Source organism: Lactobacillus sp. MRS-253-APC-2B, assembly GCF_012843675.1.
Taxonomy (GTDB): Bacteria; Bacillota; Bacilli; order Lactobacillales; family Lactobacillaceae; genus Limosilactobacillus; species Limosilactobacillus pulli.
The window spans coordinates 1-57,671 of the sequence record NZ_JABAFO010000009.1 but is presented as its reverse complement, the minus strand read 5'-3'; the positions used below and the strand labels follow the sequence as shown (position 1 = coordinate 57,671).

Below are 57,671 nucleotides of genomic sequence, written 5' to 3'. Positions count from 1 at the left end.
AAGCAGGCCAATCTGTTCATAATAGCGGAGCGTGGCTGGTTTAAGATGATACTTTTGGCTGGTTTGCGTAATCGTCAGTTCTGTCATGGCTGGACCTCGTTTCAAATTTTATGCTACTACTTCAAGTTAACTTTAAGTCAATTATATTCCTATAGCTGCCAAAAAAAAAAGACGCCACTGCTGACACCTCTTGATAATCAATTTTACAGTCTTGCTTCTTGGCGATACGACAGCTCTAACAATGCAAAGCTTAATCCAGCAAATACTAGTAGATACAGCGGCATGATCCAGATACCGAGTTTTTGTTGCAAAATTCCAAAAACAGTCGGCATAAACGTTGATCCAGTATAGGCAAAAGCCATCTGCAAGCCAATTACGGCCGCACTGTAGCGCTTGCCGAAATTAATTGGTGCCATGTGCTGAATTGACGGATAGATTGGTCCCATCCCAATACCAATGATCAAAAAGCCGATTGCCGCCACTAGATAGCCTTTGATCGGCAGCGCCGTCAGCAAAATCCCAATCAGCTCCACCATCGTTCCACTTCGAATCATACGCCGATCACCCAATCGATTTGCAATAAAACCGGCAATCAGTCGTCCAAGCATCAAGCCGCCAAAGATCAGCGAACCAAACGAGGCCACGAGCTCGCTGCTTATTCCAGTTCTGGTACCTGCAAAATAGCTTGGCACCCATAAAAAACACGTTGCCTCACCGGCACTGTACGCAAAAAATGCCAGCAACGTTGCCATTACGCCTGGCTGTTTGATTGTTTCTTTGATCCCGGCACTGTCAATTTTAGATTCATCTGCTTTAGAATCACTTTGCTGCCAAAGCGACCAAGAACTGATTACAACCAGCAAAATCCCGATCTGTAAAAAGGCCGTCCAACGATAGCCCTCATTCCAGTGCGCAACCTTAATCGCCAATGCCATCAGATATGGACTGATCATTGCCCCAACACCATAAAAGCAGTGCAAAAAATTCATCACCGCGCCTGAATAGTTGTTGGCAACGTAATGATTCATAGCCGCATCAATGGCTCCCGCGCCCAGTCCATATGGAATTGCGCAGACCAAAAGTATCCAGTACTGCGTGCAAAACGAAAAGCCAAGCAGGCCAAAAACCGTCAGCATAATTGAAACCGTCACGATCCATTTAACATGCAGCCTTTGGATCAGTTTGGGACTCAACAGAGCTGAGATGATCGTCATGGCACTGATCATCATAAATACATAACCAGCGTAAGAAGATGGCACGCCAAACTCAACTTGCATCTTTGGCCAACCCGACCCCAGCAATGAGTCCGGCAGTCCCAGACTGACAAAAATCAAGTAGATGACCGCTAATAGTAAAGACATAGACTTACCTCATCGATATTTTTTACTATTTTATCATCTCAACTTGCTGATCACTTGTCATCATTGTCTTTTTTCATGTACAAAATTGGGTAAGGATTACCTTGATCATCAACTGCGGCCCGCTCAACAACTTTAAAATCATAATTTTCTCCTTATGGTAAATCACTAATCAATTCTTCAATAGAACTAGCCAGATTCCCACCAATAATAGGGATGAGTGTAATCTAGATTGATACAGCGATCGCACCTACCATCCAAAATTGTATATCGCCATCTTTTATCTCTAATGCCATCAATTTTAGGGTCTCTCAGGACTTGGTATCTTGGCTGCAGGTTATAGCTCAATGGAACAGCGCGCAGATGCTTGGGACGAGGATCATCGGTTCTCCATGAGAAATCAACAACTGCTACGCCCCAGTCTTCAAAATCTTTTTCCGGTGCCGGCGAGGTAGGGGCCCAGTAAAATTTATACTTGGTGCCAATCTTTTTGATTAGATAATACTGTCCATTCATTTTCTTGAATTGATCCAAAGAGACATTTCTTCTTGGTGATGAAAATCCCAAACTCAGCATTAAATTTATCCATGGCACCACGAAATTTGTCGATCTCTGGTACTGAAACCTTTCCCTGCCAACATTTTGCTTGCAACGCTACTCTTGTAGTCCGATAGTCATCAGAACGAACATACCCAAAGCCATCTAATCCACCATCAGCGACATATTGAACCCCAATCTCATCATCGACGTCAATCCCCATTTTAGTCAGCAGGCCACGACAAAAGAGCTCAAATTTTTTAGGACTCATCTTGATTAACGTATCTAGCAGTTGTTGACGCCAAGGTTCTTCTAGGCCTTCCGAATTATCTTGATTAGAGTTGGTGCTGTCGGGAACGGAATTAAACTTAACTCGAGTTGTCTTCCGGTGGGGCATTTTGCTTTCAGAAATTGACCTAACATCCCTATCAGCGTCAAAATCATCAATATCAATAGTGCGCCCCTTCTTGGAAAGCTCTAAGTCGTGTCCATTGTCAGTCTCAATAAACCCAGCAAGAATTAGATGTTTCACTGCAAAGTTAAACTTCCAATTGAAAAGGTGATATTCTTCACCACTCTTTTTGGAGATTCGAACTTCATCAATTTCTTTCTCGCTGAATGCCTTTGAATTATCATGAAGTTCCTGCAGCACTTATTTTCTAGTAACCTGTCCACCAAGGTTATGCATAGCAATTAAGAATTCTTTCATTGCTTTATTTTCAATCTCAATTTGACGATTTGCCATTTTATGATTTTCCATCCTTACAACTATCTTTTCCTAAATTATAGTTGAGTGTACAATTCTGCTCAATAATGGTAACAAAATACGACAACGTGGCAGTGTCCTAATCTACTCAACTCCCTAAAACGAACACTGGTCTACACAACCCGAAAATCCAGCATGTTATCCACCCAAACTTCGAATCCAAAAAGCAAAAAGTGTACTAATTCCAATCGGCACTATTGCCTGTCAAGTATACAATTTAAATAGAAAAATTATTTATGCGGCTTGAGCGCGGAACTTTTCTGCGCTCAAGCCGTTTTTTTGATGCATAAGCTCGTTCGGTATTGAAATATTTAATGGCCTGCTGGATAGATTGTTCCAATTCTACCATGCTTTTTGGACGAACCCGTTTAGCTAACCAAACCAGTTTGAAATCATTCCACCAACGCTCCATTGGTGAATTCTCCCATGGATGACCGGGGTGAGACATACTATGGATGCAGTTTTGCTCAGCTAAGTAATCATTGAAAGCCATTGAGCAGTAAGCTGCGCCACGATCCGTATGGATCATTGGCTGAGCGTCTGATTCTACTTTGAAGGCACGCTTAAAGGCTTCGATCGCTGATGCGGCCGTTTCAGTAGCCGAAATGTTGTAGCTCAAAACATAGCGACCATATAGATCCATCACTACATGCACGCGCGCCTTCCTTACCTGCTCATTACCATACACAACTTCGGTAGTATCAGTCACCCAAACCTCATTCTTACTCTGACGATCAAATTGCTCATTAAGTAAGTTGTCATTGATGTATTCCTCGTGACGTTTAATCCGATTATGCTTCTTCTTACGGATATTTGCCTTGATCCCGTGATTTCGCATGCAGTTAGTAACCCGCTTTAAGCCGGCCTTGAAATCCAATTTATTTTCAAAAGCTAGTTGCGTCGTCATGCCTAAATAACCCAAGGTCCACTTATGCTTTTTTCCAATTCCAAAATGGCTTTAAGTAATTCTGCTTGTTCATCATCATGGATATTGGCCTTTCGATGAATCCACTTGTAGTAAGCATCTCGAGTAATACCTGCGATCTCGCTTAAAGTGCTGATTGGCCACCCGTACTCTTCATTTAGTTCTTTGATGGCTTGTTGTTTGAAGAACTTTTCGCCTCCCGATTGCGAATTTCTATTAATTTTTTTGCGAAAGCAACCTCCATCTCATTCCGTTTCACTTCGGCCTTCAATAGCCGATTCTCCGCTCTTAATTTATCTAGTTCTGCCCACTCGTCTTTGGGCTTAGCCTTACCCCGCCGATCACGAAGTGATTGCGGGTCATTACCACTCTTACGATATTTCTGATACCAGCCATAGACTTGTTGGTAACTCACGTGATACTTATCTACAGCCCAACTGTAATTAACATCGTGCTTGATTAAGTCTTCAATAATCGATAATCGTTCTTCAAAAGTAGTTTTGCGTCCTGGCATAATTGAATCTCGCTTTCTCGGCGTATAAGCCTTCAGTTTTGATTCATTATACTGGATAATCCATTGTGATAATTGCCAATCGGATTTTAAACCATGCTTTAAAGCAAATTTTTCTAAGGTATCCGTTGAATGCTCAAATTCCACAACTAATTTGCGCTTAAACTCAACGGAATAAACTTTATTATGGTGAGCACTTTCAAGTCCTCTCATTCCCTGGTATTTGTACATTCTCTTCCATCTTCTGATGGTGTGTGCGTTGACGCAATATTCCTGAGCTAATCTTTCAATAGATTCTGTTTGAGCTTTCTTGATAATAATTAATTTTTGCTGAACTGAAAATTTGGCTCGTCTTCCCATAATTAAAAACACCCTCCAAGTATCAGACGAATTTTCTATTTCATCTGTATACTTAGAGGGCATTATAGCCATCGTTAAAATCAGAAATAGTACACTTTCAATCACTAACAAATGCCGTCGTGACGCAGTTTATCAGCTATTTTTCTGTACGTTCCAGGACAGTAACAGATTCAACATGCGGGGTCTGAGGGAACTGGTCTACTGGCTGGATTGGCTTAGCTACGTGATAGCCTGCCTGATCAAAACGTTGGAGGTCACGAACCAGCGTTGCTTGGTTGCAGCTGATATAGATAATCTTAGCTGGCGCCATCTTGCCGGCAGCATCGATCAAGGTTTCATCAAGACCTTTACGCGGCGGGTCAACGATCAAGACATCGGGCTTCAACCCTTCTTTTTGCCACTTGGCCATCTGTTCTTCGGCCTTACCCACAACAAATTCGGCATTTTCGATCTGGTTGGCCTTGGCGTTTTGTTTTGCATCTTCAATCGCGGCTGGGACGATCTCAACCCCATAGACCTTTTTGGCATGCTTGGCCACCGCCAAAGAAATCGTGCCAATGCCACAATAGGCGTCAATTACAGTCTGCGTGCCATCCAGTCCGGCTGCTTCAATTGCTGTTTGATAAAGCTTTTCGGTCTGTTGCGGATTAACCTGGTAAAACGATAATGGCGAAATAGTAAAGTCAATACCTAAAAGCTGATCATGAATCGTATCACTGCCCCAAAGCGTATGATTTTCCAAGCCTAAAAGTTTGTTCGTCCGCTTGGTGTTGATGTTTTGCACGATGCTCTTAACCTCTGGCACCCCGCTGACGATCCCGGCTGCGATTTCTTCGGCATGTGGCAGTTGTTTGGTATTGGTAACCAGCACCACCATGATCTCATGACTATAGTAGCCGCGGCGGACCATGACCGTTCGAATGCAGCCGCGGCCAGTTCTTTCATCATAGGCACGAATGTTGTATTTACGCAGCAGATCACGTACCACCAAAATAGCAGCGTCGATTTTAGGATCTTGAATGTAGAAATCTTCAATTGGTACCAAATCATGACTGCCTCGTTTATAAAAGCCAGTCTGCAGCTGACCTTTCATGTACTTAACCGGTACCTGAGCCTTATTGCGGTACTGGTATGGGTGATCCATCCCCATCGTTGGCATGACTTTGATTCCATCCAGATGAGCTTTTTTCAAGAGTTCTTCAACTTGGTGCTGCTTGAATTTCAGCTGTGCCGGATAACTTAAAATCCCCAATGGTGCGATCCCCGTCTTTAAGTAGCGAGCGTCCTTAATTTCCACACGGTCGGGACTCTTGGTCTTTAATTCTTGCAGCTCGCCCCAGGCAAACTTGGTCGTCACCTTAACTACCTTGATTTCGGCCTGCTCACCTGGCAAGACGTATGGAACAAAGATCGGGTAGCCTTCAACCTTGATGACGCCGTTGCCTTCATAAGTCAGGTCCGCCACCGTTGCCGTCAGTACCTCGCCTTTATGAACCGGTACATTGATTTTTGCCATGTTTCTCTCCTTTAGCAAACACAGGGACTGCTGACAAGATTGCCCGCAGCCCCTGTTTGGTTTCTATTATTTTTGTGATGAATCGTCGTCGTGGATATTGTCGACCTCGCGTACAAAGTCGTCTTCTACCCGCTTCATATCTGGTGACATAGTGATTGCATCATCTGGAATCTCATCTAGGTTGGCGACGACTTCCAAGTGCTGCTTGAGATTGCGGAAATGCATCGGCGCATCGCCACCATACTCGCCATCCAGATTGATCATCACGCGATCTTCTGAATTGACGGGCGTAACGTCAATCTCGCTGGCCTTGGCGTAGATGATACCAGGATCGCCAATGTGCTTACCTTGCAAAGCCTTGGCCATCAATCGCATCATGCCGATTAAATTGCTTTCCTTAACGATGATCATGGTAAACTTGCCATCATCAAGCGCAGCGTCTGGTACGATCTGTTCAAAACCGCCCACTGAATTGGTCAAGGCAATCAGAATCGTCGAAGCCTGCCCACGATATTCATGACCATCGTATTTGATGTCCATTTCAACCGGCTTGATTCTAGGAAGCAGTTCAGCCCCTTTTGCCAGATAGGCCAGATAGCCAAACAGCGACTTCATCTGAGAAGGCACCTCATAAGTCAGCTCCGTCAAGGTCCCACCAGCCGCGATGTTCATAAAGTAATTGTCACCAGCTTGACCAATATCGATCTTGAACTTCTTGTTTTTGCGCAAGATCAGCTTGGCCGCTGCGATCGGATCATCACGCGGAATCCGCAGGGCACGCGCATAGTCGTTGGTTGTCCCCGCTGGAATGATTGCCAAAGCTGGCCGTTTCTCCAGTCCGGCAATTCCGTTGATAACCTCGCTGAGCGTACCATCACCACCCGCGGCAACGATCAGATCAAAGCCTTCCTTGGCTGCCCGCGTTGCCTCGTTCTTAGCCGAATTAGGTGCCGGCGTCGTTGCAAACGCACTGGTCTCGTAGCCGGCCTTTTCATAGACTGCCAAAATGTCGACCAGGTCATTGCGCATGGCTTCACGCCCCGACGTCGGGTTATAAATAATCCGTGCTCGTTTTCGCATAGTTTCCTCCGCCATCAAATCAGTTTACTTTTCGTTCAAGGCCTTCATCAAAAGCTTGTTGACCACACCAGGGTTGGCCTTACCACGCGTCTGCTTCATGATTTGACCAACTAAGAAGCCGACAGCCCGATCCTTACCATTCTTGTAGTCTTCAATCGACTGTTGGTTGTTGGCCAAAACATCATCAACGATTGGCTGCAGCTTGGCTGGATCAGACAACTGAACCAGACCGTTCTTTTCAGCATAGGCAGCTGGCTCTTCACCATCCAGAATTCCCTTGAAGACCTTCTTGGCCATCTTAGATGAGATCGTGCCGTCATCGATCAGCTTGATCATCCCGGCTAAGTTGGCTGGCGTCAGCTTGGTATCCTGTAAATCAACCTGCTTGTCGTTTAAGTAGCTGTTAACATCGTTCATCAAGTAGTTGGCAGCCTTCTTTGGATCAGCACCCAGAGCAATCGTAGCCTCAAAGAAATCAGACATTTCCTTGGTCTGCGTCAAAACCATAGCGTCGTATGCACTCAGACCCAGATCGTTAGTGTAGCGAGCACGCCGCTCACCAGGCATTTCTGGCATAGCGTCTTGAATTTCTTGAATCCATTCATCGCTGACTTCCAAAGGTGGAATATCTGGTTCTGGGAAGTAACGGTAGTCATCGCTGCCTTCCTTGGTCCGCATGGAGATGGTTTCGCCGGTTGCCTCGTCAAAGCGCCTCGTTTCTTGGGCAATCGTGCCACCAGACATAATCACCTTTTCATGCCGCTGCTGCTCAAAGTTCAATGCCTTGCGCACGAAATTGAAACTGTTGATGTTCTTCATTTCGGTCTTAGTACCAAACTTATCAGAACCGATTGGACGAATCGAGATGTTGGTGTCAACCCGCATTGAACCTTCTTCCATCTTAACATCGGAGATCCCGGTAAACTGGATCCGTTGACGCAAGGCTTCCAGGTAGGCCACGGCTTCTTCTGGCGAGGCAATGTCTGGCTTGGAGACAATTTCGATCAAAGGCGTGCCTTGCCGGTTCAAGTCCACGTAGGAGTAGTTGCTCGTGTGCGTGTTTTTACCGGCATCTTCTTCAATGTGCATCTCCTTGATCCCGATCTTCTTCTTTTTGCCATCAACTTCAATTTCAATCCAGCCGTCATGTGCGATTGGCGTTTCAGATTGAGTTACCTGATAGGCCTTAGGGTTGTCAGGATAGAAATAGTTCTTTCGGTCAAAGTGCATGTGCTTTGAGATCTGCGCGTGCAATGCCAAACCGGCCATAATCCCATCACGAACCACGCCCTTGTTAAGCGTTGGCAAGGTACCTGGGTAGGCCCAGTCAATTACGTTGGTGTTGGCGTTTGGTTCATCACCGAATTCTACTGGCGTTGGACTGTAGATCTTGGAGTGGGTCTTCAATTCTACGTGGACCTCAAGCCCAATGGTCGTTTCAAAGTTCATCTTAGTCTTGACCCCCTAACTTTGGCGTTTGCTTGTGGAAGTCGGTCGTCTGTTCAAAGACGTAGCCGGCATTGTAGATCGTTTGTTCATCAAAGGCCTTACCAATAATGTGCAGACCAACTGGCAGGCCATTGTCAAAGCCAGCTGGCAGCGACATTGCTGGCAGGCCGGCCATGTTAACGGGAACGGTCAGAATGTCGTTCATGTACATCGTCTTTGGATCTGCAATCTCAGAACCGATTTCAAAAGCTGGGTTGGCGCCAGTAGGTCCCATGATCAAGTCGTGGTCTTTTAAGACGTTGGCAAAGTCTTGGGCAATCAGCGTCCGAATCTTGGCAGCTTTGTTGAAGTAAGCATCGTAAAAACCAGCCGAAAGCGAGAACGTTCCCAGCATGATCCGGCGCTTAACTTCATCACCAAAGCCCTGCGTCCGTGACTTGACGTAGACTTCTTCCAGCGTCTTGGCATCAGGTGCCCGGAAGCCATAGCGAATTCCATCGTAGCGCTGCAGATTGGATGACGCTTCTGATGAGGCCAGAATGTAGTAGGCTGGTACGCCATACTTGGTATGAGGCATCGAAACGTCCGTATCAATGATGGCACCCAGTTCTTCAAAGTGCTTCAAGGCCTTGTTGATGACAGTCCGCACGCCAGGTTGAATTCCTTCATCCAGGTATTCCTTTGGTACGGCAATCTTCAAGCCCTTAACATTCGTGTTTTCGTTCAGGCTGGCAGCCCAGTTTGGTACCTGACGATCTGAAGAAGTCATGTCGTGATCGTCTTGACCGCTGATGATTTGGGTCAGCAGCGCGTTGTTCTTAACGCTGTTGGTGATCCAACCAATTTGATCAAAGCTGGAGCCAAATGCAATTGCCCCCCAACGCGATACCCGGCCGTAAGTTGGCTTTAAGCCGACCACGTTGTTGTATGATGATGGCATTCGAATTGAGCCACCCGTATCAGTTCCCAAAGCACCAATCACGTCACCGGCTGCCACGGCTGCTGCCGAGCCACCAGAAGAACCACCGGGAACCCGCGTCAGATCCCAAGGGTTATGGGTCGTAAAGAAGGCCGAGTTTTCCGTTGAGCCACCCATGGCAAACTCATCCAGGTTGGTCTTACCAACGTTGATGAAGTCTTGGTCATTCAGCTTTTCGATAACCGTAGCATTATAAATTGGCGTAAAGTTTTCCAGCATCTTGGAGGCCGCAGTCGTCTTAAGCCCCTTGGTTACGATGTTGTCCTTAACTGCCAATGGCACACCAGCTAGCAGCTTGTCTGTCGCGATTCCTTCATTATCGATTGCTTCGGCACGCTTTAAAGCTTCATCCTCATTCAGCGTAATAAAGGCCTTGACGTCATCATCAGTTTCCTTGATGCGGTCAAAAGCTGCCTTGGTCAGTTCCTTAGCGCTGACCTTTTTGGCCTGCAAGTCTGCATGCAGCTGAGTCAAGTCGGTATCATTGAACTTCATTATTCGCCGTCCTCACTTTCATCATCCATGATTGCTGGCACCTTAATCAAGCCGCCTTCCGTGTCCGGAGCATTCTTAAGCAGGGCTTCTCGCTCGTTGCTTTTGACTGCAACGTCTTCGCGCATCACGTTGACACGATCCGTTGGCGAGTACATTGGGTCTACGCCATCGGTATTCTGCTCTTGCAGTTCCTCAAACATGTCGATGATGCTGCCCAGTTGTGGGGTAAACTTGGCGAGTTCGGCATCATTGAATTCCAGTTTGGCCAATTCGGCAACGTGCTTAACCTGCTGCTGATCGATCTGACTAGCCATTCTTTCTCCTCTTTTCCTTTAATTAGGTATTACATACGTTCATCTATTTTATCACACAAAACCCGTCGTTTTTAGCAAAAACGCCACCGCAAGCGCGATGACGTTCAATTTTTTATTAATACGACTCAAATACGTGCGTTCGGAAAGTATCGGATCCCGAATCACGGTAGACAACCGCCTGCATCTCTGAAGACGATTGAATCTTAATGTCGATTGGAATTCCATTTGGCAGATACTTCTTGGCCGCGCGTGCAATATATTGCGTAAAGCTTTGCACCTCAGACTGGCTGTAGAACTGCGTCGTCACGGTGATGTGCATCCCTGACAGCGTACCGTTCTTATATTGAGCCTGAGCCGTAACTCCACTAAGGTTCGGGAAGAAGCTTTGAATCTGACTCTTGAAGTTGGTAAAGCTGGTATTGTCGGTTTCGTTATCGCTGTTGGTTGAAGTAGCGTCACTGGCCTTTGGCAATACCTTGGTTGAGTAGTTCAGCTTCTTCCAGCTGCCGATCGTGCTGCCGCTGCTCTTGGAGTAAGCAAAGAAGCTGCCCCCAACCAGGCTGTCGTTTGGTGCCTGTTTGTACAGAGCAATCACGATTGGAATATCTTTCAGCGCGGACTTTTTGCGCAGCCGCTTTAAGATCTTTTGAGCAGCAATCTTTCCCTGCCTTTGAATCTCGGCATCCGAAAGTTTCTTTTGGTAGGTAGGGCCATTTGTCGTCTTTTGGTAGTAGTAGACTGAATTAATCCCGATCCCAATCGTCATTCCCTTTAAGGTCAGAGAATTGCCGTTTTGTACCATGAAGTCCTGTTCTTCAATCTGCTGAATGTATTCAGGATTTGGATTGCTCTTCTTGCCTTGTGCGGCATTCAAGCCGGTTGGATTGCTTTTGGTTTTGCGGCCCAGCCAGTTTTCAATCGTATCGGTACTCAGATACTGACCTTCTTGGAAGATATAGTTCTTGGTCGAGAAAACCTTTTTGGAGACTTCCGTCAGGCCGGTTTCAAAACTCTTCAGATTATAACTGTTGTCATTTTGATTGATATTGACCCCGCGCGCCTTGCTGACCTTGTAGTGACCATTTTGAATGACCCCTTGGTACTGACCACTGGAGGTTCCTGTCGTCGTAATCTTGCTGGATGACGAAGAAGATTTCTTACCAATGCTGCATGATGCCAACAGCACCGTACTCAGCAGCACGACTGTCGTCAACGTCAGCTTTTTTAGCTTCTGTAGTTTCACTTTAGTCCTCCTTCATCGCCTGAGCAAACCGACTCTCATTCCAAACCTCAATTCCCAGATCCTGGGCTTTGGTGAGTTTAGAGCCAGCCTTTTCTCCAGCGATGACCAAATCTGTTTTTTTCGACACGCTGCCAGTTACGCTGGCACCGCGTTCTTCCAGCCATTGTTTGGCCTGATCGCGCGTCATCTCATTGAGCTTGCCCGTCAAGACCACGCGCTTACCCTGCCATTCTTTAGCAGCCGCGCTGTCTTGAGCAATTGGCGCCGGTCCATGGTATTCCATATTGACTCCAGCCGCTTGCAGCTCTTGAATCAATTCTTGCACCTGTTCATTGGCAAAGTAGTTTTTCAAGCTGTCGGCAATCGTTGGACCAATCGTGTTGATCTCGGCAATCGCTTCCTCATCAGCCGTCATTAATGCCGCTAAAGAGCCAAAATGCTGGGCCAGAATGCGAGCTGCCTTGGCACCGACATGGCGAATGCCCAAGCCAAACAATAGACGCTCAACAGAATTATTGCGACTGTTGGCAATCGATGTCAATAGGTTGTTAGCGGATTTAGGTCCAAATTTATCTAATGTTAATAATTGATCGTAAGTCAGACGATACAAATCGGCAACATCATGAACCAAATGACGATCCCAGAGCTGCTCAATCACTCTTGGTCCTAAATGATCAATATTCATGGCATTGCGCGAGGCAAAGTGAACCAGCCCCTCTTTAACCTGGGCCGGACACATTGGATTGATGCAACGCAGCGCGACCTCATCATCCAAATGTACCAGCTTGGCCTGGCAAACCGGACAATTCTGAGGAATTTCATAAGGCTTGCTGTCAGCAGGGCGCTTATCCAAGATCACGCGTGAAATCTCGGGAATAATGTCGCCGGCCTTGTGCAGCAATACCGTGTCACCTAGGCGAATATCCTTGTCTCTTAAGTAGTCGGGATTATGCAGCGAAGCTCGGCTAACCGTGGTCCCGGCCAATTGAACCGGATCCATGACCGCAGTCGGCGTGACGTTGCCGGTTCGACCAACCGTCCACTCGATGTCTCTGACTACGGTTGCCTGCTCTTCAGGTGGGAATTTATAGGCAATCTCCCAACGCGGTACTTTGACGGTCGCGCCCAGGGCCTCTTCAACGGCGAGATCGTTCACCTTTTCGACGATCCCGTCAATTCCATATGGCAGATCATCACGTTTGGCCGTGTATTCATCAATATAGGCTTTGATTTCTGCTTCATTATGCACGACGCGATTGAATTCATTGACATGAAATCCTAACTGCCGCATTTTGTCCAAAGCCTGGTCCTGAGTCTTAACGCCCAGCTTTTCATATTCTGGAATGTAATACATAAAAGTATCCAACTCACGCTTAGCTGTTACCTTGGCATCCAATTGCCGCAGACTGCCGGCCGCCGCGTTTCTTGGGTTGGCAAACGTTGGCAGTCCGTTAGCCTCACGTTCTTCGTTTAGCTTGGCAAACGCTGCTTTAGGCATGAAGCACTCGCCTCTAAATTCCAACGATAATGGCTCAGCCAGCTTTTGGGGAATCGACTTGATGGTCTTGACGTTTTCAGTGACGTCCTCGCCAATCGTACCGTTACCCCGCGTTGATCCTTGAATCAAGCGACCATTTTCATAGACCAGCGACAATGAGAGGCCATCAATCTTTAATTCCAGGTTATATTCAACATCACCGGTAAAATTAGGATTGTCTTGTTGGCGAGCATTAAAGTCCATCAGCTCTTCAACCGAAAAAACATCCCCCATCGAAAGCATTGGAATATCATGTTCAACTTTGGTCAGGTTCGTTTCCGTTTCGCCACCGACTTTTTGGGTGGGTGAATCTGGCGTTACCAGTTCAGGAAAACGCTGCTCAATCTCGACCAGGCGCTGATACTCACGGTCATACACATAGTCTTCAACGCTGGGAGCATCTTGCTCGTAGTATTCTTTTCCCCACTTGATCAAGCGCTCTTTTAGCGGACCAATCTCTTTGGTAGCTTCTTCTCGGGTCAGATTATTAACCGATTTTTCTTCTGTCATCGCGGGCCTCGCTTTTAATTAACCTTGGTAATTGGGGCAAACTGGGCCAACAGCCGCTTGACGCCCTCATTTGGAAAGGCAATGTCCAATTCCATATCGTTGCCTGAGCCATTGACGGAAACGACCATGCCTTGCCCCCACTTCTTATGCTGAACCTTATCGCCGACTTTCCAGGACTGCTTATCAGCACCAGTTCCCGTGCTCTCCTGCTTAGCCGAGTGGGTCAGACCATGAGCACGTCTTTGTGAAGCAAACGTAGTGGCCTGAGAGGCAGCTTTGGCAAATGGCGTATTCATTGCCTTGGCCTTACCGGAGCCGTCCGCATTTTCAAATTTGATCAGATCGTCATTAATCTCATCGACGAATTGGGAAGGCTGATTGCGCTGAACGCGGCCATAGAGCATCCGTGAATAGGCATTGGTCAGATACAGTTTGCGCTTGGCCCGCGTGATACCAACATAGGCCAGCCGTCGCTCTTCTTCCAGTTCCTTTTCATTACTCAAGGAGCGATAAAGCGGGAAGATTCCTTCTTCCATCCCAACCAAAAAGATCACCGGAAATTCCAGACCCTTGGCAGCATGCAGGGTCATCAAGGTTACCTTAGGCGCTTCTTCATCAACGTCATCCTGATCGGAAACCAGTGCCAGATCAGACAGGAAGTTCATGAGTTTTTGTCGATTGTCAACGTCATCTTCAGCATGTTTTTGATCGTATTCTTGGGTTACCGATTTGAACTCTTCAAGGTTTTCCTGACGTGACTGCGCCTGCAGATCGTTTTCGGCCTGTAACATCTGGAGATAACCGCTCTTGGTCAAAATCTCATCAGTCAGCTCAGTGATGGTCAGATAGTCGGCCTCTTTGGTCAGATCAGCCATCAAGCGACCAAAGTCTTCAATCTTAGCTCGAATTCGTGCACTGATTGCATTAGCCAGCGTAACGTTTTGAGCTGCTTCCAAAAGCGACCAGCCGTTTTCATTGGCAAACTGCCGCAGCTTGTCGACACTGCCCGGGCCGATGCCGCGTTTTGGCGTATTAACGACACGTTCAAAGCTCATCGCATCTCGTGGATTGACGATCAAAGTCAGATAGGCCAGAATATCACGAATTTCTTTACGATCATAGAATTTATGGCCACCGACCATCGTATATGGTACGGTCGACTTCATAAACGTTTCTTCGATCATCCGTGACTGTGCATTGGTTCGATACAAAACGGCAAAGTCATTATAATGATAGCCATGTTCGCGCATCTCGGCCTGGATCTTGCTGACAACAAACTGTGACTCATCATGCTCGTTTTGTGCTCGGTAATAAGAAATCTTTTCACCAGTACCGTTTTCGGTCCACAGGTTCTTTTCTTTACGCACCAGGTTATTGGCGATTACTTCGTTGGCCGCCTTTAAAATTGTCTGTGTCGAGCGGTAATTTTGCTCCAGCATGACTGTATGTGCTTCTGGATAGTCACGCTCAAAATTAAGAATATTGTTCATATTGGCGCCTCGCCAGCCATAGATTGACTGATCAGCATCGCCAACCACACAGAGATTCTTATATTTAGCAGCTAAAAGCGTGACCAGCTGATACTGGGCATCGTTGGTATCTTGATACTCATCAACGTGAATGTAGTGGAACTTGTTTTGGTAGTATTCCAGAGTCTCCGAATCTTTTTTAAACAGCTCGATGGTCTTCATGATCAGATCGTCAAAGTCTAAGGCCTGGCTGTTTTCAAGCTCTTTTTGATAAAGCACGTAAGCCTTGGCGACGATCTGATTGAGCGGATTATTGGCATGACTATTGAGCTCAGCATAGTCTTCGGCCGTCTGCATCGCATTTTTAGCATTTGAGATGGCACTTAAAATCGCCCGTGGATCATACTTTTTGGTGTCCACGTTCAATTCGCTGCAGATGCGCTTCATCAAAGTACGCTGCTCACTGGTATCGGCAATCGTAAAGGCTCGGTTGTAGCCCAGCTTGTCGATGTCACGACGCAGAATACGGACACACAGCGCGTGGAAAGTTGATACCCAAATGTCGCGAGCACTTTCTCCCAACAATTTACCGACCCGCTCTTGCATTTCACGTGCGGCTTTGTTGGTAAAGGTAATGGCTAGAATATTCCAAGGGTTGACCCCCTGTTCTTCAATCAAGTACGCCACTCGATGCGTCAGCACCCGAGTTTTACCCGAACCAGCCCCAGCCATGACCAAAAGTGGCCCTTCCGTAGTCAAGACGGCCTCTGCCTGCTTATCATTCATTCCTTGCAGTAATTGACTTGTCACGCCTTATTTCCATCCTCTCTTAAAATTATCGCGGATTCCATTATAGCAAATTTCGTTTGGTAAATAAAAAACGAGCAACGACCACTCGACGCTGCTCGCAGAAAATCTATTGCTGATCAGACGTTAGATCCGCATTAACCGGCTGCTTATTTTTCCAGACCTCGGTATCTTCAATCTGATGCTGCAGCTCTTCCAGACTTGGCTTGCCAACCACCCAGACAAATCCGGCTATGGCTTGAGGATCATCTTTTACCTCACTGAAGAACTGGTAATGCCAATTGCCTTTTAACAGCCATTGTCGCTGTAGTGCAGGACGCTGAGCAACCCGCGCCAACATCATGACTGCCGGCTGCAGCATCTGGACATCAAACAAAGGCATACCCGCAATTGCCCGCAAAAGCTGCTCAGATTGCGAAACATTGGCGCCATAATCAAAGACGTTGCCATAAATCGACAAACCCGGCTCAATGCCATGCACGTACAGATTACCGGTTGCCGTAACATAGAAATCAACTCTAAAGACACCACGATACTGGAGATTTTCGGCCACACTGGTAACGATGCGTTCCATTTCCCGGGAAATGTCAGCATTCAGATTGGCTGGGGCCTTAACACCCATTAATTTTTCATCAGCGTTGAGCATCAATTCAACCGCAGGAAATACTTGAGTGTCTTGACCATCAGTGGCTGCCAGCATTGTGTATTCAGCCGTGTGATCAATCCATGATTCCAAAAGATAGGTTCCGGCATTGATAAAGTCAGCTGCCCGCGTAATATCGGACTGCTTGGTGATTTTCATTGAATGCTCGCCAATGCCGCGCTGGATCGGCTTTAAAATCGCTGGATAGCCAATTGAATCAATTGATTGATAGACGTCATCCAGACTGATTACCGTAACGTATGGTGCCACATTAACATTGATCTGATCCAAGAAGGCCCGCTCCATCAAACGATCCTGGACGATTTCTAAAGCGTTGATCCCTTGCGGCAGATAAACACTGCGACTCAGATAGCGCAGCACGCTGGAGTCGATCAAGTCGTTGGCATAGATGACAGCATCACAAGTCTGAGCAAACATTGTCAGCTTTTCTTGATTATTGTAGGCCCCGCTGATAGTAAAATCTGCCTGCTTGGTCAAACTTGGCTTTGAACGATCGACATAGACGCCAACATTGAAGCCAGCCCGCTTGGCAGCAGTAATCAGGGTGCTGCCGTTGCGGTTCAAGCCGATAATGCCCAGCGTTGATCCTGGATATAAAGTATTTGTACTGCTCATCAGCCCACCCCCATTAGTATTTAATCTTCAAATTCAGCCTTGCCATTGGCCAACGAGCTGACCTTGGCCAATGATTCGATTCTAAGGCCCTGTTCACGAAGCTTTTGGCCACCCGGCTGGAAGGTCTTTTCAATCACGATTCCGGCACCAGCAACCTCAACACCGGCTGCTTGTGCAATCTGCAGCATGCCTTCCAGTGCCTGACCATTTGCTAAAAAGTCGTCAATCAACAAAACCTTGTCATCAGGACTGACGTATTTTTTAGAGATTGAAATCTGATTGGTAGTCTGCTTGGTGTAAGAATAAACGCTAGCCGTGTACAGGTCGTCTTTTAAGGTCAGACTCTTGTGTTTGCGCGCAAAAATCACCGGTACATTCATTGCCAGCCCCGTCATAACGGCTGGGGCGATGCCTGATGACTCTACCGTCCAGATCTTGGTGATACCTGCATCAGCAAAAAGCTTGGCAAATTCTTCACCCATGTGCTTCATCAGAACCGGGGCAACTTGATGATTCAAGAAAGCATCCACCTTTAAGACGTTACCGGGCAGAACCGTACCATATTCCTCAATTTTTTCCTGAAGTTCTTTCATGAGATTCTCCTTAACAGCTTATTTATCATAATTGTACAACTTGTAGGTCTGAATTACTGAGATTAATTTCTGTGCATAATCCGGATCTGTTGCATAATGAGCTTCTTGGAGCGCCTTGGCTGCCTCTTTGTAGTCTGTGGCCTGGGTAACTGCCTGATAGTTTTGACTGTTGTAGTCCGTTCCGTTGATCATCAGCTTGGTATGATCCTTAATTGACTCGCTCCAGCTGGAATAGACCTTAAAGCGTCCCTTAGTGGTAATCCACTTGCCATTGACATATTCCTTAGTCGTCAAAACCTGTGAGTCCTTGCCCGTTCCTTTAATGCCAAACAGATTATGATACTTGGCTGCCAGCTTGCTGCTGCCCCAGTCTGACTCAAGAATGGCCTGGGCAATCGTAATCGATGCCGGAACGTTGTATTTCTTTTGCATAGCCTGGGCTTCGGGTGCAACCTGCTTGATAAAGAGACGCTTGGCATTTTGCTGTTGCTCAATGATTTGCTGTTGCTGATAACGTTGGTAGAAATGATGACCGACATAGACGCCCAAAAAGACGACCATGATCGTTAGAATACCAATCAGCCAGCGATGCTGATAAAGCTTTTTGGAGTGCCGAGTCTTAGCGCGGCGTTTCTTTGCCACAGATGATTCCCCCTGTTTTTATCTCGTATTTTTAAAGTTCTATTCTGCATTTTACCAGACTAAAATCATTAAAAAAACCGCGAAACGACAAATTTGCAAAAATATAAAAAAAGCACCAGCTGGATGCTGATGCTTGATTTTTTGGATCGCAAATGATTAGTTAACCGCCTGCAATCGCACCAAATCTCAAAAGTGTTGATATTAAGCCACGAAGGCAAAATATTAACGCTTGGAGAATTGTGAAGCCTTACGAGCCTTCTTCAGACCTGGCTTCTTCCGTTCCTTCATCCGAGGGTCACGAGTCAACAGACCGGCCTTCTTCAGAGCATCCCGGAAATCTGGGTCGACGCTCAGCAGGGCACGAGCAATCCCGTGACGAACTGCGCCGGCTTGACCAGAGAAGCCACCACCGCGAACGTTGACCAGAACGTCGTATTGACCTTCCGTCTTCGTTGCAGCAAATGGTTGGTTGACGATAGCACGCAGGTTGGCAAACGGAATGTATTCTTCGATTGCCTTGCCGTTCATCGTAATGTTACCAGAACCTGGTACCAGACGAACCCGTGCGGTAGCATCCTTGCGGCGACCAGTACCACTGTATTGAACTTGTTGAGCCAATTCCGTTCCCTCCTTAGATTAAGTTCGTGATGTCAAGCACTTCTGGTTGTTGAGCAGCGTGCTTGTGATCTTCACCAGCATAAACATGCAGCTTCATGCCCATCTTGCGACCAAGAGGGGTGTGTGGCAGCATGCCCTTGATGGAATCTTCCACCAGCTTTTCTGGTTCGTTGGCGCGACGTTCGCCCGCCGTCTTTTGCTTCAGACCACCAGGGTAGTCAGAGTGACGGTAGTAGATCTTGTCAGCGGCCTTCTTACCAGTCAACTTAACTTCGGCAGCGTTGATAACGATGACATTGTCACCAGTGTCAACGTGTGGGGTGTAGGTTGGCTTGTTCTTGCCCTTCAGAACAGAAGCAACAACGGATGCCAGACGACCCAGGGAGATACCCTTGGCGTCGACAATGTACCATTTGCGGTCAACTTCACCAGGTTTTGCCATGTATGTCGTTCTCACGATTAAGTCCTCCAATTTTTGTCTTTCTTTTACAAATAATTGTGTACCGAGTAATTAGATGGAAAAGAAATACCATTCGTTATTTTACTTGATAGATGCAGATTCGTCAATGGTTTTGTTAGCTTGATCACCATAATCAACACTGACCAGATAAAGACCACTGGCTGGTGCCGTCATGCGTGCTTGATTGCGATCCTTAGCAGCCAGCACGCGCGGCACATCGTCAACTGGCCGCTGATTGCTGCCGATCTCTAATAAAAAGGCCACCATAATGCGAACCTGATTATATAAAAAGCCATTGCCGACAAAATCAAAAATGATTTCATTATTGGCCTCGTCACGATGCACATCAGCCTGATAGATCGTTCTGACGTTACTCAGCGCTTGACTGCCAGATGCGACGAAGCTGGTAAAGTCATGTTCCCCCACTAGATCCTGAGCTGCCTGCTGCATTTTAGCCACATCTACTGGATACTTAAAATGCGCGGTATAGTTACGCTTAAATGGATTAACGAAATCACTTTGATCAACGCGGTAACGGTAGTGCTTGGAATGGGCATTAAAGCGCGCGTGAAAGTCAGGGCTGACCAGTTCGGCTTTTTTGACAATGATATCCAAGGGTAAAAGGCTATTTAATGCTTTACGCATCGAATCATTGCCCAATTTATATGGACAATCAAAGTGTGCAACCTGATTGAGCGCATGCACTCCTGCATCCGTCCGTCCAGAACCGATAACCGATAGCGGCGGGTTGGGATTCTTGGCAATCTTATTGACGGCATTTTTCAAGGTCTGCTCAACCGTCCGCTTATTTGGCTGAATCTGAAAGCCTGAAAAATTGGTACCATCATAGGCAAAAGTTATTTTGTAGCGATACACTTTATCGTTTTCCTTTCAATCAAAACATCATTCATACTGGCAAAAAACGTGTGACCAGCAGAATCAAAGTCGCAACGGCTAAGCTAACCATGGCTGTCGTGTCGTTATGGTGCCAGTGCAAGACACGATACTTGGTTCGCGGTGCATCCGGATCATAACCACGTGCCTCCATCGCCGTTGCCAACTCCTCAGCACGCTTAAATGAGCCCACAAACAGGGGAATCAAAAGCGGTTCTAAGCGCTTGGCTCGCTCAATCAAACTGCCCTCATCAAAATTAACGCCCCGTGATCTCTGCGCATTCATTACCTTGGTCGTTTCATCCATAATCGTCGGAATAAAACGCAGTACAATCATCAGCATGACCGCAATTTGATTAACCGGCACGTGTAAATAGCGTAGCGGATTCATAAAGGCCTCCATGGCTGCTGCCAGCTGCAGCGTTGGCGTAGTGGCCGTTAATACGGTTGAGATGGTGATGATCAAAATGAACCGCGCCAAGATAATGGCCGATTGATAAAAGCCACCACTGGTAATTGCCAGCCAGCCCCATTGCCAATAGACGTGCCCACCACTGCTAAACAGCAGCTGGATCGCCACGGTAAACAAGATGATCCAAAATAATGGTTTGATGCCACGCCAATACAGCTTTAACGGCAGCCGACTCAATGCAATCAGCATCCCTAATACGACAAAAAGCCAAAGATATCCCAGCCAATTATTGGCCAAAAAGACGATCACGACATACCAAAAACAGCTAAACAGCTTAACGCGCGGATCCAGTTGATGCAGCCAGGAGCTTCCTGGCACGTAGGCACCTAGTATTACCTTGGCATTACCCATTTGCTCGTCCTCCTTGCTTAAGATGGTCAGCAAGTTGATCAGCCAGCTGCTCAATGGTCAACGGTACCTCATCGGTCAATTTTAGGCCATGTACTACCAGCTGATTGGCAAAATCAACGCTTGCTGGCGGCAAAATCCCAGCCTCTTTAAGCAGATCCGGCTTGCCGAACAATTCATGCGGTGTCATAAATGCTGTCCGCTGACCTTGCTTCATAACCAAAACGTGATCGGCATAGCGAGCAGCCTGTTCCATTTGATGCGTAATCATCAAAATCGTAGTACCCTTTTGATGCAATTGATTGACTAAGTTCAAAAGATCCTCACTTGCCTGGGGATCCAGTCCAGCAGTCGGTTCATCTAAAATTAAAACACGCGGGTGCATGGCTAAGACGCCAGCAATCGCGACCCGCCGCATTTGGCCGCCAGAAAGCTCAAATGGCGAGCGATCATTAATATCTTCCGGCAGCTTTAATGATCGCAAAGCCGTCAATGCCTGCTCTTTAGCCTGCTCTAGTGAGACACCCATATTAAGTGGTCCAAACATCACGTCTTTTAAAACCGTCTCAGCAAACAGCTGACTTTCTGGAAACTGAAAAACATAGCCAACTCCTTTGCGTAGCTTAGCTAATGTCTTTTTGTCAGCATGACTGTCGATAGTAACCTCACCAACACGCAAGCTGCCATGAGTCGGTACCAGCAGCCCATCCAACATAGCCATCAAAGTTGACTTGCCACTACCGGTATGACCAACGATAGCCGTAAAACTGCCCGACTCAAGCTTAAGTGAAAAATCTTTGACTGCCAACGTGGCCATGGGCGTGTCTGCTTGGTAAGCATAGTTGACGTTTAAGAATTCAATTGCTGACATAGCCACTCCACCATCCGTTCTGAATCTAGATATTGTGTTGGAACGCTGATCCCCCGCTCCTTTAGCTGCAGCTGCAAACGTTGGGCAAATGGCAGCGCCAGATGCATTTGGGCCAGTTTAGCCGGTTCTTTGAGTAATTCAGCCGTTGCTCCTTGCATGGCGACCTTGCCATGATCCAGCACCACTGCATAATCACTCATCGAAAGCTCAACCGGATCATGCGTAATTGAGATGACGGTCATATCGTGCTGAATGATCAACTGTTTTAAAAGCGTCAGCAGCTCATGACGTCCCTTAGGATCCAGCATACTGGTTGCCTCGTCTAAGATGATCACACGCGGACCAATTGCTAAAATACCGGCCAGGGCCACCCGTTGTTTTTGCCCACCTGAAAGCAGTGAAGGTTCACTGTCAGCAAAATCTTGCATGCCGACTGCCTTTAAAGCCTCATCAATTCGCTGCTGCATCTGATCATGCGGTACTTGATGATTTTCCAGACCAAAGGCAACATCATCGGCAACCGTGGTTCCTACAAACTGATTGTCAGGATTTTGAAACACCAAACCAATCTGTTGACGCAACTGCTGCAAATGTGCCTCGTCAACTGGCAGATCATCAATTGTGATTGTGCCGCTGCTTGGTATCAAAAGCCCGTCAATCAATCGGGCCAAGGTACTCTTGCCACTACCGTTATGACCAATTACCGCAGTCCATTTTTTCATCGGCAGCTGCATGGATACATCATCTAGTGCCGGTTGTGCATGATCGGGGTATTTAAACGAAAGGTGTTGAATATCAATCAATCACGTCACCCATTTCTTTTTAAACTTATCCTATTATTTTAACAGTGGAGCGGAAAAAATAAAGATATACAAAAAAATCACTTACAACTGGGGTGCACGAAAGACTTTACGTCCCCGCATTCGAGCTAGACTAGGAATTGCGATTCCACCATCGTAGCGCTCTATACCACCAGCTGTAGTGATTCTTTATTACGTATTGAATTGACGAAAATGATTAGTCGACAAATTCCAGAACAACCATTTGTGCGCCGTCACCACGACGAGGCATGGTCTTCAGAATCCGCGTGTAACCACCTTTACGGTCGGCAAACTTTGGTGCCAGCTCTTCAAACAGGTATTGCAGAGCTGATTGTACGCGAACGTTGTCGCCATCTTCCTTAACGTCAGCAACGACATTGCGCAGGAAAGCAGCTGCTTGACGACGAGAAGCCAAGTCGCCACGCTTTGCCAGCGTAATCATCTTGTCAGCAGTCTTGCGAACTTCCTTAGCGCGAGCTTCAGTAGTCTTGATGCTGCCGTTGACGATCAGGTCAGTGGTCAAATCACGTAATAAAGCCTTACGTTGTGAACTAGTACGTCCTAATTTACGGTAACTCATGAAGTGGTTCCCTCCTTTTAATTGTTTTAATTAGTCTTCTTGGCGGAAGCCTACGCCCAAGTCGGCCAGCTTCAGCTTGATTTCTTCTAAGGACTTTTGACCCAGGTTGCGAACCTTCATCATATCAGCTTCAGTCCGTTCAGTCAGGTCCTTAACAGTTTGAATATCAGCACGCTTCAAGCAGTTGTAAGAACGAACCGACAGATCCAGTTCTTCAATCGTCTTGTCGAGTACCTTTTCTTGGTGAGTTTCTTCGCGTTCAACCATCACTTTGGCATCTTTTGCTTCTTCAGTCAGGTTGACAAACATCTCCAAGTGTTCAGTCAAGATCTTGGCAGCAAGACTAATAGCAGCCGTTGGGGTCAATGAACCATCCGTCCAGACATCCAACGTCAACTTGTCAAAGTCGTTGCTTTGGCCGACCCGCGTGTTTTCTACGGTGTAGTTGACCCGTTCGATAGGGGTGTAGATGGAGTCAATTGGCAAAGTCCCAATTTCAAGACCGCTCAAACGCAGCTTGTTTTGATCGGCTGGTACATAGCCACGACCCTTATCAGCCGTCATCATGATGTGCAGTTCAGCTCCATCAGCGACCGTTGCAATATGCAAGTCAGGGTTCAAGATCGTAACGTCGCCATCACCTTGGATGTCACCGGCAGTTACTTCTGCAGGACCCTTGACATCCAATTCCAAATCCTTGGCATCTTCAGATTCAATCTTCAAAGAAACCTTCTTGAGATTCAAGATGATCTGCGTAACGTCTTCTGTAACGCCTTGAACGGTACTGAACTCATGAAGCACACCGTCGATTTGGATACTGGTAATTGCGGCACCTGGCAGAGAAGCCATCATTACACGACGAAGAGAATTCCCCAGAGTGGTCCCGTAGCCACGCTCCAGTGGTTCGACAACAAACTTACCGTAGTTGTCAGTTTCTTCGACTTTGTGAATGTTTGGTTTTTCAAATTCGATCATTCTACTCTGTTTCCCCTTTCAAAACGTGGTCCGTAGATTGTTTAAAAGCACCTGGCCAATGATAATTTCGCCGTTGATGCGATTAGACACGACGACGCTTTGGAGGACGAGAACCATTGTGTGGCACTGGAGTTACGTCCCGGATGGCAGTAACTTCAAGACCAGTTGCTTGCAGAGCACGGATAGCTGATTCACGACCCGAACCAGGGCCCTTAACTTCAACTTCAACCGTCTTCATACCGTGTTCCATTGCTTGCTTGGCAGCAGCTTCAGAAGCCATTTGAGCAGCAAATGGAGTAGACTTACGAGAGCCCTTGAAGCCCAGCACACCGGCTGAGGACCAAGCAACGGCATTGCCTTGCACATCAGTGATCATGATCAACGTGTTGTTGAAAGTTGAGTGAATGTGTGCAACACCAGTTTCAACATTCTTTTTTGCACGACGCTTGCGTGAACCTTTTTTGGTTGCCATAAAACTAACTAACCTCCTTTATAGTATTGATTACTTCTTCTTGTTGGCGATAGCGACAGCCTTGCCCTTGCGAGTCCGTGCGTTGTTCTTAGTGTGTTGACCACGAACTGGCAGACCACGACGGTGACGCATGCCACGGTAAGAGCCGATTTCTTGCAGACGCTTGATGTTCAGGGAAACTTCACGACGAAGGTCACCTTCAACCTTAAGTTGGTCTACTTGACCACGGATCTTTTCTTCTTGTTCTGGCGTCAGGTCCTTGACACGAATGTCTTCAGAAACACCGGCAGCAGCCAGAACCTTCTTAGCAGTCGTGTTACCAATACCATAAATGTAAGTTAAGCCGATTACGATTCGCTTGTCACGAGGTAAGTCGACACCTGCGATACGAGCCATTGAGTTACACCTCCAATTCTAAAATATAATTACTTGCCTTGGCGTTGCTTGTGCTTTGGGTTAGGGCAAATTACCATAACCCGACCATTACGCTTGACGATCTTGCACTTTTCGCACATCCGCTTTACTGATGGTCGTACTTTCATTGTAAATAATCCTCCTAAAAATGATTTTAGACTAAAGACTTATTTGAAGCGGAAAGTAATCCGGCCTTTGGTCAGATCATATGGAGACATTTCAACCTTGACGCGGTCACCAGGCAGAATCTTGATGTAGTGCATCCGGATTTTGCCAGAAACGTGTGCCAGGATCTCAACCCCATTTTCCAATTCAACTTTAAACATTGCGTTAGGCAGGGTTTCGGTAACCTTACCTTCGACTTCGATAACATCGGCCTTTGCCACTGAACGGTTCCTCCTTGCCGGTAAAATTACGTAAAAACGGTGGAAAGCGGCGTACGCCCTCCACTGCAAGCTAGATAAACCTTGCGTAGTATACCACAGAGCAGGCGATTACGCAAGGATTCAACTAACAATGAGTCTTAAAGGCTAGTCAGAACTTCCTTAACGGCTTGATAAACCTTATCGATGTCTTGTTCGCCATCGATCTCATGGAGAATCCCCATTTGCTTGTAAAAGTCGATCAGTGGCGTGTTCAGTTTAATGTTGACGTCTAACCGGTTCTTAACGGTTGCGGGCTTATCATCATCACGTTGGTAGAAGTCGTGGGAACCACAGACATCGCAAGTACCTTCAACCTTTGGTGGGTTGGAAAGCGTGTTGTAGGTTGTGCCACACTTCCGGCAGATGATCCGGCTGCTCAGACGCTTAACCAGCACTTCAGGGTTAACATCAATGTCGATTACAGCATCCAACTTACGGCCATCATCAGCCAACATTTTGTTGAGGGCTTCGGCTTGTGCCAGATTGCGAGGAAAACCATCCAACATGAAACCGTGCTTGGTGTCATCTTGAGCCAAACGTTCCTTCACAATGCCGTTCGTAACTTCGTCAGGAACTAATTCGCCTTTATCGATATATTTCTTGGCTTCCAGACCCATTGGCGTTTCGTTCTTGATTGCTGCCCGGAAGATATCCCCAGTTGAGATGTGTGGGATATCAAAGTCCTTGACGATTTCTTGGGCTTGCGTACCTTTACCGGCACCAGGCAGACCCATTAAAACGAGGTTCATCGTACTCATTTGCCAATTCCTCCTATATTTATTCGCGGATAAATCCAATATACTCACGTTTCATCGTTAAACTGCGCATCTGCCGCACAACGTCCAGAGCAATCTGAACGACGATCAACAAACTGGTGCCGCCTAAGCCAATTGATTGACTCAGGTTCCAGATGTTGCTTGCCAGCAGTGGGATCAATGAGATCAATCCCAAGAATAACGATCCAACCGTTGACAAACGCATCAACAGTCCTGATACAAAGTCCTGTGTGCCTTTGCCTGGCCAAACGCCAGAGATGTAGCTGCCTTGCTTTTGCAAGTTTTCCGCGAGTTTTTCTGGATTAACTTGAACAAAGGCGTAGAAAAAGGTAAATACAACAATCAAAAATACATACAGCGCAATGCCTGGACCAGACTGCATATTAAAAATCGTTGTCATAACCTGATACCAGGTATCTTGACTATGATTTTGCTGAAAGGCCATTAAGATCGTTTGCGGCGTTGAGATAAACGAGCCGGCAAAGATCACTGGAATCACCCCGGAAACGTTGATCTTCAATGGAAGATAACTATTCGACGGCGAAGTAGTTGTTCGCCGCGTGTATTGAATCGGCAAGCGCCGTTCAGCCTGCTGGAACCAGGTAACGAACGTCACAATTGCCAGAATCGCTACAACCACTAGGGCAATAAAGCCAATTCCCATCCAGAGGCTTGCGCCGGATTCACCAGTGATTTGATCATTCCATAACTGTTTGATCCCGTTTGGCATTTCGGCGATGATCCCAGCAAAGATCAGCATTGAGACACCGTTACCAAGACCACGTTCGGTAATCATGTCCCCTAGCCAAGTAGCAAACATAGTACCTGCAGTTAAGATCAGACCAATCGTGATGTAGGTTTCCACCCCCGGATTGTTAACCAGTTTAACTGTACTTAATGCATTGAAGCCCGCGGTAATCCCAATCGACTGGATAAATCCAAGCACGATTGTAAGCCACCGCGTAGCTTGATTAAGCTTCCGTCGACCAACTTCCCCCTGTTTGCTCCATTCAACAAACTTAGGCACAATGTCCATCTGAAGAAGTTGAACCACGATTTGAGCCGTGATGTACGGGGAAACCCCCATCGCAAATAATGAGTAGTTATCCAAACCGCCACCACTGAAAGTGTTCAAAATAGATGCCAAACCGGTACTGGAAATCTGCTCTAAAGCCGCAGCATTCACACCGGGTACCGTGATTGAGGCACCTAACCGGTAAACAATCAGTACAAACAAGGTGAATAGGATCTTCTTACGAATATCCTTAACCTTGAATGCATTTTTGACGGTTGTGAACAATTACATCACCTCAGTTTTACCACCGGCAGCTTCGATAGCCTTGACAGCTGAAGCAGAAAACTTGTTGGCTTTAACGGTCAGCTTCTTGGTCAACTTACCATTGCCCAGAATCTTAACACCGCTCTTAACGTTCTTGATCACGCCGTTTTCCAGCAGAACTGCTGGCGTAACTTCGGCACCATCGTCAAAACGGTTCAGCGTCGTCAGGTTTACGATAGCGTATTCCTTACGGTTGATGTTGCTGAAACCACGCTTTGGCATTTGACGGTACAGAGGCATTTGGCCCCCTTCAAAGCCCAGACGAGTCTTACCATGAGCCTTTTGACCCTTAGTACCACGACCAGAAGTAAAACCGTGACCAGATGACAGACCACGACCCTTACGCAGACGCTTGAAACGGGAACCAGCAGCTGGCTTCAATTCGTTTAATTTCATTAGGTAGGCACCTCCTTATTGTAGATTTTTAATTACTTGACTTCTTCGATGGAAACCAAGTGAGCAACCTTAAAGATTGCACCACGCGTTGCCGCGTTGTCTGGCAGGACATTGGAGCTGCCGATCTTGCCCAGACCCAATGCCTTAACCGTACGACGTTGAGTTGGCTTACGGTGGGCAACACTGTGGATCAAAGTAACTTTAACTTTAGCCATGATCTATGTCCTCCTTATTCTGCCAGGTGATCAACGGAGACGCCACGAAGTTGAGAAACTTCTTCGGCACTCTTCAGAGCCTTCAGACCTTCAAACGTTGCACGAACAACGTTGATTGGCGTGTTGGAGCCCAAACGCTTGGAAGTAACGTCGGCAACGCCGGCCAGTTCCATAACGTTACGAACCGCACCACCGGCAGCAACCCCGGAACCTTCAACGGCTGGCTTGAGCATGATCTTGCCACCGCCGTAAGTACCGATAACTTCGTGAGGAATGGTCGTACCAACGATTGGAACTTCAATCAGGTTCTTTTGAGCAGCAGCTGAAGCCTTACGGATAGCTTCTGGAACTTCTTGAGCCTTACCAGTACCAAAACCAACGTGACCCTTCTTGTCGCCGACAATTACCAAAGCGGCAAAGCGCAGACGACGACCACCCTTAACAACCTTGGTAACCCGGTTGATCGAAACGACTTGATCTTCCAGATCCAGCTTGGATGGGTCAATGTAAGATTGTGATGCCATACAGGTTATTCCTCCTTTTTCTTAGAATTGCAGACCGTTTTCACGAGCTGCTTCAGCCAGGGCTTGTACACGACCATGGTACAGGTAGCCACCACGGTCAAAAACAACGCTGCTGATGTTCTTTTCTACACCGCGCTTAGCGATCAGAGCACCAACGCCGGCAGCTTGTTCCGTCTTAGTGTTGCCACTGACTTCACTGTCGAGAGTTGAGGCACTTGCGAGCGTCACACCCTTTACGTCATCAATCAATTGAGCGTAAATGTTTTTGTTGGAACGGTAAACACTTAAACGTGGGCGCTCTGCAGTACCAGAGATCTTGCCGCGAACGCGCATGTGACGGCGTTGACGGATCTTGTTCTTATCTGGTTTAGAAATCACAACTGTCACCTCTTGATTCTTATAATTTTAGTTTTAATTTATTCTACAGCTAGGCTGCTAGACGATTATTTACCAGTCTTACCTTCCTTACGCAGGATGTATTCATCCTCGTAACGAATACCCTTACCTTTGTAAGGTTCTGGTGAACGAACGGCACGAACTTCGGCAGCAAATTGGCCAACGTGTTCTTTGTTGATACCGCTGATTTCAATCGTCGTGTTGTCTGGAACGTTAACTTCCAGATCTTCTGGCTTGTCCATTTCAACTGGGTTGGAGTAACCAACAGTCAGGATCAGCTTGCTACCCTTAGCTTGAGCACGGTAACCAACACCGACCAGCTTCAGAGTCTTCTTAAATCCGTTGACAACACCTTCAATCATGTTGTTAACGTTGGCACGCGTAGTACCGTGGACCATCTTGGCCTTCTTATCGTCGTTTTCCCGTTCAAACGTTACTTCACTGTCGGTAACGTTCATCTTGATCAGTGGGGAGATTTCGCGACTCAGAGTACCCTTAGGACCCTTAACAGTTACGACGTTGCCTGATTGAGAAACCTCTACGCCTTGTGGCAGTTCGATTGCCTTGTAACCAATACGACTCATGTGTACACCTCCGATCTTATTTTATTTATTACCAAATGTAGGCGATAACTTCGCCACCGATTTTCTTGGCACGAGCAACCTTGTCAGTCACAACCCCTTCAGAAGTTGAGATGATGGCAATACCCAAACCATTGAGAACCTTTGGCACAGCGTCGGCCTTAACGTAAGAACGCAGACCAGGCTTTGAAATCCGCTTCAGACCAGAAATGACACGTTCGCCATCCTTGCCGTACTTCAGGAATACGCGGATGATGCCTTGCTTGTTGTCTTCAACGTATTCAACATCGCGAATGAAACCTTCTTGCTTCAAGATTTCAGCGATGTCCTTCTTCATCTTTGATGCAGGTACTTCTACAGAATCGTGGTGTGCCATGTTGGCATTGCGAATCCGAGTCAGAAAATCTGCAATTGGATCACTCATAGACATCGATATTTTCCTCCTTTGTCGGTGATTTGTTTACCAGCTAGCCTTCTTCATACCAGGAATTTGTCCTTCATGGGCAAGTTGACGCAAGCAAATCCGGCATAGGTGGAACTTACGGTAAACGGAGTGCGGACGGCCACAACGAACACAGCGCGTGTAGGCACGCGTGGAGTACTTGGCTGGGCGGTTGCACTTAGCGATCATTGATTTTTTAGCCAATTTGTGGACCTCCTTAATTACTTAGCGAATGGCATGCCCATTTGAGCAAGCAATTCATGACCTTCTTCATCAGAGTTGGCAGTCGTAACGATAACAATATCCAGACCGCGAACGTGGTTAACCTTGTCGTAGTCGATTTCTGGGAAGATCAATTGTTCGCGAACACCCAGCGTGTAGTTACCGTGACCATCAAATGACTTGTTTGATACACCGTGGAAGTCACGAACACGTGGCAGTGAAACATTGATCAGCTTGTCCAGGAAGTCGTACATACGAGTGCCACGCAGCGTAACCTTGGCACCGATGGACATTCCTTCACGCAGACGGAAGCCGGCGATGGACTTCTTTGCCTTGGTGATCAGTGGCTTTTGACCAGCAATCAGACCCAGTTCTTCAACGGCTTCATCCAACAGCTTGGAGTTTTGGGTAGCGTCACCGACACCCATGTTCAGAACGATCTTGTCGATCTTAGGAACAGCCATTACAGAAGTGTAGTTGAACTTGTCAGTCAATGCTGGACGTACTTCACTTTCGTACTTTGCTTTTAAACGGTTTTCCATGAGCAATAATTCCTCCTTTCCCTAATTTTTAGTCGATCGTCTTGCCAGACTTCTTGGCAACACGAACTTTTTTGCCGTCAACGACCTTGAAACCAACACGAGTAGGTTCGTTGGTAGATGGGTCAATCAGCATAACGTTAGATGCTTGGATTGGTGCTTCTGCATCAATAATCCCACCGTTTGGGTTAGCGTTGTTTGGCTTTTGATGTTTCTTGATTTGGTTAACGCCTTCAACGATCACACGGTTTTCCTTGACCAGGACCTTCTTGATGGTACCTTCCTTGCCCTTGTCCTTACCGGCGATGACGCGAACCTTGTCACCTGTCTTTAAAAACATGTGGTGTGCACCTCCTTATTTTCGGTTAATCTTACAGAACTTCTGGAGCCAGGGAGATGATCTTCATGAAGTCATCGTCACGCAGCTCACGAGCGATTGGGCCAAAAATACGGGTACCCTTAGGGCTCTTGTCGTTGTTGATCAGGACAGCAGCGTTTTCGTCAAACTTGATGTATGAACCGTCCTTACGGTGCAGACCATGCTTAGTCCGTACAACGACGGCCTTTACAACGTCACCCTTTTTGACAACGCCACCTGGTGTTGCTTGTTTTACAGTAGCGACAATAATGTCACCAATATTACCGGTCTTAACACGGGAACCACCCAAGATCTTGATAACCAAGATTTCGCGGGCACCTGAGTTGTCAGCGACCTTCAACCGACTTTCCTGTTGAATCACTGTTAGTGTCCTCCTTCCATCAGTAAGTAAGAATAATTAAGAATACGAAATCATCACAAAGCGGGATTAATCAGCTTTCTTAACGATCTTAACCAGACGGAAACGCTTCTTAGCAGACAGAGGCCGAGTTTCCATGATTTCAACCGTATCGCCGGACTTTGCTTCGTTGTTTTCATCGTGAGCGTAGTACTTCTTTGAGTACCGTACACGCTTGCCGTAAACTGGGGCACTCTTGTAAGTGTCGATTACGACAGTGATGGTCTTGTCCATCTTGTCGGAAACAACGCGGCCTTGGTAGACCTTACGTGCATTACGTTCATCACTCATGCGCTAATCCTCCTTTTCGTATTCTTATTTGTTTAATTCTTGTTGACGAAGAACTGTCTTAACCCGTGCAATGTTCTTGCGAACGCTCTTAAGGCTTGCAGTGTTTTCCAACTGGCCGGTTGCTAATTGGAAACGTAAGTTAAACAATTGTTCCTTCAATTCCTTTTCACGGTCAAGCAATTGCTCAGTGGTTAATCCATTCAGTTCTTGAACATAATCTTTAGTCTTCATTAGATTGTCCACCTTCCTCACGCTTTACGATCTTAGTGCGAACTGGCATCTTGCTGCCGGCCAAGCGCAGGGCTTCGCGGGCAACGTCTTCAGGCACGCCGGCAACCTCGTACAGAATCTTGCCGCGCTTAACTGGGGCTACCCAGCCTTCAGGAGCACCCTTACCATTACCCATCCGGACACCAACACCTTTGCTAGTGTAGGAAAGGTGAGGGAAAATCTTGATCCAAACCTTACCACCACGCTTCATGTGACGCGTAATAGCAATACGGCCGGCTTCAATTTGACGGTTGGAGATCCAGTGGGAATCCAGAGCCTTCAGACCAAATTCACCAAACGTTACGTTCTTGCCACCCTTGGCTTCACCACGCATGTGGCCACGTTGAACCTTGCGGTGCTTTACTCGCTTAGGTACTAGCATGTTTTATTTCCCCTCCTTACTTAGTGTTTTTGTTTGCTTGCTTCTCTGGCAAAACTTCGCCACGGTAGATCCAGGTCTTGATACCCAGCGCACCGTACGTAGTCCGTGCTTCATCCCATGAGTAGTCGATGTCGGCACGCAGAGTGTGCAGTGGAACAGTGCCTTCGGAGTATGATTCGATCCGAGACATGTCGGCACCATTCAAACGACCAGCAACTTGAATCTTGATACCCTTTGCGCCGGCACGCATAGCACGTTGGATGGCACCACGCATAGCACGACGGAAGGCAACACGAGCTTCAAGCTGTTCTGCGACGCTTACGCCAACCAGGTGTGCGTCCAGGTCTGGCTTCTTGATTTCAACCACGTTGATGTGGACGCGCTTGCCAGTCAAGGCGTTAAGTTCCTTGCGGAGTGCTTCAACTTCAGAACCACCCTTACCGATAACCATACCTGGCTTGGCAGTGTGAATTGATACGTTTACGCGGTTAGCAGCACGTTCAATTTCGATAGTTGAAACAGAGGCGTCAGCAAGTCGCTTTTCAATGTACTTACGGATCCGAAGGTCTTCGCCCAGGTAAGCAGCGTAGTCTTTTTCTGCGTACCACTTAGCAGTCCAGTCGCGAATGACCCCAACACGGAAACCATTAGGATTAATCTTTTGACCCACTATTATCCCTCCTACTTTTCAGTTACAACAACCGTAATGTGGCTGGTCCGCTTGTTGATTGGAGAAGCTGAACCTTTGGCACGTGGACGGAACCGCTTCAGGGTTGGTCCTTCGTTTGCAAAGGCTTCGCTAACTACCAATGAAGCCCGATCCAAGTCAAAGTTGTTTTCGGCGTTAGCAACTGCAGATTTCAATACTTTTTCGACGTCTGAAGCAGCACCATTTGGAGTGAACTTCAGAATAGCAAATGCTTCGGCAACGCTCTTGTTGCGAATGGTGTCAAGAACCAGACGAACCTTGCGAGCGGAAACCCGGACCATCTTGGCCGTTGCCTTAGCTGACGTAATGTTTTCAGCCATTGATCAAATTTCCTCCTTACTTCTTGCCCGTCTTCTTGTCATCACCGGCGTGACCACGGAAAGTCCGCGTTGGTACGAATTCACCCAGCTTGTGGCCTACCATGTCTTCTTGTACGTAAACTGGTACGTGCTTGCGACCATCGTAAACGGCGAAAGTGTAACCAATGAAGCTTGGGTAAATCGTGGAACGGCGTGACCAGGTCTTAATAACCGTCTTCTTTTCGTTATCCTTTTGTGCGTCAACCTTCTTCAACAAAGAAGCGTCGGCGAAAGGTCCCTTCTTTAAACTACGACCCATTGTTGTACCTCCTCTCGGGTAATTAGCTATTTATTACTCATTAACGAGTGTGTGGACCACGCTTGCGACCGCGAACGATGAACTTGTTCGAACGAGCCTTGTGTGAGCGAGTCTTCTTACCAACAGTCTTCTTACCCCATGGAGACAGAGGAGATGGCAAACCAACTGGAGCCTTACCTTCACCACCACCATGTGGGTGATCGTTAGGGTTCATAACAGAACCACGAACGTGTGGACGTTGACCTGCGTAACGAGTACGACCAGCCTTACCTTTGATGATCAGGGCGTGTTCGTCGTTGCCGACAACACCGATCGTAGCACGGCAAGCAGCCAGGATCATACGAACTTCACCAGAAGCCAGACGAACCAGAACGTACTTGTCACTTTCCTTACCAAGCAGTTGTGCGGAAGCACCTGCAGAACGGGCGATTTGACCACCCTTGCCTGGCTTCAGTTCGATGTTGTGAATAACAGTACCAACTGGAATGTTCTTCAATGGCAGTGCGTTACCAACCTTGATGTCGGCATCTGGACCAGATTGAACTTGCATACCAACCTTCAAGCCCTTAGGAGCCAGGATGTATGACTTAACACCATCTGCATAAACCAGCAGAGCGATGTTAGCAGTACGGTTTGGATCGTATTCGATAGCCTTAACGGTTGCAGGAACGTTGTCCTTGATCCGCTTGAAGTCGATGATCCGGTATTGACGCTTCGTACCGCCACCACGGTGACGAACAGTCATATGACCGTAGTTGTTACGACCAGCGGTGTGCTTTAATGGTGCCAGCAAAGACTTTTCCGGGGTCGTCTTCGTAATTTCAGCGAAGTCGAATCCGGTCATATTACGGCGACCATTAGTGGTACCCTTGTATTTGCGAATTCCCACTGTGTTTTCCTCCTATCTAGAATTTATTCGTTGTCGTCACCGAACAGCTTGATTTCTTTAGAATCAGCTGACAGAGTAACGATGGCCTTGCGACGGCGCTTAGTGTAGCCAACGTAACGGCCTTGACGCTTCTTCTTGCCCTTCAGGTTCATGATGTTAACCTTAACGACCTTAACGTCAAAAATTTCTTCTACGGCGTTCTTAACTTGCGTCTTAGTAGCGCGCAAGTCAACGTCAAACGTGTAGCGCTTTTCGTCCATCACTGCAGTTGATGCTTCAGTGATAACTGGGCGCAAAATGATATCGCGTGCTTCCATTATGCGAGCACCTCCTCTACTTGAGAAAGGGCTGACTTCGTGATGACAATCTTTTGACTGTCAACGACGTTCAGAATGTTAACGCCGGCTGGAGTTACGACCGTGGTGTTAACCAGGTTGCGACCAGACAGAGCAGCGTTCTTGTCTTCGTCAGAAACAACGACCAGGACTTTTTCAGAAACCTTCAGGTTGTTCATAACGCCGGCAAATTCCTTCGTCTTTGGTGCGTCGAAGTTGATGGATTCAACTACGACAAATTTTTCATCAGCAACCTTTTGGGACAGAGCTGACTTGATAGCCAGTTGACGAACCTTGCGTGGCAGGTTGAAGTTGTAGGAACGTGGAGTAGGTCCGAAGACGATACCACCACCACGGAATTGTGGTGCACGGATGGAGCCTTGACGAGCACGACCCGTACCCTTTTGACGCCATGGCTTCTTACCACCACCGCGAACTGCGGAACGGTTCTTAACGGCGTGAGTACCTTGACGCATGGATGCGCGTTGACGCAGGATAGCTTCGTATTCAGCATTTTCGTTTGGTTCAATACCAAAGATGTCTGCGTTCAATTCGATGGTGCCGTTTTGGCTACCGTCTTGCTTAAATAATGCAACGCTTGTCATTTACTTTCTTCCTCCCTTCTGATTAGTTGTGTTGCTTGCTCAGGCTCTTCTTGGTGTTGGCCTTCACAGAGTTCTTAATCGTAACGTAGGACTTGTTAGCGCCTGGAACGTTACCCTTGATCAGCAGTACGTTGTTTTCAAGGTCAACCTTAACAACCTTCAGGTGTTGCATAGTAACCGTGTTGCCACCCATGCGGCCTGGCAATGCCTTACCCTTGAAGACGTGGTTGATGATGGCACCCAACGAACCTGGACGACGGTGGTAACGAGAACCGTGAGCCATAGGGCCACGACGTTGGCCGTCCTTGTGAATGTTACCTTGGTAACCATGACCCTTAGTGATACCCGTTACATCAACAGTTTCGCCTTCCGCGAAAATGTCTGCCTTAACTTCGTCACCGACTTTAATGTCGTCCCCCAGTTCAGCGTCGCGGATTTCACCGATGAAGCGCTTAGGGGTCGTGTTTGCTTTTGCTGCATGACCTTGTTCGGGCTTGTTGCTTAAGATTTCGCGCTTGTCGTCAAAACCAAGTTGAACGGCACTGTAGCCATCGTTTTCAACGGTCTTAACTTGCATAACAACGTTTGGCGTTACGTCGATTACCGTAACTGGAACCAATTCACCGTTGTCAGCGAAAACTTGCGTCATCCCGACCTTCTTGCCTAAGATTCCTTTGGTCATGAGTACACCTCCAATTTATTTGTTTTTATTTTTGTTTAATTACAGTTTAATTTCAATGTCAACGCCACTTGGCAGATCAAGCTTCATCAGAGAGTCAACCGTCTTAGGGGTTGGGTCGATGATGTCGATCAGACGCTTGTGCGTACGCATTTCGAATTGTTCCCGAGACTTCTTGAACTTGTGTGGTGAACGAATCACCGTGTACAGAGTCCGTTCAGTTGGCAACGGAATTGGGCCTGAAACCTGAGCACCGGTCCGCTTAGCGGTGTTAACGATCTTGTCTGCAGATTCGTCAAGTACGCGGTGTTCGTAAGCCTTTAAACGAATGCGAATCTTTTGTTTTGCCATTTTATTCCCTCCTTCGTCAGATTTAAAATTTGACTAGCTCCGTGGAAATTACCGCCACGCCCTATGGCAAAGCGGCCGGGTGTGTCGCAACCTTCCACATCACAGCTTTTACTGATTGGCTGAACCCCGGGGCCTTAAAAATCCCCGTTTCTAAGCTCAAGCACTTATCCATAATACTAAAGAATTGCCGTCGTATCAAGGTTTTTTTTGAATTATTTCTTGATGATTCAATTTGTAACATTCCTGAAAAATCTTTTGACACAAATGCGGCGCAAAAAACTCAGTCGAAATGTTTTAATTTATCGACAGCCAGTGAACGACTGAATGGCAACAGTCTGCCGAGTATTATCCCACGTCTTTTTAAGCTTGTCGAGTCTTTTTCGAAAAAATCTCAATTTTTTCTGGCGTTACTCTCTCAATCGCCAAAATAATTCTAATTCATGACAAGACGATTACCTTTGACTATTACATAATAGAAGAAAAAATCTTTAAATCGTAAAAAAGCCCATCTGCTTAAAGCAGATGAGCTTTTAGGCTTTGAATAGGTTAACTATTCCTTACCGTTCTTCTTGATGATGTCTTCTTGCACGCTCTTTGGAACTGCAGAGTAGTGGTCGAACGTCATCGTGAAGGTACCACGACCTTGCGTTGCGGAACGCAGAGCCGTTGCGTAACCAAACATTTCTGACAGCGGAACGAAGGAGTGGATTTCTTGTGCATTGCCACGTTCTTCCATACCATCGATCGTACCACGACGAGCAGTTACTTGACCCATAACGTCACCCATGTTGTCTTGAGGAACAACAATGTCAACCTTCATGATTGGTTCAAGAATAACTGGGTTGGCCTTCTTAGCAGCGTTCTTAAGAGCCAGAGAAGCGGCAACCTTAAATGCGGCTTCAGAAGAGTCGACTTCGTGGTAGCTACCATCGTAGAGCTTAGCCTTCAAGTCAACCAGTGGGTAACCGGCCAGAACACCATTTTGCATAGCTTCTTTCAGACCTTGTTCAACGGCTGGAATGTATTCACGAGGAACGACACCACCGACAATGGCATCTTCGAATTCGAAGCCGGCACCTTCTTCAAGTGGCGTAAATTCGATCCAAACGTCACCGTATTGACCCTTACCACCGGATTGACGAACGAACTTACCTTGTGCAGAGGCAGCCGTCGTAAATGCTTCACGGTAGGAAACTTGTGGCTTACCAACAGTAACTTCGGCGTGGAATTCACGACGCAGACGTTCAACGATGATGTCCAGGTGCAATTCACCCATCCCAGCAATCAGCGTTTCACCAGTTTCAGGGTTGGTTTCAGCCTTGAAGGTTGGGTCTTCTTCAGCCAGCTTTTGCAGACCCTTGTCCATCTTGTCTTGGTCAGCCTTGGACTTAGGTTCAACAGAAACCTGGATAACTGGTTCTGGGAAGTCCATGGATTCAAGTTGCAGTGGGTGATCTGGATCAGTCAGTGAGTCACCGGTAGTGGTGTTCTTCAGACCGATAGCAGCTGCGATATCACCTGAGAACACTTCAGGAATTTCGTGTTGTTGGTTGGAGTGCATTTGCAGCAGACGACCAACACGTTCACGCTTGCCCTTGGTTGCGTTCAGAACGTAGGAACCGGATTGCAGAGAACCAGTGTAAACACGCAGGAACGTCAGACGACCAACAAATGGGTCAGTAGCGATCTTAAATGCCAAAGCGGCAAATGGCTTGTCGTCACCGGCAGTCAGTTCAACCTTTTCACCATTTTCATCAGTAGCTTCGAATGGCTTAACATCCAGTGGAGATGGCAGGTAGTCGATAACAGCGTCCAGCATCATTTGGATACCCTTATCCTTGTAGGCAGAACCTGCCAGAACCGGGAACAGTTCTTCAGACAGCGTAGCCTTACGGATAGCAGCCTTGATTTCTTCAACAGAAAGTTCTTCACCACCAAGGTACTTTTCCATGATGTTGTCATCAACGTCAGCCAGCGTTTCCAGCAGAGCATCATGACGAGATTCTGCTTCATCCTTCAGGTCAGCAGGAATTTCAACCGTATCCCAGTTCTTACCTTCAGCATCTTCATCGTAAACGTAAGCAACCATCTTAACCAGGTCGATAACACCGATGAAGTCGTCTTCCGCACCAATTGGCATTTGGATTGGCAGTGGCGTAACGTTCAGACGGTCCTTGATCGTTTGAACAGAGTAGTCAAAGTCAGCACCCATCTTGTCCATCTTGTTGGCAAAGACGATTCGTGGAACATCAAAGTCGTCAGCTTGACGCCAAACGGTTTCAGTTTGTGGTTCGACACCGGCTTGGGCATCCAGAACCGTTACGGCACCATCAAGGACACGCAGCGAACGTTCAACTTCGACAGTGAAGTCAACGTGACCTGGGGTGTCGATGATGTTGATCCGGTAGTCTTTCCAAACGGCCGTAGTGGCAGCGGACGTGATCGTAATACCACGTTCCTTTTCTTCATCCATCCAGTCCATTTGGGAAGCACCATCATGGGTTTCACCAATTTTGTGAATCTTACCAGTGTAGTAAAGAATCCGTTCAGTGGCCGTGGTCTTACCAGCATCGATGTGGGCCATGATCCCAATGTTACGGGTCTTTTCAAGAGGGTATTCACGTTTGTTAGCCATCTTAAAAGTTTTCTCCTTCCAAATAAAAGAATCGAGTTTAAATTAATTTTAGAAAAAGGGGTGACGTTCGATTAAATATCTGCGTCACCCCTCACATCATAGCTGACAGCTAAACAGCTATCAACAGTTGATGAAGCTTACCACCGGTAGTGAGCGAAAGCACGGTTGGCTTCAGCCATGCGGTGAGTATCTTCCTTCTTCTTGATTGAAGCACCAGTGTTATTGGATGCATCAATGATTTCGCCTGCCAGACGTTCAACCATGGTGTGTTCACCACGAAGACGAGCGTATTGAACAATCCAACGCAGACCCAGCGTTACTCGACGTTCTGGACGAACTTCGATTGGAACTTGGTAGTTAGAACCACCGATACGGCGTGCCTTAACTTCCAGAACTGGTTCAACGTTGTCCATAGCTTGTTGGAAAACTTCTACTGGATCGTTGCCAGTTTGTTCCTTGATACGGTCAAAAGCAGCGTACAGAATCTTAGTAGCAGTACCCCGCTTACCGTCGATCATCAGGTGGTTGATCAGACTAGTAACCAGCTTTGAGTTGTAAATTGGATCTGGCAATACTTCTGGCTTTACAACATGTCCTTTACGTGGCATTGATTTACCCCTCCTTTAATTATTTCTTAGGCTTCTTGGCACCGTACTTGGAACGACCTTGCATACGGCCTTCCACACCGGCAGTATCAAGAGTACCACGGATGATGTGGTAACGAACCCCAGGAAGGTCCTTTACACGACCACCACGGATCAAAACAACTGAGTGTTCTTGAAGGTTGTGGCCAACACCTGGAATGTAGGCAGTAACTTCGATCAGGTTGGACAGACGAACACGAGCGTACTTCCGCAAAGCAGAGTTAGGCTTCTTAGGCGTCATCGTACCGACACGAGTTGCAACCCCACGCTTTTGTGGAGATGGTGCAGCGATTTCTTCCTTCTTGAAACTGTTGTAAACGTAACCCAGAGCAGGTGACTTTGACTTGCCCTTGTGGCTCTTACGGCCCTTACGTACCAATTGGTTAATGGTTGGCATGTAGTTATACCCCTTTCTTGTTTTAAGTCCACACATCCAGGTGATTCTTTTTTGGCTATAAAAAAATTCCCAGATGATATTCTTTTATGTGCCTTCGCCGACGCATGTCATCTGCCCCAACGACAGACACAATCCGTTGCTAAAAAAAGCACCTTAAATACCCTATCATGCATCCCTCAAAATGTCAACGAGCATCAGATTTTTCTTTTTTAATATCTAATAGGAATTTTCGCATATAGCTATATTGAAGGAGGAAAATCACAAGATGCTTATTTTAAGAATCCTTGCTGCCATCTGGGGAGCCTGCCTGGCTTCTTTTATTACAGCAATCAGCTGGCGTATGCTCAACAATGTTTCCTTATTCAGTCCCAAGCGATCCTACTGTGAAAGCTGCCATCGCATTCTTTGCTGGTGGCAACTGCTGCCGGTAATCGGCTGGCTGCTCCAAAAAGGACGCTGTCATTTTTGTCACTCTCCTATCAATTGCTATTCTGCTGTCAGCGAACTGGTTAATGGATGGCTTTGGTATACCATGTTTATCTTTAATCCGCTAAAAATTGCCGCCTTATTGGTCTTATCAATCTCTTTGCTAATCTGTTCAGCCACTGATTATTTTAATAAATGGATCCAACCAATCTGGCTGCTTGGTTTATTTGGTCTGTTCTTACTTTTGAATCAAAAATGGCAATGGCTGCGTTTAGTGGCAGCCATTGCCATCATGATAGGTTTATTAATGTTGAGCTACTTAACCGGCAACGGAATTGGAATTGGTGACATTGAGTTTATCGCCATGCTGCAGTTGACAACTTCATTATATTTTGTTGCGACAACGATTTTGATTGCTGCCGGCCTAGGAATCATCAAGCTGCAAAATCAAAATGAGTCACTACCCTTTGTCCCTTATCTAAGTCTTGGTATTGTCGCGGCCTTAACGCTTAACCTGATATAGTCAATTAAACACGGCATCCTGACACTATTGCTCATCTTCACTTTTGATGATCTGAACTGGAAAAATCTGATCACCGATACGAGCAAGATACTCCAAATTTTGAAACAATAAAAGCAGCCATGAAAACGACAGACCAAATTCCAGCAGCTCAAATGCGGTCAGTGAAAGATAGTCGGTCAATTTGAAGATCAGCCAATCAAGTGCCATGATCGCGCCAATAATATAAGAAATCTTCAAAAACTGTTGAGATAATTTTGGCATTAGCCATTTCAATAAAACAATGATCAAAATCATGATGTAAACAAGCCACATTGAGATTCGATCATGCAAAACGTGATACTGCGGATTATTGGGAAAGCAGCCGATTCCACCCAAACACGCGGCTTCAGCATATAAAAGCAATCGCAAAATACTGACTCCTCGATCTGGATATTTTTTCTGTAGGTTAAAAAACAAATAATCAACCAGCGTTGCCATCAAAAGTGCTGAGAAAATCAAGGTAATGTTGAATCGCCAATAAGTAGCGTTTTGATGCGTCCCGAGATAGCTAAAGTTGTAATGCCACCAATCACGATTTGAATTGGTCAGCATCGAAAGCAGCATGCCGCCAATAATCATGATCATCATTGAGTTGGTAATGATAGACTCAGATATCGTCATCGCTAAATTGATCATCACATAGGTTATTGCAGCTACAATCAAAAAGATAAACAGTGTTGACGTATAGACATCAAACTTGGCGCCAGCAAACATTTTCCCCGCCAACCAAAAAACGATCATAACCGAAAACGCCAAAATAGTGCCAAACGCAATCAGCAACGTCGGCAAGCTGCGCCAATGCAACCCCATTGCTGGGCCGCTATGATGTCTTTTTTGTATTACAAACATCACGGCAAAAGCAACCAGACCACTAAACGTTCCCAGATAAAGTGATGCAAAACCGATTGACCAGTTACCGGTCAACGGAATCAGCCAATGATGATTGATCCAGTTAAGGTAGAAAAACGCAACGGCAGCAATCGCAGCTGGAATCAGATACCAGCGCATCATAATCTGCGGCAGTAACTCAAAGGTACGGTTCGGCCGGATTGTCAGCGACTTGTTATCAACCATTAGCAGCAGTGAGGCATCCTTATCCAGTTCCAACTGTTCTACTGCTTTAGTGGGCAAATCAATTCGATATTTTTTCATAGTTAGAATCCCAAAAACAACAATGAGGCCTAGTATCTGGACTAAACCAAATACCAGGCCCCACCTGTTATCAGCTAAATTATCGAAAAAGCATTCAGACTAGTTTTGCTTCTTCATTTCGGCTTCAATATCGCGAGTTGACTTCATTGGTGACTCGGCAGCTACGGCAACTTCTTTTGGCTTGATGTTGCGGTAGTTGCTCATACCAGTGCCGGCTGGAATCAACTTCCCGATAATAACGTTTTCTTTCAGACCAACCAGTGGATCGTTCTTGCCACGAATAGCAGCATCCGTCAAGACACGAGTCGTTTCCTGGAATGATGCGGCTGACAGGAAACTGTTTGTCTCCAGGGCAGCCTTAGTGATCCCCAGGATAACTGGACGTGACGTAGCTGGAATGTTACCAGTAATCAGCGTTTCACGGTTGGCATCGCGGAATTGGCTGATGTCCATCAATTCGCCTGGCAGCAGATCAGTGTCACCAGGATCCATGACGCGAACCTTACGCATCATTTGACGAATCATGATTTCAACGTGCTTGTCCAACAGATCGATACCCTGCATCCGGTAAACCTTCTGAACTTCAGCCAGCAGGTAGGTTTCCGTAGACAGAACGTCACGCACGCGAATCAATTCCTTAGGATCGATGGAACCTTCATTCAACTGCATGCCACGGTGAATGTAGTCGCCTTCTTCAACCTTAAGCCGTGCCGTAATTGGCAGCGTGTAAGTCCGCGTATCATTTTCACCAGCAATGGTAATGTCCTTGGTCCGTTCGGCTGGGTTTTCTTCGATTGATTGAACCTCGCCGGTAACCTCAGAGATTGTTGCCTTACCTTTAGGGTTCCGGGCTTCAACGATTTCCTGCACACGAGGAAGACCTTGCGTGATATCGTCATTGCCGGCAACACCACCAGTGTGGAAGTTCCGCAGCGTCAATTGAGTACCTGGTTCACCGATTGACTGAGCGGCAACCGTACCAACAGCTTCACCGGCTTCAACCTTGTCACCAGTAGCAGCGTTACGGCCGTAGCAGCGTTCGCAGACACCGTGTTCAGTGTTGCAAGTAAAGGCAGAGCGGATCGTAACCTTCTTAACGCCGGCATCAACGATCTTTTGAGCCATTTCTTCGTCAACCAGCACGTTCTTGTCGCAGATCTTTTCGCCAGTTTCTGGATCAAAAACGGACTTCATCGTGTAGCGACCAAGAATCCGGTCGTAAAGTGGTTCGATCATTTCATTGCCTTCAGTGATGGCAGCAACTTCCAGACCACGATCAGTGCCACAATCTTTTTCACGAACAACAACGTCTTGAGCAACGTCAACCAGACGACGGGTCAAGTAACCTGAGTTGGCCGTCTTAAGGGCCGTATCAGTCATACCCTTACGAGCACCGTGTGAAGAAAGGAACATTTCCAGAACTGACAGACCCTCACGGAAGTTTGAAAGGACAGGCAGTTCCATGATCTTACCGTTAGGAGCAGCCATCAGACCACGCATACCGGCCAGCTGAGTAAAGTTGGAAATGTTACCACGAGCACCCGAGTCAGACATCATGTTGATTGGGTTGTGGATATCCATGTGTTCAATCAGCTTGTTTTGAACCTCGTCTTTGGCGTCATTCCAGATGCCGATAACCCGATCGTAGCGCTCATCATCAGTGATCAGACCACGACGGAACTGCTTGGTAACCAGTGCCACTTGCTTGTGGGCATTGGCAATGATTTCAGGCTTTTCCTTTAAGTCGGTGATGTCGGCAATCCCCACGGTAACACCAGAGATCGTTGATTCGTAGTAACCCAGGTCCTTGATGCGGTCAAGGAACTGTGACGTGATCGTAACCTTGTACTTCTTGTAGACCTCAGCGATGATGTCTGACAAGAAGCCCTTCTTGAATGGTGGTACCAATGGTGCATTTTCCAAGTAAGCATGAATATCTTCACCCTTGTCCAGGAAGTACTTGTCAGGCACCCCATTCAGCAGGTTGTCATTGGTTGGCTCATTGATGTAGTAGTAGTCTTCCGGCATGATGCCGTTGAAGATCAGCTTACCGACACTGGTAACCATGATCTGGCTGCGCTGCTTGTCAGTAAATGGCTTCTTTGGCATTGAGGAGACCTGAACCCCAACCCGCGTTTGCAGAGCAACAAAACCATCCTTGTAGGCCATGTAGGCTTCGTTGGCATCCTTAAAGATCATGCCTTCACCTTCACGAGCCTTGTCTTCGGTGGTCATGTAGTAGTTACCGATAACCATGTCTTGTGAAGGGGCCACGATTGGTTCACCGTCACGAGGCGACAGAATATGGTGGGCTGCCAGCATCAGCAGACGAGCCTCAGCTTGGGCCTCATCAGACAATGGTACGTGGATAGCCATTTGGTCACCGTCAAAGTCGGCGTTGTAGGCCGCACATACCAATGGGTGCAGACGCATAGCCTTACCAGATACCAGCACTGGTTCAAAAGCTTGAATCCCCAGACGGTGCAAGGTAGGTGCTCGGTTAAGCAGTACCGGGTGTTCAGTAATAACGTCTTCCAGCACATCAAAGACCTTGTTGTCGCGCTTGTCAATCAAACGCTTAGCGGCCTTAACGTTGGTAGCCAAACCACGCTTGGTTAATTCATGCATGATGAATGGCTTAAACAGTTCCATTGCCATTGGAACCGGCAGCCCCATTTGATTCATCTTCAAGTTAGGACCAACATCGATAACCGAACGACCAGAGTAGTCAACACGCTTACCCAACAGGTTCTGACGGAAACGACCTTGCTTACCTTTCAGCAGGTGTGACAGCGACTTCAGTGGACGGTTACCAGGACCGGCAACTGGACGACCACGACGACCGTTATCAATCAAGGCATCAACGGCTTCCTGCAGCATTCGCTTTTCATTTTGAACGATGATGCCAGGCGCATTCAGTTCCAACAGCCGCTTCAAACGGTTGTTACGGTTGATAACCCGACGATACAGATCGTTCAAATCAGAAGTTGCGAAACGACCACCTTCCAGTTGTACCATTGGTCGCAGATCAGGCGGCATAACTGGAATAACGTCCATAACCATCCATTCTGGCTTGTTGCCAGACTTTAAGAAAGCTTCCAAAATGTCCAGACGGCGAACGGCGCGCGTCCGCTTTTGTCCAGTTGCTTCTTTCAAGACGGCTTTTAATTCAGTAGCTTCCTTTTCCAGGTCAACGTCAGCCAACAGTTTTTGAATGGCTTCCGCACCCATTTCAGCAGTGAAGCGGTCACCGTATTCTTCTTTCTTTTCACGGTATTCCGCTTCAGAAAGCAGCTGCTTCTTTTCCAGTGGCGTGTCACCGGCATCCAAAACAACGTAGGAAGCAAAGTAAATGACTTCTTCTAGGGCACGTGGGCTCATGTCCAAGACCAGGCCCATTCGACTAGGAATACCCTTGAAGTACCAGATGTGAGAAACTGGGGCGGCCAGTTCAATGTGCCCCATCCGTTCGCGACGTACCTTGGAGCTGGTTACCTCAACCCCACAGCGGTCACAAACGCGGCCCTTGAAGCGAATGCGCTTGTATTTGCCACAGGCACATTCATAATCCTTGGTTGGACCAAAGATTCGTTCGTCAAACAGACCGTCTTTTTCCGGCTTCAGCGTCCGGTAGTTGATCGTTTCAGGTTTTTTAACTTCCCCGTACGACCAGCTGCGGATCTTTTGTGGTGATGCCAGACCGATCTGCATGCTTTCAAATTTATTGACGTCAATCAAAGGATGATCCTCCTTATTTCAATTCAGGCAAACTAGTCTTGTTTTGCTTCGTCTTTGACTTCTTCTTGCTTGTCGCTGCCATCGCGAGCCAGCTTGCGGATGTCGGCCACGCCTTCATCCATGTTCTTGAGTTGAACTTCTTCGTTTTGACCATCAAGAACCTTCATGTCCAGACCAAGTGACTGCAGTTCCTTAACCAGCACACGGAATGATTCCGGAACACCTGGCTTTGGAATTGGGTCACCGTTGATGATTGCTTCGTAGGTGTTGACACGACCAACAACGTCATCAGACTTGTAGGTCAGGATTTCTTGCAGCGTGTAGGCAGCACCATAGGCTTCGAGGGCCCAAACTTCCATTTCACCGAAACGCTGACCACCAAATTGTGCCTTACCACCCAGTGGCTGTTGCGTAACCAGCGAGTAAGGTCCGATTGAACGAGCGTGGATCTTGTCGTCAACCATGTGAGCCAGCTTCAGATAGTGCATGACACCAACAGAAACGCGCTGTTCAAATGGTTCACCGGTCCGACCATCGTAAAGGATCGTCTTGCCGTCTGATGGCAGGCCAGCTTCCTTAACTGCTTCCCAAACGTCTTCATCGGTTGCCCCATCAAAGACTGGCGTAGCAATGTGAATGCCCAGCTTACGAGCAGCCATCCCCAAGTGCAGTTCAATAACCTGACCAATGTTCATACGGGAAGGCACACCCATTGGACTCAGCATAATGTCGATTGGCGTACCATCTGGCATGTATGGCATATCTTCTTCTGGAACCACGATCGAAACCGTACCCTTATTACCGTGACGACCGGCCATCTTGTCACCAACTTGAATCTTACGCTTTTGAGCAATGTAGACCCGAACCATCTTGTTGACGCCAGGAGCCAATTCATCACCGTTTTCACGCGTGAAGACCTTGACATCTTGAACGATACCGCCACCGCCGTGAGGTACCCGCAGTGAAGTATCACGAACCTCACGAGACTTTTCACCAAAGATGGCGTGCAGCAGCCGTTCTTCAGCTGAAAGCTCAGTCATACCCTTTGGCGTAACCTTACCAACCAGAATATCGCCATCGTTGACTTCGGCACCAACGCGAATCACACCGGTTTCATCCAGATTCTTCAGTGCATCGGCACCAACGTTAGGAATCTCGCTGGTCATTTCTTCAGGCCCAAGCTTGGTTTCACGAGCTTCGGACTCATATGACTCAATGTGAATTGACGTGTAGACGTCTTCTTTGATCAGCCGCTCGTTGATGGCAATGGCATCTTCGAAGTTGTAACCTTGCCAAGTCATAAAGGCAATCAGTGGGTTTTGCCCCAGTGCCAATTCACCTTGTTCCATTGATGGACCGTCAGCCAGAACATCATCAGCATCGATATGTTCACCGACCTTGACGATTGGGCGTTGGTTGTAGTTCTTGCCACCATTGGAACGACGGAATTTCATCAGCTTGTAGGTATCAAGCGTACCGTCTTCTTCACGAACCCGAATTTCACGAGCATCAACGTATTCAACCGTACCAGCCTTCTTGGCAACTAAGGCAACCCCAGAGTCGTGAGCAGCTTTGTATTCAATCCCGGTACCAATCAGTGGTGCGTGTGGGTTGATCAAAGGAACTGCTTGACGCTGCATGTTGGCACCCATCAAGGCCCGGTTGGAGTCATCGTTTTCCAAGAAAGGAATACATGCAGAAGCGACGGAAACAACTTGCTTAGGCGAGATGTCCATGTAGTCGACGTTTTCAGGCGTCGTTTCAACATAGTCATCCTTATGACGGCACATAATTTCTTCATCAGCAAATGAGCCATCATCATTAAGCTTGGTGTTGGCCTGAGCAATGATGTAGTTATCTTCTTCATCGGCAGTCAGGTAGTCGATCTTATCGGTAACCTTGTGCGTATCCCATGAAACACGGTGGTATGGCGTTTCAATAAAGCCATATTCGTTGATCCGCGCATAGGATGACAGTGAGTTGATCAGACCGATGTTAGGACCTTCAGGAGTTTCAATTGGGCACATCCGGCCGTAGTGAGTATAGTGAACGTCACGAACTTCATAGCCGGCCCGGTCACGAGTCAAACCACCAGGCCCCAAAGCAGACAGACGCCGTTTGTGGGAAAGTTCGCCCAGTGGGTTGGTTTGGTCCATGAACTGAGACAGCTGTGAGGAACCAAAGAATTCTTTAATTGAGGCCACAACTGGACGAATGTTGATCAGCTGCTGTGGCGTAACCGTGTTAATGTCTTGAATCGACATCCGTTCACGAACCACTCGTTCCATCCGAGCCAAGCCGATCCGGAATTGGTTTTGCAGCAGCTCACCAACGGAACGAATCCGTCGGTTGCCAAGGTGGTCGATGTCATCAGTCGTACCAATACCTTCTTGCAGGTTGAAGAAGTAGTTGATCGATGCGATGATGTCGGCTGGTTGAATGTGCTTAAGCTCCAAAGGAATGTGACCGTTGGCAACGATTGGCACAACACGGTCAGGATCGTTCTTGGAGTAAACCAGGATCTTTTGCAGCTTAACCGGTGCCGTAACAACAGCTTCATCAGATGGCGTGTAGGTAACCATCTTGAAGTCATCGTTATCCAGGGCTGGTTCCAGAGTCTTCAGAACTTCTTTGGTAACCACGTCGCCCTTGTTGGCTAAGATTTCACCTGTTTCTGGATCAGCCAGCGTTTCGGCCAGCGTTTGACCCAGCAGACGGTACTTCATCATCAGCTTCTTGTTGGTCTTGTAACGGCCAACCGGTGCCATGTCGTAGCGCTTTGGATCAAAGAAGCGCGCCGTCAGCAGGTTGCGAGCAGAATCGGCCGTCTTCGGTTCACCTGGACGCAGACGTTCGTAAATGTCCTTTAAGGCTTCTTCAACACGGGAGTCTTCGGGGTTCTTGTGCACGTCCTTGTCGATCGTAGCTGACAAGCCTTCGCTGTTGCCACCCAGCATATCAATAATTTCGTCATCAGAACCAAAACCCAGTGCACGGACCATTTCAGTCAGGGGCAGCTTCCGCGTCCGGTCAACCCGCACGTAAGAGATTCCCTTGGCATCGGTTTCGTATTCCAGCCAGGCACCACGGTTTGGAATAAAGGTAGCGCCATAGCTTGGCCGGCCGTTCTTGTCGTCTTCTTCATTGTAGTAGACACCAGGTGAGCGGACCAGTTGAGAAACGATTACTCGCTCGGCACCATTAATAATGAAGGTACCTTGGTCCGTCATCAGTGGGAAGTCACCGAAGAACACGTCTTGGGACTTGATTTCGCCAGTTTCGTGGTTCGTCAGGCGCAGGGTAACGTGCAATGGTGCAGAGTAGTTTGCATCGTGTTCCCGGGCTTCATCAACCGTGTACTTAGGTTCAAGCAGTTGGTAGTCAACGAATTCCAACGACAGTTTGCCTTGGAAGTCATCGATTGGCATGATGTCGTTAAACATTTCCCGCAGACCTTTTTCCATAAACCAGTTATAGGAATCGGTCTGGATTTCAATCAAGTTAGGCAGGTCCAGTACTTCCTTGATACGGGAGTAACTGCGACGCGTACGGTGCTTACCGTATTTTACTAAATGTCCGGCCAAACTATTCACCTCTCAAATTTGTTGGGCAAGTTCAGTTGAATTTGTAATATTACATTTTGATTACAATTAGTCAAAATTCCTGCTTTTGGGCAAAAAAAATCCAAAAACAGCTGGCAGCTGTCTTTGGTTTTTATAAAGAATCCCATGGACAAGAGATCACGGAACTCAAATGAACTCGCAATTACATACACTGATTATCATACGCGTTTGCTTATCCAATGTCAATATTTAGTTTTTATTTTTCACTGGCTGGTTCAGCAACCGTCAAGCCGCGTAAAATGCAGCCCAAAATCAGTTTGGTACGCTGCTCTTCGGAAATAGCATGGCCGCCAATTGGCTGGAACGAATCAAAAATCGGTGCCAGATCAGCCAAGAACAGCTCAGCAGCTTCTCTTGGCAACAATTCTGGCCGCAGATTGACTTCTGGCAGTTTGAAGAAATCAGCAATCGGTTCAATGTAGTCCATCGTAAACAGCATGTCTAATTTGCGCTGAGCACTTTCGGAAAGCTCTCTTTTGGCTTCTTGATATTGATCATAGACATTGAGTGGATGATGCTTTTTCAAAACTTCAGTGATGCCATACAGCCGTTCTTCTGGAGCGATCTGTTGCTTACGCATTACCTTATTGATGTCTTGGCGCACCTTGCCGCAAAGGTTGGTTAAAACGGCCAGGTACAGCACTTCTTTATCATTAAAGTGGTGGTATAAGGCTGGCTGCGTAATCCCAATCTGTTTGGCAATATCTCTGGTTGAGGCGCCAGAAAAGCCCTTTTTTAAAAACAGAGTCGTAGCGGTTTTTAAGATTGCCTGGCGCGTTTTTGCCAGTTGTTCTGCACGTTTCATTTCAATAAATTCTCCCTTATTGGTTTCCCATATTAGTCAAAATAATTCTCACACGAAAAGCCAGTTCTTGCAAGCTTGGGTTACCAATTCGCTAAAATAAAAGTCATCAAATCCCATTTTGGTAAATGGTGATTTAATGACTCTTAAGATTTGTCTATCAGGTTATTTATCGAGAACACCGTTTTTTAAGGCAACGCAATCAATTCCGGTTTGGCATCCCCGCGCTTATCCTTAAGGGTAATCTTGCCTTGATGCGATCCAATCACAACCTCATCGCCGCCTTGAACCGAGCCGGCCAGCAGAGCCTCACTAAGCGGATCTTCAACCAGATTTTGCAAGGCACGCCGCAATGGACGTGCTCCGTATTCGGGATCATAGCCAGCTTTAGCAATCACGTCAATTGCCCCCGGCGTAAAGCGCAGCTTAATATCACGTTCAGCAATCCGTTTCGTGATCTTACCGGCCAAAAGCTTGACAATCTGGTGCAGTTCTTTTTCATTCAATGAATGGAAGATTACCGTTTCATCGATTCGGTTTAAGAATTCGGGTCTAAAATGCAGCTTCAACTGCTGTTTGATGGCAGACGACATTGCCTGATAATCATGAGCCATGTCCGAAGCACCAAAGCCAACCTGCTTTTCGTCTTGCAGCTGTGTTGCCCCCAGGTTGGAAGTCATAATCAAAATCGTATTGCGGAAATCTACGCGCCGCCCTTTAGAATCCGTTAGATAGCCGTCATCTAAAACCTGCAGCAACAGATTGAATACGTCTGGATGAGCTTTTTCGGCCTCATCAAGCAATACGACACTGTATGGATGCTGACGAACTTTTTCCGTCAGCTGACCGCCCTCATCATAGCCGACATAGCCAGGTGCTGCGCCAATCAAACGACTGACGCTGTATTTTTCCATATATTCAGACATGTCAACGCGAATCATGTTGTTTTCCGAACCAAACATTGCTTCTGCCAATGCCTTAGCCAGTTCAGTCTTGCCGACACCAGTAGGACCAAGGAACATAAATGAACCAATGGGACGGTTGGGATCCTTAAGCCCGCTGCGTGCCCGTCGAATTGAGCGTGCAATCGCAGAAACGGCCTCGTCTTGACCAATCACGCGCTGATGCAGCACGTGTTCCAGATTGATCAAACGGTCGCTTTCTGATTTCTGCAGTTGCGTCAATGGCACACCCGTCCATTCCGCAACTACCTTAGCGATGTCTTCGGCGCCAACATGCAGCTGATATTGGTCAGCCTGCTCTTGACGTCGCTTTTCTTCCTCATCCAACCGGGCCTTGATGGTTAATTCGGCCTGCCTGAGTTGAGCCGCTCGATCAAAGTTTTGCTGCTCGATGGCCTGTTCTTTTTCTTCACCCAACTGGCGCAGCTTGGCCTGCTCACCTGCCAGGGGCGACGTCTTTTCTTCAGCCTCAATCCGGACCATGGCTGCCGACTCGTCCATTAAATCAATGGCCTTGTCCGGTAGAAAACGACTCGTCAGATAGCGCGTCGACAGTTTAACGGCTGCTTCAAGTGCCTCATCGTCAACTTTGACATGATGATGCTCCTCATATTTTGGCCGCAGACCTTTTAGAATCTTTAATGCATCTTCTGCAGTCGGCTCTTCGACTTGAACCGTAGCAAAGCGTCGTTCTAAGGCTGCGTCTGATTCAATGTATTTTTGATACTCATCAAGCGTCGTAGCCCCGATCGTCTGCAGTTCACCACGGGCCAGGGCTGGCTTTAAGATGTTTGAGGCATCAATTGCCCCTTCGGCACCACCAGCTCCAACCAAGGTATGCAGTTCATCGATGAATAAAATCACATGACCATCATGGTAAATCTCGTTAATGATTTTTTTCAGGCGATCCTCAAACTCACCACGATACTTGGTACCGGCAACCAAAGATCCCATATCCAGCATCATCAGTCGTTTATCAGCCAGCTCTTCGGGAACCCGACCGGCTACGATCCGTTCAGCAAGGCCTTCAGCAATCGCTGTTTTACCAACCCCAGGCTCACCAATCAGAACTGGGTTGTTTTTGGTTCGCCGACTGAGAATCTGAATGACTCGTTTAATTTCACGATCACGGCCAACTACCGGATCCATGCCGCCACCACGCGCAATCTGAGTAAGATCGCGCGCCAGCTTATCCAGTGTTGGCGTCCCCTGAACCTCACCATCACTGCTATCGCCTTCACTTGGACGTCGTCTTGGCGCATGTCGCTGCTGATTTTCAGCAATTCCCAATCGTCTTAGCAGAATCCGCCGTGCCTGCTTAGGGTTGACGTCTAGATTGCTCAAAATTCGTGACGACAAAATTGCGTCATCACTCAAAAGTGCCAGCAATAAATGCTCAGTGCCAATCTGAGGAGCCTGCAGTCGTTGTGCCATCTGGCTAGCCAGTGCCAGAATACTGCGCAACTTGGGTGAGTCCGGCAGGTAGGTATCGCGATCAACTTCTTGCATCGTGCCATAGCCGGTCAGACTTTCAATTTCTTCTCTGATGTCATCACTGGTAATGTTGAATTGACTTAAAACACGGCCGGCAATACTATTGGAAGCCATGCTCAAAGCCAGCAGCAGATGTTCGGTCCCCACGGCCTGATGCTTAAAGTAATGTGCCTGTTCTTGGGCAATCTGCAAAACGTTTTGTGCACTTCGGGTGTATGAATTATTGTCCATTAAATCACCGTCTCTTTCTCTCTAGCTTTCAAAACGCAGTCGGTTCAGCAGCGAGGTCAGGACCCGAGCCCGCAGCTGATTTTCCTTAACCCGACTATCCAGTTTCAAGGTCTGTTTGGCAACCATCACCATCATCAGATCACCCTCGCGTCGTGTAACGACTTTTTCTTCATATAAGGTTCTAATGACATCGAAGGCATCGCGTTCACTGATCGAATCACCAATCGCATTGATCAGCATATCCAAGACGTCAACATCATCCAGTAGATTAATGCGCTCAATCCGGATATAGCCGCCACCGCCACGCTTGCTTTGCACCAGATAGCCATTCTGCAGAGTAAAGCGAGTCTTAATTACATAATTGATCTGTGAAGGTACCACGTCAAAATGATTGGCAACCTCCGAGCGACGAATTTCAATCTGTTCTGAGTTACCAAGAATCTCTTTGAGGTATGCCTCAATAATATCTGATATACTGCGGTCTTCCAAAGTTTCGCCCCCTCGTTCTTCATCTGACTAATATTGACCTTAATTCTACCATATATACTTGAAAATATCTGGGCGAAAGAATCAAAAAAGTCCACCGCTATTAAAACAGCGGTGAACCTTATTTTTAGGATTGCCAGGAACTGCTTATCCCAGCCATTATTCGATTACTTGTTGTGAACGAAGTCAACGACGTTCCGGCCAACCACTTTGTTGTCCTTCAGTTCTTGAATCATATCGTTGATTTCTTCCAGCTTGCGAGTCTTAACGATTGGGTGAACCTTGCCTTCAGCACCGAATTGGAAACATTCAGCCAAGTCTTGACGAGTACCAACCAGAGAACCGGCAACTACGATCCCATCCAGAACCGTCTTAGCAATGTTCAATTGCATGTCACCCTTTGGCAAGGCAACGGCAACCAGCTTGCCATCTGGACGCAGGGAGCCAACAGCTTGGTCAAAGGCAGCTGGCGTAACGGCCGTAACAACAGCTGCGTGAACGCCGCCAACCTTTTCTTGGATCTGTTCGTCAACATTGCCGTCGTGACGGTTGATCAGGACTTCAGCGCCTTCCTTCTTGGCAGCTTCCAGCTTGTCAGGGTTACCGTCAACGGCAACAACGTGAGCACCAAATACGTTGTGAGCAAATTGGATACCCAGGTTACCCAGACCACCAGCACCAACGATTGATACCCATTGACCTGGCTTGATGCCGGAAACCTTCAGAGCCTTGTACATCGTAACACCGGCACAAGTCAGAGAAGTAGCCTCTACTGGGTCCAGGCCTTCTGGTACCTTAACTGCATAGTCAGCAGGTACGATGCATTGTTCAGCCATGGCACCATCAGCAGTGTAGCCGGCGTTCAGAACGTTGCGGCAAAGCGTTTCACGGCCAGTCAGACAGTATTCACAGTGACCACAGCCCTTGAAGAACCAAGCGATGGATACCCGGTCGCCGACTTTCAGGCTGGTAACGCCAGGAGCAACCTTGGATACACGGCCAACACCTTCGTGACCGATGATCGTACCAGGCTTCTTGCCAAAGTCACCAGCAGCAACGTGCAGGTCAGTGTGGCAAAGACCACAGTATTCCATGTCAACCAGTGCTTCACCTGGCTTCAGGTCACGCAGCGTTACATCCTTGACGTCAACGAAACCATCACAGTTTTCACGAATAACAGCAGCTTTCATAGAGCAAAATCTCCTTTGCAATCATTAGATTTCCTTTACAGCCACTATCTTAGCAGATTCAGCTCCATTTGGAAAGTGAACGTTTGCACATTTAAACTAGACCATTTAATTAAAAAGTGGCTATTTAGGCGTAATCAAGGCGTTTACAGCTACCTAAAGCACTTTCAAAATTATTTTTGATTTGTGCAGATATACACTTATCAAAAATAAGCAAAGGCTTTCAAGATGGTTAAAAAGTATAAATCGGCAAGATGCTACGATTGATTTTATAGACATAATTACGATTAATATCCAGTTTTAATTTTCGTTGGTTGTCTCAGTTCAATAAGCGGATTATTATAATGTTACCGCTGCCAAAAATGATACGGAGGAAACAATCATGGAACAAACCTTTGTCAACGGCAAGATCTTTGTCGGTACCAGCGAGACTGATTTTGCTACTGCCTTTAAAGTCAAAGACGGCCGCATCAGCTGGATTGGCCAGACTGATCAGATTGATGATCCAGACGCCATTGATCTGCATCAGCAGACCGTTTTGCCAGGCTTAATTGACTGTCATACCCATCCAAAATATATTGCCGATGCTCTTCATGGTACGGCCTGCACGCCACCCAACGTCAACAGCATCAAAGAAATGATCACTGCACTCAAACAGTCGCCACAGCTTGGTCAAGGACCCGATGTCTGGATCGAAGGCTGGGGATTTGATGAAACCAAATTAGCTGAGCACCGCTCACCAACCGTTGATGATCTTGATCAGGTTACGACTGAACAGCCAATTTTCATCTATCGGTCTGATTGTCACTCATCGGTCGGCAATTCTAAAGCCTTGGAACTAGCTGGCATTGATAAAGATACGCCGGATCCCAAGGGTGGTAAGATTGAGCACTTTGCCGATGGGCGTCCCAATGGTTTTATGCGCGAGGTAGCTGCCAGTCAGCTGCTGATTCGTGCCAAATCGGCTCAAAGCTATACCGGCGATGTCCAAAACATGGTCAACAGTTCAACGCACTATCTTGAAAACGGCATTGTAGCCATCGGTGAGATGATGGGACGCTTAAAGCCATACACCACGCTGCAGCTTTATCAAGATGCCGTTAAACAAGGTTTTACCCCACGCGCTTCGATTTATTATGTATATGATGAGCTGGATCCAGGTCAAAGTCTGGAACCAGTTGGCGACGATCAGCTAAGAGTCGCCGGTATCAAGATCTTTATGGATGGCAGCATCTCTGGTGAGACTGCAGATAATTCGATTTCTTACCCATCCGGCAAGCGCGGTGTCTTGTTGACCAATCAGGCGAAGCTAAAAACTGCAGTTGAATTTGCCAAAGAGCATCATCTGCAGGCAGCCATTCATGCAATGGGCAATGCAGCAATTCAGCTGGTTTTGGATACAACCTGCAATATGGAGCCATGGCTGGATGACATGCCTTCGATTCGAATCGAACATGCCTCGCTGCTGAGCGATCAGATGTTTGACCAAATCAATCACGCTAAGATGCACTATGGTCTTTCTACGCAGCCAATCTTTTTCTTTGCTGAAGACGAGTCGTATCGTACCTACCTGACTCCCGAGCAGTTCAAGCAGGCCTATCGAATCAAATCGATGCTTAATTCCAATGCACTGACGACGTTAAGTTCCGATGCGCCATGTACGCCATGGGCTGAACCAGACAGCCCGTTTTACAGTATCTACGCAGCTGTGACACGCCGCGCAGCCAATGATGACGTGGTTAATGAAGCAGAAGCAATCAGTGTCCCTCAGGCCATTCTTGGTTATACCAAATGGGCAGCTGAGATTGGCGGCTTTACTCATAATGGAACGCTGGAGGTTGGCAAGTCGGCTGATTTCGTCATTCTCAACAAGGATATCTTTACCGTACCAGCAGACGAGCTGACTCAAGTCCGTGCAAAAGAAACCTGGTTTAAGGGTCAGTGTGTCTACCGTAATAATGACTAACACCATCATCTTGTTTGAGTCCACTTTACTTTGACAATTGATTACCAATTCAAACGATCTCGAGTAATAGTTTCTTGACTCAAAACGCAAAAAAGAGTGAGAAAAAACTCCAATCTCATGCCTTGAGACTGGAGTTTTTATTTCACGCAACAAAAAAAGCGGAAGACGGGATTCGAACCCGCGACCCCCACCATGGCAAGGTGATGTTCTACCACTGAACTACTTCCGCAAGAGATGCACCCAGAAGGAGTCGAACCTTCAACCTTCTGATTCGTAGTCAGACACTCTATCCAATTGCGCTATGGGTGCAT

General features: G+C 47.1%; 64 protein-coding genes and 2 tRNA genes (1 of these 66 running past the window's edge). 3 read left to right on the top strand and 63 right to left on the bottom strand.

What is annotated here, in order from left to right; translation table 11 throughout:
• The 51 genes from HF864_RS06125 to rpsJ all read right to left on the bottom strand — a co-directional run.
• Positions 1-87 carry the beginning of a MerR family transcriptional regulator gene (locus HF864_RS06125; protein ID WP_048345804.1) on the bottom strand. The gene continues 321 nt to the left of window position 1, outside the view, so 87 of the gene's 408 nt are visible here — the first part of the coding sequence; the start codon lies at positions 85-87; its stop codon lies off the left edge, out of view.
• A 116-nt stretch (positions 88-203) separates the two neighbouring features.
• Positions 204-1,361: an MFS transporter gene (locus HF864_RS06120; RefSeq protein WP_169462122.1), complete on the bottom strand. Its 1,158-nt coding sequence runs from the start codon at positions 1,359-1,361 to the stop codon at positions 204-206.
• A 466-nt stretch (positions 1,362-1,827) separates the two neighbouring features.
• Positions 1,828-2,547 (bottom strand): restriction endonuclease, encoded by a 720-nt coding sequence (locus HF864_RS06115; protein ID WP_346774610.1) that lies wholly within the window; start codon positions 2,545-2,547, stop codon positions 1,828-1,830.
• A 331-nt stretch (positions 2,548-2,878) separates the two neighbouring features.
• Positions 2,879-3,568, bottom strand: coding sequence for a DDE-type integrase/transposase/recombinase (locus tag HF864_RS06110; protein WP_240936884.1), 690 nt, complete (start codon positions 3,566-3,568; stop codon positions 2,879-2,881).
• Between the two features lie 175 nt (positions 3,569-3,743).
• Positions 3,744-4,457 carry a helix-turn-helix domain-containing protein gene (locus tag HF864_RS06105; RefSeq protein ID WP_205882297.1) on the bottom strand — a complete coding sequence of 238 codons (714 nt, stop codon included), beginning with the start codon at positions 4,455-4,457 and terminating at the stop codon, positions 3,744-3,746.
• A 136-nt stretch (positions 4,458-4,593) separates the two neighbouring features.
• Complete coding sequence (rlmD, locus tag HF864_RS06100) at positions 4,594-5,973, bottom strand: 23S rRNA (uracil(1939)-C(5))-methyltransferase RlmD (RefSeq protein ID WP_169462121.1); 1,380 nt, start codon at positions 5,971-5,973, stop codon at positions 4,594-4,596.
• A 66-nt stretch (positions 5,974-6,039) separates the two neighbouring features.
• Positions 6,040-7,053 carry a diacylglycerol kinase gene (locus HF864_RS06095; RefSeq protein ID WP_169462120.1) on the bottom strand — a complete coding sequence of 338 codons (1,014 nt, stop codon included), beginning with the start codon at positions 7,051-7,053 and terminating at the stop codon, positions 6,040-6,042.
• A gap of 24 nt (positions 7,054-7,077) precedes the next feature.
• Entirely contained in the window at positions 7,078-8,502 is a 1,425-nt protein-coding gene (gatB, locus tag HF864_RS06090) for an Asp-tRNA(Asn)/Glu-tRNA(Gln) amidotransferase subunit GatB (RefSeq protein WP_169462119.1), read from the bottom strand.
• Between the two features lies 1 nt (position 8,503).
• Positions 8,504-9,976 (bottom strand): Asp-tRNA(Asn)/Glu-tRNA(Gln) amidotransferase subunit GatA, encoded by a 1,473-nt coding sequence (gatA, locus tag HF864_RS06085; RefSeq protein ID WP_169462118.1) that lies wholly within the window; start codon positions 9,974-9,976, stop codon positions 8,504-8,506.
• A complete protein-coding gene (gene gatC / locus HF864_RS06080) occupies positions 9,976-10,290 on the bottom strand; it encodes an Asp-tRNA(Asn)/Glu-tRNA(Gln) amidotransferase subunit GatC (RefSeq protein ID WP_074504983.1) in 315 nt (104 codons plus the stop codon). Before gatC ends, gatA begins: the two co-directional genes overlap by 1 nt.
• 115 nt (positions 10,291-10,405) lie before the next feature.
• Positions 10,406-11,533 (bottom strand): CamS family sex pheromone protein, encoded by a 1,128-nt coding sequence (locus HF864_RS06075; RefSeq protein WP_169462117.1) that lies wholly within the window; start codon positions 11,531-11,533, stop codon positions 10,406-10,408.
• Between the two features lies 1 nt (position 11,534).
• A complete protein-coding gene (gene ligA / locus HF864_RS06070; protein ID WP_169462116.1) occupies positions 11,535-13,580 on the bottom strand; it encodes an NAD-dependent DNA ligase LigA in 2,046 nt (681 codons plus the stop codon).
• Positions 13,581-13,594: 14 nt separating this feature from the next.
• Positions 13,595-15,835, bottom strand: coding sequence for a DNA helicase PcrA (gene pcrA / locus HF864_RS06065; protein WP_169462138.1), 2,241 nt, complete (start codon positions 15,833-15,835; stop codon positions 13,595-13,597).
• A 130-nt stretch (positions 15,836-15,965) separates the two neighbouring features.
• Positions 15,966-17,135, bottom strand: coding sequence for an ATP-grasp domain-containing protein (locus HF864_RS06060; protein ID WP_169462115.1), 1,170 nt, complete (start codon positions 17,133-17,135; stop codon positions 15,966-15,968).
• 20 nt (positions 17,136-17,155) lie between these two features.
• A complete protein-coding gene (locus tag HF864_RS06055) occupies positions 17,156-17,728 on the bottom strand; it encodes a xanthine phosphoribosyltransferase (RefSeq protein ID WP_169462114.1) in 573 nt (190 codons plus the stop codon).
• 18 nt (positions 17,729-17,746) lie between these two features.
• Positions 17,747-18,370: a glycoside hydrolase family 73 protein gene (locus HF864_RS06050; protein ID WP_169462113.1), complete on the bottom strand. Its 624-nt coding sequence runs from the start codon at positions 18,368-18,370 to the stop codon at positions 17,747-17,749.
• A gap of 222 nt (positions 18,371-18,592) precedes the next feature.
• Entirely contained in the window at positions 18,593-18,988 is a 396-nt protein-coding gene (rpsI, locus tag HF864_RS06045) for a 30S ribosomal protein S9 (RefSeq protein WP_006500590.1), read from the bottom strand.
• 13 nt (positions 18,989-19,001) lie between these two features.
• Positions 19,002-19,445 carry a 50S ribosomal protein L13 gene (gene rplM / locus HF864_RS06040; RefSeq protein ID WP_033934638.1) on the bottom strand — a complete coding sequence of 148 codons (444 nt, stop codon included), beginning with the start codon at positions 19,443-19,445 and terminating at the stop codon, positions 19,002-19,004.
• A gap of 84 nt (positions 19,446-19,529) precedes the next feature.
• Positions 19,530-20,324 (bottom strand): tRNA pseudouridine(38-40) synthase TruA, encoded by a 795-nt coding sequence (gene truA, locus HF864_RS06035; RefSeq protein ID WP_074504976.1) that lies wholly within the window; start codon positions 20,322-20,324, stop codon positions 19,530-19,532.
• Between the two features lie 31 nt (positions 20,325-20,355).
• Entirely contained in the window at positions 20,356-21,165 is an 810-nt protein-coding gene (locus tag HF864_RS06030) for an energy-coupling factor transporter transmembrane component T (protein ID WP_074504975.1), read from the bottom strand.
• Positions 21,158-22,033: an energy-coupling factor transporter ATPase gene (locus HF864_RS06025; RefSeq protein WP_006500594.1), complete on the bottom strand. Its 876-nt coding sequence runs from the start codon at positions 22,031-22,033 to the stop codon at positions 21,158-21,160. Before HF864_RS06025 ends, HF864_RS06030 begins: the two co-directional genes overlap by 8 nt.
• A complete protein-coding gene (locus HF864_RS06020) occupies positions 22,012-22,836 on the bottom strand; it encodes an energy-coupling factor transporter ATPase (protein WP_039946062.1) in 825 nt (274 codons plus the stop codon). The genes HF864_RS06025 and HF864_RS06020 overlap by 22 nt, the downstream gene beginning before the upstream one ends.
• A 214-nt stretch (positions 22,837-23,050) precedes the next feature.
• Positions 23,051-23,434 (bottom strand): 50S ribosomal protein L17, encoded by a 384-nt coding sequence (gene rplQ, locus HF864_RS06015; protein WP_033934643.1) that lies wholly within the window; start codon positions 23,432-23,434, stop codon positions 23,051-23,053.
• Between the two features lie 30 nt (positions 23,435-23,464).
• Positions 23,465-24,409, bottom strand: a complete 945-nt coding sequence (locus HF864_RS06010; RefSeq protein WP_006500597.1) for a DNA-directed RNA polymerase subunit alpha — start codon at positions 24,407-24,409, stop codon at positions 23,465-23,467.
• Positions 24,410-24,491: 82 nt separating this feature from the next.
• Positions 24,492-24,881: a 30S ribosomal protein S11 gene (gene rpsK / locus HF864_RS06005; protein ID WP_006500598.1), complete on the bottom strand. Its 390-nt coding sequence runs from the start codon at positions 24,879-24,881 to the stop codon at positions 24,492-24,494.
• A gap of 30 nt (positions 24,882-24,911) precedes the next feature.
• On the bottom strand, positions 24,912-25,277 hold the full coding sequence (gene rpsM, locus HF864_RS06000) for a 30S ribosomal protein S13 (RefSeq protein WP_006500599.1): 366 nt from the start codon (positions 25,275-25,277) through the stop codon (positions 24,912-24,914).
• A 29-nt stretch (positions 25,278-25,306) separates the two neighbouring features.
• On the bottom strand, positions 25,307-25,423 hold the full coding sequence (gene rpmJ, locus HF864_RS05995) for a 50S ribosomal protein L36 (protein WP_006500600.1): 117 nt from the start codon (positions 25,421-25,423) through the stop codon (positions 25,307-25,309).
• A 39-nt stretch (positions 25,424-25,462) separates the two neighbouring features.
• Positions 25,463-25,681 (bottom strand): translation initiation factor IF-1, encoded by a 219-nt coding sequence (gene infA, locus HF864_RS05990; protein WP_006500601.1) that lies wholly within the window; start codon positions 25,679-25,681, stop codon positions 25,463-25,465.
• A 137-nt stretch (positions 25,682-25,818) separates the two neighbouring features.
• A complete protein-coding gene (locus HF864_RS05985; RefSeq protein WP_174435171.1) occupies positions 25,819-26,469 on the bottom strand; it encodes an adenylate kinase in 651 nt (216 codons plus the stop codon).
• 28 nt (positions 26,470-26,497) lie between these two features.
• Positions 26,498-27,796, bottom strand: a complete 1,299-nt coding sequence (gene secY / locus HF864_RS05980; RefSeq protein ID WP_074504972.1) for a preprotein translocase subunit SecY — start codon at positions 27,794-27,796, stop codon at positions 26,498-26,500.
• Complete coding sequence (gene rplO, locus HF864_RS05975) at positions 27,797-28,231, bottom strand: 50S ribosomal protein L15 (RefSeq protein WP_006500604.1); 435 nt, start codon at positions 28,229-28,231, stop codon at positions 27,797-27,799.
• A gap of 32 nt (positions 28,232-28,263) precedes the next feature.
• A complete protein-coding gene (gene rpmD / locus HF864_RS05970; protein ID WP_006500605.1) occupies positions 28,264-28,446 on the bottom strand; it encodes a 50S ribosomal protein L30 in 183 nt (60 codons plus the stop codon).
• A gap of 14 nt (positions 28,447-28,460) precedes the next feature.
• Entirely contained in the window at positions 28,461-28,970 is a 510-nt protein-coding gene (rpsE, locus tag HF864_RS05965) for a 30S ribosomal protein S5 (RefSeq protein ID WP_006500606.1), read from the bottom strand.
• 21 nt (positions 28,971-28,991) lie between these two features.
• Positions 28,992-29,357 carry a 50S ribosomal protein L18 gene (gene rplR, locus HF864_RS05960; protein WP_033934647.1) on the bottom strand — a complete coding sequence of 122 codons (366 nt, stop codon included), beginning with the start codon at positions 29,355-29,357 and terminating at the stop codon, positions 28,992-28,994.
• 56 nt (positions 29,358-29,413) lie between these two features.
• The gene (rplF, locus tag HF864_RS05955; RefSeq protein WP_006500608.1) at positions 29,414-29,950 is read right to left on the bottom strand and encodes a 50S ribosomal protein L6; all 537 of its coding nucleotides are present in this window, start codon (positions 29,948-29,950) and stop codon (positions 29,414-29,416) included.
• A gap of 28 nt (positions 29,951-29,978) precedes the next feature.
• Entirely contained in the window at positions 29,979-30,377 is a 399-nt protein-coding gene (gene rpsH / locus HF864_RS05950; RefSeq protein WP_033934649.1) for a 30S ribosomal protein S8, read from the bottom strand.
• A gap of 30 nt (positions 30,378-30,407) precedes the next feature.
• The gene (locus HF864_RS05945; RefSeq protein ID WP_074504970.1) at positions 30,408-30,593 is read right to left on the bottom strand and encodes a type Z 30S ribosomal protein S14; all 186 of its coding nucleotides are present in this window, start codon (positions 30,591-30,593) and stop codon (positions 30,408-30,410) included.
• A 17-nt stretch (positions 30,594-30,610) separates the two neighbouring features.
• Positions 30,611-31,153: a 50S ribosomal protein L5 gene (gene rplE, locus HF864_RS05940; protein WP_006500610.1), complete on the bottom strand. Its 543-nt coding sequence runs from the start codon at positions 31,151-31,153 to the stop codon at positions 30,611-30,613.
• A gap of 28 nt (positions 31,154-31,181) precedes the next feature.
• Positions 31,182-31,490, bottom strand: coding sequence for a 50S ribosomal protein L24 (gene rplX, locus HF864_RS05935; RefSeq protein ID WP_006500611.1), 309 nt, complete (start codon positions 31,488-31,490; stop codon positions 31,182-31,184).
• Between the two features lie 31 nt (positions 31,491-31,521).
• A complete protein-coding gene (gene rplN / locus HF864_RS05930; RefSeq protein ID WP_006500612.1) occupies positions 31,522-31,890 on the bottom strand; it encodes a 50S ribosomal protein L14 in 369 nt (122 codons plus the stop codon).
• A gap of 66 nt (positions 31,891-31,956) precedes the next feature.
• A complete protein-coding gene (gene rpsQ / locus HF864_RS05925) occupies positions 31,957-32,217 on the bottom strand; it encodes a 30S ribosomal protein S17 (RefSeq protein WP_006500613.1) in 261 nt (86 codons plus the stop codon).
• A 24-nt stretch (positions 32,218-32,241) separates the two neighbouring features.
• A complete protein-coding gene (rpmC, locus tag HF864_RS05920; RefSeq protein WP_006500614.1) occupies positions 32,242-32,448 on the bottom strand; it encodes a 50S ribosomal protein L29 in 207 nt (68 codons plus the stop codon).
• A complete protein-coding gene (rplP, locus tag HF864_RS05915) occupies positions 32,438-32,869 on the bottom strand; it encodes a 50S ribosomal protein L16 (protein WP_033934650.1) in 432 nt (143 codons plus the stop codon). The genes rpmC and rplP overlap by 11 nt, the downstream gene beginning before the upstream one ends.
• A gap of 16 nt (positions 32,870-32,885) precedes the next feature.
• Entirely contained in the window at positions 32,886-33,539 is a 654-nt protein-coding gene (gene rpsC / locus HF864_RS05910) for a 30S ribosomal protein S3 (protein WP_169462112.1), read from the bottom strand.
• Between the two features lie 11 nt (positions 33,540-33,550).
• Complete coding sequence (rplV, locus tag HF864_RS05905; protein ID WP_006500617.1) at positions 33,551-33,898, bottom strand: 50S ribosomal protein L22; 348 nt, start codon at positions 33,896-33,898, stop codon at positions 33,551-33,553.
• A gap of 16 nt (positions 33,899-33,914) precedes the next feature.
• A complete protein-coding gene (rpsS, locus tag HF864_RS05900; RefSeq protein WP_033934651.1) occupies positions 33,915-34,196 on the bottom strand; it encodes a 30S ribosomal protein S19 in 282 nt (93 codons plus the stop codon).
• A 40-nt stretch (positions 34,197-34,236) separates the two neighbouring features.
• A complete protein-coding gene (gene rplB / locus HF864_RS05895) occupies positions 34,237-35,085 on the bottom strand; it encodes a 50S ribosomal protein L2 (RefSeq protein WP_033934652.1) in 849 nt (282 codons plus the stop codon).
• 23 nt (positions 35,086-35,108) lie between these two features.
• Positions 35,109-35,402 (bottom strand): 50S ribosomal protein L23, encoded by a 294-nt coding sequence (rplW, locus tag HF864_RS05890; protein WP_006500620.1) that lies wholly within the window; start codon positions 35,400-35,402, stop codon positions 35,109-35,111.
• Positions 35,402-36,025, bottom strand: a complete 624-nt coding sequence (gene rplD, locus HF864_RS05885) for a 50S ribosomal protein L4 (RefSeq protein WP_033934653.1) — start codon at positions 36,023-36,025, stop codon at positions 35,402-35,404. The genes rplW and rplD overlap by 1 nt, the downstream gene beginning before the upstream one ends.
• Before the next feature lie 22 nt (positions 36,026-36,047).
• Entirely contained in the window at positions 36,048-36,707 is a 660-nt protein-coding gene (gene rplC / locus HF864_RS05880) for a 50S ribosomal protein L3 (protein ID WP_006500623.1), read from the bottom strand.
• A 39-nt stretch (positions 36,708-36,746) separates the two neighbouring features.
• Positions 36,747-37,055, bottom strand: a complete 309-nt coding sequence (gene rpsJ / locus HF864_RS05875; protein ID WP_033934655.1) for a 30S ribosomal protein S10 — start codon at positions 37,053-37,055, stop codon at positions 36,747-36,749.
• A gap of 41 nt (positions 37,056-37,096) precedes the next feature.
• Between rpsJ and HF864_RS05870 the strand changes: the two genes are divergently transcribed.
• Entirely contained in the window at positions 37,097-37,486 is a 390-nt protein-coding gene (locus tag HF864_RS05870) for a hypothetical protein (protein WP_169462111.1), read from the top strand.
• A gap of 119 nt (positions 37,487-37,605) precedes the next feature.
• Here the strand turns inward: HF864_RS05870 and fusA are convergent, their stop codons facing one another.
• The 3 genes from fusA to rpsL form a co-directional block, all read right to left on the bottom strand.
• Positions 37,606-39,690 carry an elongation factor G gene (gene fusA, locus HF864_RS05865; RefSeq protein WP_033934656.1) on the bottom strand — a complete coding sequence of 695 codons (2,085 nt, stop codon included), beginning with the start codon at positions 39,688-39,690 and terminating at the stop codon, positions 37,606-37,608.
• A 137-nt stretch (positions 39,691-39,827) separates the two neighbouring features.
• Positions 39,828-40,298 (bottom strand): 30S ribosomal protein S7, encoded by a 471-nt coding sequence (gene rpsG, locus HF864_RS05860; RefSeq protein WP_006500626.1) that lies wholly within the window; start codon positions 40,296-40,298, stop codon positions 39,828-39,830.
• Between the two features lie 19 nt (positions 40,299-40,317).
• On the bottom strand, positions 40,318-40,731 hold the full coding sequence (rpsL, locus tag HF864_RS05855; RefSeq protein ID WP_006500627.1) for a 30S ribosomal protein S12: 414 nt from the start codon (positions 40,729-40,731) through the stop codon (positions 40,318-40,320).
• 265 nt (positions 40,732-40,996) lie between these two features.
• Between rpsL and HF864_RS05850 the strand changes: the two genes are divergently transcribed.
• Entirely contained in the window at positions 40,997-41,680 is a 684-nt protein-coding gene (locus HF864_RS05850) for an A24 family peptidase (protein ID WP_169462110.1), read from the top strand.
• Between the two features lie 24 nt (positions 41,681-41,704).
• Here HF864_RS05850 and HF864_RS05845 read toward each other — a convergent pair whose 3' ends face one another.
• From HF864_RS05845 to adhP, 7 genes are all read right to left on the bottom strand, one after another.
• The gene (locus HF864_RS05845; RefSeq protein ID WP_169462109.1) at positions 41,705-42,871 is read right to left on the bottom strand and encodes an ABC transporter permease; all 1,167 of its coding nucleotides are present in this window, start codon (positions 42,869-42,871) and stop codon (positions 41,705-41,707) included.
• A 99-nt stretch (positions 42,872-42,970) separates the two neighbouring features.
• Positions 42,971-46,609 (bottom strand): DNA-directed RNA polymerase subunit beta', encoded by a 3,639-nt coding sequence (gene rpoC, locus HF864_RS05840; RefSeq protein WP_169462108.1) that lies wholly within the window; start codon positions 46,607-46,609, stop codon positions 42,971-42,973.
• A gap of 32 nt (positions 46,610-46,641) precedes the next feature.
• Complete coding sequence (locus HF864_RS05835) at positions 46,642-50,202, bottom strand: DNA-directed RNA polymerase subunit beta (RefSeq protein ID WP_169462107.1); 3,561 nt, start codon at positions 50,200-50,202, stop codon at positions 46,642-46,644.
• Positions 50,203-50,428: 226 nt separating this feature from the next.
• Positions 50,429-51,037, bottom strand: coding sequence for a TetR/AcrR family transcriptional regulator (locus tag HF864_RS05830; protein ID WP_169462106.1), 609 nt, complete (start codon positions 51,035-51,037; stop codon positions 50,429-50,431).
• A gap of 185 nt (positions 51,038-51,222) precedes the next feature.
• A complete protein-coding gene (locus tag HF864_RS05825; protein WP_169462105.1) occupies positions 51,223-53,721 on the bottom strand; it encodes an ATP-dependent Clp protease ATP-binding subunit in 2,499 nt (832 codons plus the stop codon).
• Between the two features lie 21 nt (positions 53,722-53,742).
• A complete protein-coding gene (locus HF864_RS05820) occupies positions 53,743-54,210 on the bottom strand; it encodes a CtsR family transcriptional regulator (RefSeq protein WP_169462104.1) in 468 nt (155 codons plus the stop codon).
• A 164-nt stretch (positions 54,211-54,374) separates the two neighbouring features.
• Complete coding sequence (gene adhP, locus HF864_RS05815) at positions 54,375-55,397, bottom strand: alcohol dehydrogenase AdhP (protein WP_169462103.1); 1,023 nt, start codon at positions 55,395-55,397, stop codon at positions 54,375-54,377.
• Between the two features lie 379 nt (positions 55,398-55,776).
• Between adhP and HF864_RS05810 the strand changes: the two genes are divergently transcribed.
• Positions 55,777-57,360 (top strand): amidohydrolase, encoded by a 1,584-nt coding sequence (locus tag HF864_RS05810; RefSeq protein ID WP_169462102.1) that lies wholly within the window; start codon positions 55,777-55,779, stop codon positions 57,358-57,360.
• Positions 57,361-57,517: 157 nt separating this feature from the next.
• Here HF864_RS05810 and HF864_RS05805 read toward each other — a convergent pair.
• Both HF864_RS05805 and HF864_RS05800 read right to left on the bottom strand, forming a co-directional pair.
• Positions 57,518-57,589: transfer RNA gene (locus tag HF864_RS05805), tRNA-Gly, on the bottom strand.
• A 6-nt stretch (positions 57,590-57,595) separates the two neighbouring features.
• Positions 57,596-57,669, bottom strand: a tRNA-Arg gene (locus HF864_RS05800).
• Between the last annotated feature and the right edge of the window lie 2 nt (positions 57,670-57,671).

What these genes read in the sequence shown, in the direction of transcription:
- HF864_RS06120 (WP_169462122.1), bottom strand. Translation starts at nt 1,361, where the DNA reads ATGTCTTTACTATTAGCGGTCATCTACTTGATTTTTGTCAGTCTGGGA.
- HF864_RS05830 (WP_169462106.1), bottom strand. Translation starts at nt 51,037, where the DNA reads ATGAAACGTGCAGAACAACTGGCAAAAACGCGCCAGGCAATCTTAAAA.
- HF864_RS05825 (WP_169462105.1), bottom strand. Translation starts at nt 53,721, where the DNA reads ATGGACAATAATTCATACACCCGAAGTGCACAAAACGTTTTGCAGATT.
- rpsG (WP_006500626.1), bottom strand. Translation starts at nt 40,298, where the DNA reads ATGCCACGTAAAGGACATGTTGTAAAGCCAGAAGTATTGCCAGATCCA.
- ligA (WP_169462116.1), bottom strand. Translation starts at nt 13,580, where the DNA reads ATGACAGAAGAAAAATCGGTTAATAATCTGACCCGAGAAGAAGCTACC.
- rplC (WP_006500623.1), bottom strand. Translation starts at nt 36,707, where the DNA reads ATGACCAAAGGAATCTTAGGCAAGAAGGTCGGGATGACGCAAGTTTTC.
- rplE (WP_006500610.1), bottom strand. Translation starts at nt 31,153, where the DNA reads ATGGAAAACCGTTTAAAAGCAAAGTACGAAAGTGAAGTACGTCCAGCA.
- rplQ (WP_033934643.1), bottom strand. Translation starts at nt 23,434, where the DNA reads ATGAGTTACCGTAAATTAGGACGTACTAGTTCACAACGTAAGGCTTTA.
- HF864_RS06110 (WP_240936884.1), bottom strand. Translation starts at nt 3,568, where the DNA reads ATGACGACGCAACTAGCTTTTGAAAATAAATTGGATTTCAAGGCCGGC.
- rpsL (WP_006500627.1), bottom strand. Translation starts at nt 40,731, where the DNA reads ATGCCAACCATTAACCAATTGGTACGTAAGGGCCGTAAGAGCCACAAG.
- rlmD (WP_169462121.1), bottom strand. Translation starts at nt 5,973, where the DNA reads ATGGCAAAAATCAATGTACCGGTTCATAAAGGCGAGGTACTGACGGCA.
- HF864_RS06105 (WP_205882297.1), bottom strand. Translation starts at nt 4,457, where the DNA reads ATGGGAAGACGAGCCAAATTTTCAGTTCAGCAAAAATTAATTATTATC.
- rplX (WP_006500611.1), bottom strand. Translation starts at nt 31,490, where the DNA reads ATGTTTTTAAAGACAGGTGACAAGGTTCGCGTCATCGCCGGTAAGGAC.
- rpsS (WP_033934651.1), bottom strand. Translation starts at nt 34,196, where the DNA reads ATGGGTCGTAGTTTAAAGAAGGGACCTTTCGCCGACGCTTCTTTGTTG.
- rpsE (WP_006500606.1), bottom strand. Translation starts at nt 28,970, where the DNA reads ATGGCATCACAATCTTACATTGACCCATCCAAGCTGGATCTGGAAGAT.
- rplO (WP_006500604.1), bottom strand. Translation starts at nt 28,231, where the DNA reads ATGAAATTAAACGAATTGAAGCCAGCTGCTGGTTCCCGTTTCAAGCGT.
- rpmD (WP_006500605.1), bottom strand. Translation starts at nt 28,446, where the DNA reads ATGGCTAAAGTTAAAGTTACTTTGATCCACAGTGTTGCCCACCGTAAG.
- pcrA (WP_169462138.1), bottom strand. Translation starts at nt 15,835, where the DNA reads ATGAATGATAAGCAGGCAGAGGCCGTCTTGACTACGGAAGGGCCACTT.
- HF864_RS06010 (WP_006500597.1), bottom strand. Translation starts at nt 24,409, where the DNA reads ATGATCGAATTTGAAAAACCAAACATTCACAAAGTCGAAGAAACTGAC.
- gatA (WP_169462118.1), bottom strand. Translation starts at nt 9,976, where the DNA reads ATGAAGTTCAATGATACCGACTTGACTCAGCTGCATGCAGACTTGCAG.
- gatC (WP_074504983.1), bottom strand. Translation starts at nt 10,290, where the DNA reads ATGGCTAGTCAGATCGATCAGCAGCAGGTTAAGCACGTTGCCGAATTG.
- HF864_RS05850 (WP_169462110.1), top strand. Translation starts at nt 40,997, where the DNA reads ATGCTTATTTTAAGAATCCTTGCTGCCATCTGGGGAGCCTGCCTGGCT.
- gatB (WP_169462119.1), bottom strand. Translation starts at nt 8,502, where the DNA reads ATGAACTTTGAAACGACCATTGGGCTTGAGGTCCACGTAGAATTGAAG.
- rpsK (WP_006500598.1), bottom strand. Translation starts at nt 24,881, where the DNA reads ATGGCAACCAAAAAAGGTTCACGCAAGCGTCGTGCAAAAAAGAATGTT.
- HF864_RS06055 (WP_169462114.1), bottom strand. Translation starts at nt 17,728, where the DNA reads ATGAAAGAACTTCAGGAAAAAATTGAGGAATATGGTACGGTTCTGCCC.
- adhP (WP_169462103.1), bottom strand. Translation starts at nt 55,397, where the DNA reads ATGAAAGCTGCTGTTATTCGTGAAAACTGTGATGGTTTCGTTGACGTC.
- rpmJ (WP_006500600.1), bottom strand. Translation starts at nt 25,423, where the DNA reads ATGAAAGTACGACCATCAGTAAAGCGGATGTGCGAAAAGTGCAAGATC.
- rplV (WP_006500617.1), bottom strand. Translation starts at nt 33,898, where the DNA reads ATGGCTGAAAACATTACGTCAGCTAAGGCAACGGCCAAGATGGTCCGG.
- HF864_RS06060 (WP_169462115.1), bottom strand. Translation starts at nt 17,135, where the DNA reads ATGAGCAGTACAAATACTTTATATCCAGGATCAACGCTGGGCATTATC.
- rpsJ (WP_033934655.1), bottom strand. Translation starts at nt 37,055, where the DNA reads ATGGCAAAACAAAAGATTCGCATTCGTTTAAAGGCTTACGAACACCGC.
- rplF (WP_006500608.1), bottom strand. Translation starts at nt 29,950, where the DNA reads ATGAGTCGTATTGGTTACAAGGCAATCGAACTGCCACAAGGCGTAGAG.
- rpsH (WP_033934649.1), bottom strand. Translation starts at nt 30,377, where the DNA reads ATGTCTATGAGTGATCCAATTGCAGATTTTCTGACTCGGATTCGCAAT.
- HF864_RS05810 (WP_169462102.1), top strand. Translation starts at nt 55,777, where the DNA reads ATGGAACAAACCTTTGTCAACGGCAAGATCTTTGTCGGTACCAGCGAG.
- HF864_RS05845 (WP_169462109.1), bottom strand. Translation starts at nt 42,871, where the DNA reads ATGAAAAAATATCGAATTGATTTGCCCACTAAAGCAGTAGAACAGTTG.
- rpsQ (WP_006500613.1), bottom strand. Translation starts at nt 32,217, where the DNA reads ATGAGTGATGAACGTAATGCACGTAAGGTCTACCAAGGCCGCGTTGTT.
- rpsM (WP_006500599.1), bottom strand. Translation starts at nt 25,277, where the DNA reads ATGGCTCGTATCGCAGGTGTCGACTTACCTCGTGACAAGCGAATCGTA.
- rpmC (WP_006500614.1), bottom strand. Translation starts at nt 32,448, where the DNA reads ATGAAGACTAAAGATTATGTTCAAGAACTGAATGGATTAACCACTGAG.
- HF864_RS06030 (WP_074504975.1), bottom strand. Translation starts at nt 21,165, where the DNA reads ATGGGTAATGCCAAGGTAATACTAGGTGCCTACGTGCCAGGAAGCTCC.
- HF864_RS06095 (WP_169462120.1), bottom strand. Translation starts at nt 7,053, where the DNA reads ATGCGAAAACGAGCACGGATTATTTATAACCCGACGTCGGGGCGTGAA.
- rplD (WP_033934653.1), bottom strand. Translation starts at nt 36,025, where the DNA reads ATGACAAGCGTTGCATTATTTAAGCAAGACGGTAGCCAAAACGGCACC.
- HF864_RS06025 (WP_006500594.1), bottom strand. Translation starts at nt 22,033, where the DNA reads ATGTCAGCAATTGAATTCTTAAACGTCAACTATGCTTACCAAGCAGAC.
- fusA (WP_033934656.1), bottom strand. Translation starts at nt 39,690, where the DNA reads ATGGCTAACAAACGTGAATACCCTCTTGAAAAGACCCGTAACATTGGG.
- rplP (WP_033934650.1), bottom strand. Translation starts at nt 32,869, where the DNA reads ATGCTAGTACCTAAGCGAGTAAAGCACCGCAAGGTTCAACGTGGCCAC.
- HF864_RS05985 (WP_174435171.1), bottom strand. Translation starts at nt 26,469, where the DNA reads ATGAACCTCGTTTTAATGGGTCTGCCTGGTGCCGGTAAAGGTACGCAA.
- rplW (WP_006500620.1), bottom strand. Translation starts at nt 35,402, where the DNA reads ATGGAAGCACGCGATATCATTTTGCGCCCAGTTATCACTGAAGCATCA.